This window comes from Myceligenerans pegani, assembly GCF_014892515.1.
Lineage (GTDB): Bacteria > Actinomycetota > Actinomycetes > Actinomycetales > Cellulomonadaceae > Myceligenerans > Myceligenerans pegani.
The window spans coordinates 57672-98415 of record NZ_JADBGR010000083.1 but is presented as its reverse complement, the minus strand read 5'-3'; the positions used below and the strand labels follow the sequence as shown (position 1 = coordinate 98415).

Genomic DNA, 40744 nt, shown 5'->3' with positions numbered 1-40744 from the left:
GCGACGAAGTCGGTGCCCAGTTCCTTGTCCTGCTCCTCGAAGGCGGCCACGGCCCAGTCACCCATGATGTTGAACGCGGCGGTCCCGTCGATCACCTGCTGGGTGGCCTCCGGCCAGTCCAGACCGTCACGGTCCTCGTTGGTGAACGACATGATCGTCTCGAAGTCCTCCAACGCACCGGTCACCTCCTCCGAGGTCCAGTCCGTCGACCCGTCCCACAGACCCGAGTACGCCTCCGGACCGAGGTCGGCCAGCAGCACGGTCTCCAGCAGGTGCACCTGCGTCCAGGTGGTGGCCACCGAGATCGGCGTCACACCCTCCTCCTGCAGGGTCTCCAGGTCCGCGATGAACGCGTCCAGATCCGCGTACTCCGCGCTCGGGTCCAGGCCCGCGTCCTCCAGCACGGTCGGGTTGGCCCACATGACGTTGGCGCGGTGGATGTTGGACGGGATGGAGTAGATCGCCCCGTCCTCAGTCGACAGACGCTCCACCAGATCGGCCGGGAACACGTCCCTGAGGCCGAACTCGTCGTAGAGGCCCGACACGTCCTCGATCTGGGCCGCGTCGATGTAGTCCTGCAGCTCGGCACCCGCGTGCGCCTGGAACGTGTCCGGCGGGTCCTGCGCCTGCAACCGGGTCTGCAGCAGATCCTTGGCCGCCGACCCCGCACCACCCGCGACCGCACCGTTGACGAACTCCGTGTCCGGGTGCTGCTCCTGGAAGACACCCACCAGCGCGTCCAGGCCCGCCTTCTCCGAACCCGCCGCCCACCAGGTGAACACCTCCACCTGGCTGGCATCACCCTCGGCCCCGGACCCACCCTCGCCCGAGCCGCCGCCACCACACGCCGCCAGCGTCACACCCAGCACGGCGGCCGAAGCCACCACACCGGCCGACTTTCGATTCACTCGCATTTCGAGTCCTGAGCCTTCCTTGGTCGTTCGAAGGTGTCCCGCCGGACGGCGTGTGCACACTGCCGTGCCGCCTGCGCCGTTCGGCATGCGGCCAGGGTCTGGGGACCCCGTGACCTGCCTTCCATGCAACGGGTGCCGGTCCAGGGTGTCAATCGGTGGGGCCTTTCGACGCCGGACCGTGACCTGCAGTTGCCGCCTCGAACTCTCACCAGCGCCGATGCGCGGAGGCGCCTGCCCGCCGAGCGTCAACTAGGTGGTTCCCACATCGTCGCCCGGTCACTGTTCAGCAACGGTTCGGTCCTCACTAGCATCGCGTGTGGCCCTCATGCGATGCGGGCGATGTCGTCCGCGTCGCCGGTGTGCGAGCGCGCGACACCGTCGTCGTCTCCCGTACGCCGCATCCCCCACCCACACCCCGGCCCGGCCGGGACCCAGCGAGGGAGTAGCAGATGCTCAGATCGTCGAGAAGGTCGTATCGCAAGCCGGTGACAGCGCTGACGCCGTTCGCTCTGGCCATGGTGACCGCGTTGGCCGGTGCCGCACTCGTGGGCGCCCCGGCCACGGGTGCCGAGCCGGCCGGCCCGGCGCCGGCGTCGTCGGACGCGGCGGGTATCCCGCCCGAGCAGGCCGAGGCACTCGAGCGGGACCTCGGTCTCGCGCCCGAGGAGATCCCCGCCCGCCTCGCGCTCGACGCGAGCGCGGCGGGCCTGGAGGAGCACTTCGCGTCGTCGCTCGGCGACGACTACGCGGGCACCTGGGTGCCGGAGAGCGGCGACGAGATCCGCGTGGCCGTCACGACTCGCGCCGCGGCGAACGCGGTTCGCGAGACCGGGGCGGAGGCCGTCGTCGTGCGGCACGGCCTTGACGACCTCAACCGATGGAAGGGCGCGCTCGACGAGGTCGGTGCGCCGGGGTCGGTGCACGCGTGGTACGCCGATCCGGAGGCGAACGCGCTGGTCATCGAGGCCGCCGATGCCGCTGCCGCGCGTGCGATGGCGGACGAGGCGGGTGTGCCGTCCGGTGTCGTGCGGGTGGAGCACTCCGACACGGCCCCGGTGCCGGCGCGGGACATCGTGGGTGGCAACGAGTTCCACCGGCCCACCGGTGACGGGTACGTGACGCTCTGTTCGATCGGATTCGCCGTGGCGGGTGGCTTCGTGACCGCGGGACACTGCGGCAACACGGGCGACGCGGTCAATGCGCCCGACGGCGCCGCGCTCGGCCACTACGCGGGGTCGCAGTTCCCGGGGCACGACTGGGCCTGGGTCAGGACCAACAGCAACTGGACGCCCCGGCCGGCGGTGAACAACTACGGCGGCGGCACCGTCGCGGTGGCGGGCTCGAACGAGATGCCGATCGGCGCCTCCGTGTGCCGCTCGGGCCGGACGACGGGCTGGCGCTGCGGCGTGATCCAGGAGAAGAACGTCACCATCAACTACGGGAACGGCGACATCCCGGGAATGGTCATCGGCTCGGCGTGCGCCGAGGGCGGCGACTCCGGTGGTTCCGTGATCTCCGGCGACCAGGCACAGGGCGTGACCTCCGGCCGGATCGGCGACTGCTCGAGCAACGGCCGGTTCATCTACCAGCCGATCAACCCCATCCTGGCCAACTACAACCTGAGCCTGACGACCACCGGGGGCGGCGGTGCCGGACGCGAGATCGTCGGGTACGAGGGCAAGTGCATCGACGTGCCGAACTCGAACTTCTCCGACGGCGTGCCGCTGCAGATCTGGACCTGCAACGGCACCGCCGCGCAGCGGTGGACGTTCCACTCCGACGGCACGATCCGTGCCGGAGGGCTGTGCATGGACCTTGCCTGGGGCGATCCCACCAACGGCACGACCGTGCAGATCGTGAACTGCAACGGAAACGTCGCGCAGCAGTGGGTGCTGTCCGGGGCCGGGGACCTCGTGTCCATCGCCGCGAACAAGTGCGTCGACGTCCAGGGCTGGAACGGCAACGACGGCACGAAGCTCGTGATCTGGGAGTGCCACGGCGGCGCGAACCAGAAGTGGTGGCTCAGGTGACCGCCCGGTCCACGACGGCGCGATCCTGGCCGGCACCGGGCGGGCTCGGCCGGGACATCACCGTCTGACACAGCACCGTCCCGGTGCGCCCGTACCACGCGGCACGTCCTGGGACGCCTCCGGAACCCGCCAGGGCCACGGGGGCGCCCAGGGCGACGTCGTCGGCGCGGTCGCGGCTCAGCAGGACGAGGCGCGGGCCGACGCCGTAGGCGTGGGTGATCGCCGCGTTGCGCGTCGCGACGGCGACGGGGACACCGGGCGGCGGTTCCCAGCCGGGGCGGGCCGCGCGGACGGCGTCCAGATCGTCCACGAGCAGGAGATCGGGGATCCGGACGGCCCCCGGGCCGTGCGCCAACCCCGGGTCGGCGGACACCGAGGCGGGCGTGACGACCCGCACCGTCATGCTCCGTGCCCGCGCCGCTTCGGCGAGGGCCGCGAGCGCGGTCGTGCGCCCGGACTTCGCGCGGCCGAGCACGGCGAGATTCCCGTCGGCGGGATCCCAGCGGATCGCCGTCCGACGCTGCTGGTCCGGGAGGTCGCCGAGAGCGAGGGGCAGACCGGGGGCGTCCGGGACATCGTCCCACTCGGCGAGGTCGACGGGCGTGACGCGTTCCGGGAGAGGCGGCAGCCAGAGCGGGGCGTGGGGAGCCGCGCCTCCGTGTGCGGTGCGGATCGCCGCAACGAGACCTGCCGGCCCGTCGCCGGCTCTCCCGTGTGTCGTCCTCGTGGGAACCTGTTCGCCCGGCGGGGCGGGTGCCCGGTGCCGTCCGAGCGGTGGTGTCCCGACGAGCGCGATGCCGGCCCGCCCGCCGCGCTGCCCATCGCCGGCCTGCCCACCGCCGGCCCGCCCGCCGGTCTGCTCACCACTGGCCCGATCGTCGCCGGTCCGATCGCCGCTCCCGTGTTCCCGGCCGGACCACGCGGCGGCCGCGAGCCCGTTGCCGCCCGGGCCGGTACCGACCCTTCCGAACGGCGTGGCGCGCCGGACGACCGCCGTCGGACGGGCGGGGCCGGTGTGCGCGCACTGCAGCACGACCGGGGTTCCCGACCCGATCCGGAAGATCGCCCTGCCCGGCCGGTCCACGGGCAGCGCCGCCGCGTCGGGGCAGTCCACGACATCACGTGACTCGAGCGGGTCGGTCACGCGCAACGCGAGGCGCGCGGTGACGTTCGCCCGCACGTCGGCGCTCACGGCGCCGGCCGGCCGCTGCGTCGCGAGGACGAGGTGCACGCCCAGCGACCGGCCCTGGGCCGCGATCCGGACGAGGCCGGGCAGGAGGTCGGGCAGCTCGTCGGCGAGCGCCCGGAACTCGTCGACGACCACGACGAGGCGCGGGACGACGCCGGGCGGCAGTGCCGCGACGTCCGCCACACCCTGCTCGGCGAGGATCGTCTTGCGGCGGCGGAGCTCGGCCTGCAGCCCCGCCAGCGCTCGCGCCGCGAGCGCGGCGTCCAGGTCTGTGACCTGCCCGACGACGTGCGGGAGCCCGGTGAGGGGGCCGAGTCCGGCGCCGCCCTTGAAGTCGATGAGGCCGAGCATCAGGCGGCTGGGCGGGTGCTGCAGGGCGAGCCCGAGGACGAGCGCGCGGAGCAGCTCGGATTTCCCGGATCCGGTGGTGCCCGCGACGAGGAGGTGGGGTCCGTCGGTGACGAGGTCCCAGGTGACGGTTCCGGTCGTGGTGCGTCCGAGGGGCACGGCCCAGCTGCCGCTGCGAGGGGCCGTCGGGCCGGCGGGGAGCCCGTCGAGATCGTGCAGGCCGGCGAGCGGGGCGTCGTCGGGCAGGTTGGTGGAGGCGACGCCGGCGGTGGTCGCGGCGCCGGTGAGGGTGGCGAGGGTGCGGCCGAGGTGCCGGGCGCCGGCGAGGCGCCGGGCGAAGTGTTCGGCCCACTGAGTGGTGACACCGACGAGGGGGCGGCTGCTGCGGCGTACCTCCGGTCCGGTGATGCGGAGGCGGCCGTCCTGGACGGTGACGACGGTGCGGCAGCCCGCGGCGTCGCCGAGGACGATGCAGGTGGCTCCTCGCGTGACGGCGCGGCGGGCGGCGGCGTGATCGTCGGCCGTGCCGTGGTCGACGACGACCACGGGGGCTCCCGCGGTGTCAAGGGCGCCGTCGTCCGGGAGCACGGCCTCGTGGCCGGGCGTGATGCGGCCGCCGCCCGGGACCGGGCCGGAGACAGCCGTGACCGGTGCGGCGCCGGGCGCGGCGAGCCAGCGGCACCAGGTCCAGTGGCGGCCGGCGCCGAGCACCCGGACGGGCCGGCCGCGTGCGGCGAGGTCGGCGACGATGGCGCGGGCCACCGCCCGTGCGGGCTCCTGCGGGCCGATGACGGCCACCGACCCGTCGCTCAGGAGTGTGTCCCACATCCCGCCGGGCCATCCCGGAGGAGCGCCCGTCCTCGCCCAGGCGGCCTGGGCGGCGCGCCAGGTTCCCGGCGCGGCCTGGTGGGCGGCGACGGCGAAGGCGAGCAGGGCGTCGGGTCCTGCCCGGTGGGGCCGGGCCCGGGCCGCGGTCGTGCCGGGCGTCCCGGCCGGCGTGGTGCGGCGCCGGAGCAGCTGGGGGAGCAGCGCGGCGAGGCCCAGCAGGGCGAACAGCGCGAGCGTGGGCTGTCGCAGGAGGATGGCCAGGCCGACCGAGGCGAGGACCGGCAGCAGGCCGAGGACCCAGATCGCGTCGGCGGGTGATCGTGGCGGGGCCAGGACCCTGTTCGCACCGCCACGCCGGAGACGCAGACCGCCCCGCGCCCCGCCGGCCGGGCGCGTGTCTCCCAGCCGCCGGAGCCCGCGTGCGAGGTCTGGCGGCCCGCCGACGGGTACGAGGACGCCGGCCGCGGTCCCGGTGGTGCGCGTGAGCGTCCACGGCGCGCGGTGCAGCGCGGCGTCGTCGGCCATCGGGCCGGTGCCCTGCCGCCGGGTCGTCAGGGTGGCCCCGGGGAGCAGGGGCCGCTCGCCGGCGCGGCAGTCCTCGGGGACGGGGGTGCCGTCGGCGAGCAGGGTGGCGCGGCGCAGCTCGGGGCGGCACACGAGCGCGGCGAGCGGTTCTCGGAAGGTGGCGGGCGCGACGCCGTCGGACAGTTCGACGTCCTCGCCCGGGTGCACGGTCACGCGGACGGTCATGGGCCCCACGCTGCCGCACGACCGCCGCGGGCGGACGGCGGATCGCGCCGGTTGTGCACGACCGTCATTCTCCACACCGCCATGTCGCCGTCGCCGGCGCGGATCGCGGTGGTCGGGGGACCACCCCGGTTCCCGGTCCTACGGATTCAGGGTCGTGTACGACTCAGGTATGACATAGCCGGCGCACAGGACCATCCCTTCGCACGACGCGAGGCCGCCGGCCCGTCCGTAGATTCCGGGGTGTTCTTGAAACATCCCTTCGTTCCGAGGAGAACTTCCGTGGACACCACCGTGTACGTCCCCGTCGACGGCACCCGCGCCGTCCGGGCGCGCGACCTCACCAAGACCTACGGATCCGGGGAGGCCGCCGTGCACGCCCTGGCGGGTGTCGACGTGGACTTCGCCGCCGGCGAGTTCACGGCGATCATGGGTCCGTCGGGTTCGGGCAAGTCGACGCTGATGCATCTGCTCGCCGGGCTGGACACGGCGACGTCGGGGCAGGCGTTCGTCGGGACCACCGATGTCACGGCGTTGAACGACAGCGCCCTGACGAAGCTGCGCCGTGACCGCGTCGGCTTCGTGTTCCAGCAGTTCAACCTTCTGCCGATGTTCACGGCCGAGCAGAACATCACGCTCCCGGTGGAGCTCGCGGGCGGCACGGTCGACCGCCAGTGGTTCGGTACCCTCGTCGAGACGCTCGGCCTGACGGAGCGTCTGACACACCGCCCGGCCGAGATGTCCGGTGGCCAGCAGCAGCGCGTCGCGATCGCTCGCGCGCTCATCGCGCAGCCCGACGTCGTCTTCGCCGACGAGCCCACCGGCAACCTCGACTCCCGGTCCGGCGCCGAGGTGCTGAGCTTCCTGCGCCGCAGCGTCCGTGAGCTCGGCCGCACGATCATCATGGTCACGCACGACCCCGCCGCCGCGGCGTACGCCGACCGCGTCGTCCTCCTCGCCGACGGCCGGATCGCCGGCGACATCAGCGACCCGACGCCCGAGTCGGCACTGGCCGGCCTGGACGCGCTGCGGACGCTGGAGCCGAACGTGTCGACCGGCACCACGCCGGTCGTTCCCGGAGCTGGTGCCCGATGACCACCACGACGACCGCACCGTCCACCGGCGCGGCGGGCACCGCACCCGCCGGTGCCGCGGCGGTGCCCCCGAAGCGCAACAACCTGCCCACGGCCCGCTACACGATGGCGCAGATGCGCCGCAGCGCCGGCCGCCTGACCGCCGCCGGGATCGCGATCCTGATTGGCACGGCCTTCGTCGCCGTGACGCTCCTGGCCGGCAACGTCATCACCCGTACCACCTACGACACGATCGCCGCGCGCTTCGCCGACGCCGACGTCCTGGTCACGACCTCCGGCAGCGACTGGCGGCAGGACGTCGAGGCCGTCCGCGGCACCGACGGGGTCACCGCCGCCGAGCCGGTCCGGAGCGCCTACCTGAACCTGGGCGACGGCAGCGCGTACGCCTACGCCGAGGGCATCGCCCGCCCCCAGGACGACCGCCTCATGCCGCTCGAGCTCACCTCCGGCAAGTGGCCGTCCGAGCGCGGCGAGATCGCGGTGCCCGACGGCATCGCCGAGCGGCTCGGTGTCGGTGTCGGTGACGAGATCGACATCTACCGCTGGGTCCAGACCGACGCCGAGACCGGCGACGGCGAGGAGGTCGCCGAGCCCGTCCGGGTCGTCGGCGTCACGGAGGACCCGTACGACGCCTACGCCGTGAGCGGCGGCGCCGTCGTGGCCACGGCCGCCGACATCGAGGAATGGGGCGAGGAGCCCGTGCCGGGCGAGGCCTTCGAGATCGCCGCGGTCCTCGCCCCGTCCGCGCTGTCCGGTGACGAGCCCACGCAGGCGGTGCGCGACGCCCTCGCCGCCGCGGTGGTGAGCGACGGGGAGCACGCCGCCCAGACCGTGGACGAGCGGGCGCGGGAGATCAGCGCCGAGCGCACCGGTGGTGAGGACCTCGTCTTCCTGGTCTTCGTCCTGACGTTCGCCGCGGTGGCGCTCCTCGTCGCCGGCCTGGTCATCGCCAACACGTTCCAGGTGCTCGTCGCCCAGCGCACCCGCACGCTCGCGCTGCTGCGCTGCATCGGGGCCGGACGTGGGCAGCTCTACCGCTCCGTGCTGCTCGAGGCCGCCGTGCTGGGCGTGCTCGCCTCGCTCGGCGGAGTGGTGGTCGGCGTCCTGCTCGCCCAGACCGCCCTGTTCGTCGCGCCGCAGTTCGATATCGGGGTGCCGCTGCCGGCCACCGTCACGATCACCCCGCAGGTGGTGCTCATCCCGCTGGCCGTCGGCACCTTCGTGACGCTGGTCGCCGCCCTGGCGCCGGCCAGGAACGCCACCCGCGTCGCGCCGCTCGCCGCCCTGCGGCCCGCCGAGACCCTGAGCGTGCGCAAGGGCGCCGGCCGGGCGCGCGCCGTCTTCTCCGCCCTCGCCACGATCGGCGGCTTCGCCCTCGTCGCGCTCGGCGTCTTCCTCGGCATGAACGATGCCGTCCAGTTCGGGCTCGCCGCTACCGTCCTCGGCGGGGCGATCTCGCTCGTCGGCATCATCATCGGGACGGTGTTCTGGCTGCCCAAGGTCGCCGCGTTGCTCGGCGCGATCGTCGCCCGCACCGGCCCCGCGTCCCGCTTGGCCGCCGCGAACACGCTGCGCAACCCGCGCCGCACGTCCGCCACCGCCACGGCACTGCTCATCGGCGTCACGCTGATCATGACGATGACGACCGGCGCGGCCGCCGCCCGACAGACCGCGGACTCGACCCTGGACGAGACGTTCCCCGTGGACATCATGGTCATGTCCGGCTCCGGCAGCGTACCGCCCTCGGCCGTGGACACCATCGCCGGGGTCGACGCCGTCGCCGACGTCGCCGAGCTCTACTCGGCCGACGCGGAACTCCCCGACGGCGAGTACTTGTACCTCCAGGGCGCCGACGTCGAGGACCTGCGTGCCACGGTGAACGACGCCCCCGCGCTCGACGGCCTCGAACCGGGCACCGTCCTGCTCACCGAGGGCCAGATGGAGGAGCTCGACGTCGCCGAGGGCGACACGCTGGACGTCACCGGAACCGGTGAGGCCGTGCCCCTCACGGTCGTCCGGACCGACAGCGTAGGGCTCACGGGCTTCGTCGGCCTCGGCGACCTGCGGCAGATCGACCCCGATGCGATGTTCAGCCAGGTTTGGGCCTCGCTCGTGCCCGACGTCGACGCGGCCGACGCGCTCGCCGACGTCCAGCAGGCCATGTCCGACGACGGAGTGATGGTCACGGGCCCCGCCGCACAGCGAGCCCAGTTCGAACAGGTGATCAACGTGATGCTGGGGATCGTCGTCGGCCTCCTCGCGGTCGCCGTGGTGATCGCCGTGATCGGTGTCGCCAACACCCTGTCCCTGTCCGTCATCGAACGCCGGCGCGAGTCCGCCACCCTGCGGGCCATCGGCCTGGGCAAGTCCCAGCTGCGCGGCATGCTCGCCGTCGAGGGCATGCTCATCGCCGGGGTCGGGGCCGTCCTCGGCATCGTGCTCGGCCTCGTCTACGGGTGGACCGGGGCGCTCACCGCACTGTCCATCATGGGCGGCGTGTCCCTCACCGTGCCCTGGCTCGACCTGGGAGTGGTGCTGGTCGTCGCGATCATCGCCGGCCTCGTCGCGTCGGTCGCTCCCGCCCGGAGCGCCCTCAAGGCCTCCCCGGTGGAGGCCCTCGGGGCGGAGTGACACCAGGACCGGTCCCCGAACCGCCGAGGCGCTGATCGGCGTCCCGCCCCGAGACCGCCGAGGTGCGAGGCTGCCCGCGCAGCCCGCCACCTCGGCGGTCTCGTGCGATGCGGCACGCCGCGCCACCGGTACCCTGAGTGCTCCTTCCGAGAGTCCACGAGGGGTCCGCGATGCGCGCAGTGATCTTCGACGCCATCGGCGCGCCGCCCCGGGTCCGGGACGTCCCCGAGCCCGTCGCGCCCGACGGTGGCGTCGTCGTCCGGGTCGGGTCGACCGGGCTGTGCCGCAGCGACTGGCACGCCTGGGCCGGGCACGACGACATCACGCTCCCGCACGTCCCCGGCCACGAGCTTGCCGGCGTCGTGGTCGCGCTCGGCCCCGGCGTCGAGAACTGGCACGTCGGGGACCGGGTCACGGTCCCCTTCGTGTGCGGCTGCGGCCGGTGCGCCTGGTGTGCCCAGGGCGACGCGCAGGTCTGCCCCGACCAGGAACAGCCCGGCTTCACCCACTGGGGCTCGTTCGCCGAACAGGTCGCCCTGCACGCCGCCGACACCAACCTCGTCGCCGTCCCCGACACCGTCAGCTTCGACGCGGCCGCCGCCCTCGGCTGCCGGTTCGCCACCGCGTACCGCGGCCTCGCCGGCCGCGCCGCCGTGCGGGAGGGGGAGTGGGTCGCCGTCGTCGGCGCGGGCGGGGTCGGCCTCAGCGCCGTGATGATCGCGCGAGCGCTCGGGGCACGCGTGATCGCCGTCGACCGCAACCGGGAGGCGCTCGCCGTCGCCGAGTCCCTCGGCGCCGATCGGGTGGTCCTGTCCGACGGCGCGACCCGCGTGCCCGATGTCGTCCACGACCTCACCGGCGGGGGTGCCCACGTCGCGGTGGACGCCGTCGGCAGTGAGCGAACCTGCGCCGACGCCGTCCTCAGCCTCCGCCGTCGCGGCCGCCACGTGCAGATCGGGCTGCTGCCGCCCGTCGACGGGCACCCGCGCGTCCCGATGGATCGCGTCATCGGGTGGGAGCTCGACCTGCTGGGCAGCCACGGCATGTCCGCGGCCGACTACCCCGGGATGCTCGCGCTCATCGAGCAGGGCACGCTGCGGCCGCAGGACCTCGTGGGACGGGTGATCGGCCTGGAGGAGGCGGCGGCGCTGCTGCCGCGCTTCGACCGTGCCACGGTCGCGGGCATGACCATGGTCCATCCGGACACGTAGCTGCAGGAGCGACCGTCGCCCGCGTGCCGGACGGCAGGCACGCGGGCGGCCGAGGATGCGGCCGACGCCGAACCGGGCCGCCCGGCCCGTCCGCGATGCCTCAGCCCCGGCCCCAGCGGCGCCGCTTGCCGAGGTCCGCGGACGACACCGTCGACCCGACCGGCAGTACCGCCTGCGGGTCGTAGGCGCGCGGCACGCCCGCCAGGAACACGGAGAACACCGGCGGCGTGCGCTGGCTGAGCTCGAGCCGCCCGCCGTCGGCCGCGACGAGGTCGCGTGCGAGCGCGAGGCCGAGGCCCGTACCGTTGCCCGACGTCACGCCCCGCTCGAAGATCTTCCCGACCATGTCCTCGGGGACGCCCTCGCCCTCGTCGGTGACCTCGACGGCGACCATGCCACGCGTGCCCGACGGCCGGGACCGCAGCGTCGTCGCGCCGTCGCCGTGCCGCAGCGAGTTCTCGAGCAGTGTCGACAGGGTCTGGGCGAGCGCGCCGGGGGTGGCGAGCACGCGCTCGCCGTCGGGCTCCTCGACGACGAGCGTGCGGCCCTCGGCCTCGAACGTGTCGCGCCACTCCTCGTACTGCTGCCGGAACACCACCGCCAGATCCACGGACTCGGTGGTGCCGCCCTGCGCCTTGCGGGAACGGGCGAGCAGGTCGTCGACGACACCGACCAGCCGTTCCACCTGTTCCAGCGAGATCCGCGCCTCCTCCTGCACCTCGGGCTCCGAGGACATGAGGGTGATCTCCTCCAGCCGCATCGTCAGGGCGGTGAGCGGCGTGCGGAGCTGGTGGGAGGCGTCGGAGGTGAACTGCCGCTCGACGGCCAGCCGGGCGGCCAGGCGGTCCGAGCTGCGCGCCAGCTCGGCGGCGACCAGGTCGATCTCCTCGACGCCCGACGGCTCCAGCCGGGGACGGACCTGCCCGGCACCGAGCTGTTCGGCGGCTCCCGAGAGGTACACGAACGGCCGGGCCAGGCGCTCGGCCTGCCAGGCCGCGGTCACCGAGCCCGCGGTGAACGCCGCGGCGCTGCCGATCAGCATGAGGAAGACGAGTTGACCGGCCTTGATGTAGGCGGGCCAGGCGGAGACCTCGATGGTGACCGCCACGAACGGAGAGGTCTTGCTGCTCCACGCGGCGTCGATCACGGGTCCCGTCGGTACCTCGCCGCGCGAGAGGAGCGTCCCGGTGGGCAGACTGACCGTCACGTGCGCCGGTGTCTCGGTCGCGGCCGGCTGCACGGCCTCCGCGAGGAGCGACTCGGGGAGCTCTCCCTCGTAGGACGGGAGGGACACCTCACGAGTGACGTCCTCAGCGAAGGTGACGGCCCGCTGCTCGATCCGCTTCACCTCGGTGTCGTAGACGAACCGGGCGCCGAAGATGGCGAAGGGAACTCCGAGCAGCAGGACCGCGACCGCGACCGCGACCATCGTCGCTTGGACGATGCGGTGGCGCATGTGGCTAGCTCGCTCCGATCTCGAAGCGGAAGCCGAGGCCGCGCACGGTGGACACGTAGCGCGGGGCGTTCGCGTCGTCGCCGAGCTTGCGGCGCAGCCACGACACGTGCATGTCGAGGGTCTTCGTCGAGCCGACGGGGTCCGAGCCCCACACGTCGCGCATCAGCGTGTCGCGGACGACGACGGAGCCGGCGTTCTGCACGAGGACCCGGAGCAGGTCGAACTCCTTGGTGGTCAGGTGCAGCTCACGGTCCCCCTGGAACGCGCGGTGCGCGGAGACGTCCACCCGCACGTCCTGCGCGTGCAGCTCCTCCTCCTCACCGGTCTCGCCGTGGGTCCTGCGCAGCAGCGCCCGGACGCGGGCGAGCAGCTCGGCGAGCCGGAAGGGCTTGGTGACGTAGTCGTCGGCGCCGGCGTCGAGGCCCACGACGAGGTCGACCTCGTCGGCGCGAGCGGTGAGAACGAGGACCGGAACCGTCAGGCCGCTCCCGCGAATCTCCCGCGCGACGTCCAAACCGTCCATGTCCGGCAGGCCCAGGTCCAGTACCACGATGTCCGCGCCGCTCGCGTGCTCGATCGCACCTTTGCCGGTTCCTTGCGCGACGACGTCGTAACCTTCACGGGTGAGCGCACGCGCCAACGGCTCGGCAATGGCCGGGTCGTCCTCGGCTAGGAGTACGTGAGTCATTCCGCCATGGTAGGGCATAACGCGCGTCCTGGCTGCCACCGGCAGGGGTACATCTAGTGGTTTGACGAATCGGTTCGGCCACTCGAACGGCGAACCCGCCACGAACCGTGCGAATCCTCCCCCTGCCCAGGGAAAGTGCTACCACGGTATGACGCGCCGGTCAACGGCTGGCCATACGCTGGCGACCGTGGAGAGCCCCAGTCTGTACGAACGTGTGTCCGGGTGGTTCGAGCGGCACCGCTTCGCGACCGACGTGACGGTGGCGGTGATCCTCGGGGGCTTCGTGCTCATCGGGTCGATCGGCTCGTACGAGGCCGTCCTGTGGGAGGCGAACCTCCCGACGTGGTTCCCTCCCGTGTGGTCCGCGTTCATGATGGTGCCGATGGCCTGGGTGCGCACCCGGCCCGTGGCCTCGACGGCCGCGATGCTGGTCCTCGCGCTGACGCACATGGCGCTGGCCGTGCCCGTCCTGATGCCGGTCGACCTCCTGCTGCCCTACTCCCTCTACGGCCTGACCGCGTACGGCCCGCGGTGGGGGCCGCGGGCCGGCATCATCGCGGCGGCGGGGGGCTGTTTCCTCCTTTTCCTGGAGATGAAGCTCCTGACCGGCGACGACAACGGGGCCGCCGAGGCTGCTGGGATCTTCGCGTTCCTCATCTTCTGCACCGCCTGGGCGCTCGGGCTGTTCCGCCGGTCGCGCCGGGCCATGCTGGACGCCCTGCGCGACCGCGCCGAGCGGCTCCAGCTCGAACGCGATCAGCAGGCCGCGATCGCCACCGGCGCCGAACGCGCGCGCATCGCCCGCGAGATGCACGACGTCGTCGCCCACTCCCTGTCGATCGTCATCGCCCAGGCCGACGGCGGCCGGTACGCCGCCCGGTCCGACCCGGCGGCGGCGAGCCGCGCCCTGGACACGATCGCCGAGACGGGCCGCGCGGCCCTGGCCGACATGCGCAAGATCCTCGGGGTGCTGCGCACGTCACCCGCGCCGGGCGAGGCGTCGCTGCCGGGCGGCCCGGCGTCGTCGGGCGGCTCGGGCCCCTCCGGCAGGCGTCCCTCCGGGCCGGGGGCCGAGCCCGCGCCGATCGCACCCCAGCCCGACGTCGCGCAGATCGAGGCGCTCGTGGAGCAGTCCCGGGCCGACGGCATGCGTGTCTCCTACGCCCGGATCGGCGAGGAACGCCAGCTCCCGCCCGGCATCGGGCTCAACATCTACCGCGTCGCCCAGGAGGCGCTCACGAACGTGCGCAAGCACGCCGGCCCCGACCCCCGCGTGACCGTCCTGGTCCGCTGGGGCGAGCGCGAGATCGAGCTCAAGGTGTCCGACGACGGTCGTGGGCTCGCGTCGAGCACCCCGCCCAGCGCGCCCGGCGCCGGGTACGGTCTGGTCGGGATGCGGGAGCGGGCCGAGCTGTTCGGGGGCACCCTCACCGCGGGCCCGAGGTCCGGGGGAGGGTTCCACGTGCGGTTCGTCGTCCCGGTGCCTGCCGCGGCGTCCGACGTCGGACAACACCTCGAGCTGGCGCCCTCCGACCCCGCCGATGGCACACTGGCCGACGTGCGGGCCGGTACTCCGGCGAACGCGGCCGTCGACGCGACGGCCGACGCGCCGACGGGCAACCCGGCCGACGGAACGACGGCCGCGGCGACCGGCAGTCCCGCCGTCAGGACCAGCGGCACGCGGTCCGCCACCCCGACCGACGAGGAGCCATGACCGAGACCGCCCCGACCCGCGTCGTCCTCGTCGACGACCAGCAGCTCGTCCGTGCCGGCCTGCGCATGGTGATCGACTCGCAGCCCGACCTCACCGTCGTCGGCGAGGCGAGCGACGGGCTGCAGGCGCTGCGGCTCCTCGCTGCCACGCCGGCCGATGTCGTCCTCATGGACGTGCGCATGCCCAACCTCAACGGCCTGCAGGCCACGGAACGGCTGCTGGGGGGCGACGGCGGAGGTGGTGCGGCCACCGGTCCGGTGCCCGACGGCGGAGGTGGCGGCGTGGGTGGTCGCGTGGCCGGCGGCGGGTCCGACGGCACTGTGCCACGCGTCGTCGTGCTCACGACCTTCGACCTCGACGAGTACGTGCTCGAGGCGATCCGGGTCGGCGCGAGCGGCTTCCTGCTCAAGGACGCCCCGCCGGAGGAACTGCTCGCCGCCGTGCGCACGGTGCACCGGGGCGACGCGGTGATCGCGCCGTCCTCCACCCGGCGCCTGCTGGAGCACCTGGTGACCGCTTTACCCGCGACCGACCCGCAGGGCGCGGAGGCGCGCGCGGCGCTGGGCGCGCTCACCGAGCGCGAGCGCGAGGTGCTGGTGCTGATGGCGCGTGGCCGGTCGAACCAGGAGATCGCGGCCGAGCTCGTCGTCGCGGAGGCCACGGTGAAGACCCACGTGGGCCGGGTCCTGGCCAAGCTCGGCGCGCGCGACCGCGTGCAGGCGGTGGTCACCGCCTACGAGACGGGGCTGGTGCGGCCGGGGGGCTGAGCGGTTGTCCGCGGCCGTGCGCTTGATGGGAGATGCCCGGCGTTCGATATCGGTCGCGGAACGGTCGACGGAACGTGGGCGCAACCGTGGCACGGTGTGGTCGACGACGTCTGGTTGTTCGAAGGAACTCTGTCCCGGTCGCAGATCAACATCCTGGCAAACGGATTCGATCTGCCTGCCGAGGTGCTGGGAGGCCCATGAGTGGACCTTTTCCTGAGGCTCGGCAGCACTTGGACGGCGGTGGTCGGGCCAGGAGCACCGTGGAAGTCGGGTCGCAGGGCGCGGATCGCGGATGCTTGGATTGCCACCTCGCCCGGTACCCTTGGTCCACGTGACATCCCCCGTGATCGCCGTCGTCGGCGGTGGACAGCTTGCCCGGATGATGGCGCCCGCGGCCGCGGAGCTCGGCGTGCGGTTGCGCGTACTCGTGGAGAGCCCAGGTACGGCCGCCGCGCAGGTCGTGGCCGACGCGCCCGTCGGGGCGGCGTCGGACGAGGTCGCGATCCGCGCGCTGATCGCCTCGTCCGCCGGCCAAGATGCGGCCGACGTCCTCACCTTCGAGCATGAGCACGTGCCGAACGACCTGCTCACCGATCTGATCGAACACGGAACGCCCGTGCGCCCCGGGCCACACGCCCTCGTCGCCGCGCAGGACAAGATCGTCATGCGCACGCGCCTCGGCGAACTCGGGGTGCCGTGCCCGCGGTGGCGCGCGCTGCCGTCGTCGGTCGACGAGGGCAGGGCGGCGCTCGGGGAGTTCCTGGCCGACGTCGGCGGCGAGGCGGTCGTCAAGCTCGCGCGCGGCGGCTACGACGGCAAGGGCGTGCGGGTGGTCTCGGGCGCCGGCGAGGCCGACGACTGGCTGGTCGGCGCCACCGAGGGCGGGCCGCCCGTGCTCGTCGAGGAGAAGGTGCCGTTCCGGCGGGAGCTGTCCGCGCTCGTCGCGCGCCGCCCGTCCGGCGAGGTGCGCTCGTGGCCGGTGGTCGAGTCCATCCAGCGCGACGGGGTGTGCTCGGAGGTGATCGCCCCGGCGCCGGACCTGTCCGACGACATCGACGCGCGCGCCCGCGAGATCGCCGTCGCCGTCGCCGAGGGGCTGGACGTCACGGGCGTGCTCGCGGTCGAGATGTTCGAGGTGCCGGTCGACCCGGCCGATCCGGACGGGCCGACGACGGTGCTGGTGAACGAGCTCGCCATGCGCCCGCACAACTCGGGGCACTGGACCATCGACGGTGCCGTGACGAGCCAGTTCGAGCAGCACCTGCGCGCCGTGCTGGACCTGCCACTGGGGTCGACCGACCCCGTCGCGCCCTGGACGGTCATGGTGAACGTGCTGGGTTCCGAGCGCGACGCGCTGACCGACGCGCTGCCGGAACTGCTCGACCGGTTCGACACCGCGCGCGTCAACCTGTACGGCAAGGACATCCGGCCGGGCCGCAAGCTGGGCCACGTCAACGTGAGCGGCGCCGACCTCGACGAGACGCGCGCCGCGGCCAGGGGAGCGGCGGCGCTCCTGATGAGGGGCGACGACGGTCGGGTGCGCGGGACCGCCAACGCGGCCGAGCCCGACTCGGCGGCGGAGCCCGAAACGAACGAGGCCGAGCCGGCGGCCGCAGCGGTCAACACCGAGGAGAGCGCACTGTGAGCACGAACCCGCAGGTCGGCATCGTCATGGGATCCGACTCGGACTGGCCCGTGATGCGGGCGGCGGCCGACGCGCTCGCCGAGTTCGACGTCCCGGTCGAGGTCGACGTCGTCTCCGCGCACCGGATGCCGGCGGAGATGATCGACTACGGCCGCACCGCCGCCGAGCGCGGCATACGGGCGATCATCGCCGGCGCGGGCGGCGCGGCCCACCTGCCGGGCATGCTCGCGTCGGTGACCCCGCTGCCCGTGATCGGCGTGCCCGTGCCGCTGAAGTACCTGGACGGGATGGACTCGCTGCTGTCCATCGTGCAGATGCCGGCGGGCGTGCCGGTCGCGACGGTCTCGATCGGTGGCGCCCGCAACGCGGGCCTGCTCGCGGCCCGCATCCTGGCCTCCGGCACGGACGAGGCCGCGGCGGCGCTCCGAGACCGGATGTTGGCGTTCCAGTCCGAACTCCGCGACCTGGCCCACGCCAAGGGCGAAAAGCTCCGCGCAGAGGTCGCCGAGTAGGTTCCCGTCCACGCACCGAGAACGTGGCCGCGATGGCTCTCCGTCGTCAGTCGGCCACCACGTTTCGCACGGCGACCGTGCTCTGCGTCGACGCCGTCTCCGGCGGGGTGAGGGTGGCGATCAGGGAGTCGTCGGTCAGGCGGAGGGACCAGGTCGTCAGGGCGTCGCCCGTGGCCGTCAGGCCGATCGCGGCCACGTTCTCGCCCAGGGGCTCCAGGTCGTCGTCCGAGAGGTCGGCATCCTCGCCCGCCGGGAGCTCCACGTCGAGCATGCCTGTCTCGGTGCCGTCCGCCGCGTAGCCGGTGATCGTGACCTCGGCCGTGCCGATCGGGTCGTCGTCCTCGCCCCGTTGCGTCGGGACGGCGGCGACGTTCACGGCCCACGACACGTCGTCGGGCACCGCGAGCAGGCCGAAGGAGGGCGGCAGGCCTCCCGCGTCGCCGCCGTCCCCGCCCGCACTGCCGTCGGCCTCGTGCGCGTCCGCGTCGCCGTCGGCTCCGGCACCGCCGTCGTCGGCCCGTTCCGGAACCGTCGACGCGCCGCTGCCCACCGCCTGACCCGCGATCCACGCCGTGTCGTACGGCTCCTCGTCGATCACCGCATCGTCGGGCACCGAGCCCTGCCGGTGCACGAGCCCGCCGCCGACCACCGGCACCGTCGCGTCCACCACCACGGCGTACCGCCCCTCGGGCAGCCCGCCGAGGGGGAGGTCCGTCACGGCCCCGGCGTGCAGCGGCACCTCGTCGACGCCTCGTAGCCACACGCGCCCGTCCGCGCCGTAGACGCTGAGCCGCGCCGTCCCGTCGCTGTCGCCGGGTGCGAGCAGCCGCAGCGCGGGGGCGTGCGGATCGTCCACGGCCTCGCCTTGGCTGTCCACCCCCACCACGGCCAGGGCCGACGACGGCGCGGCCCCGCCCGTCACCAGGTCCGCGCCCTGCGGCACCAGCCCGTCGATCCGATGGTGCTGCAGGTAGGCGGCCACGCGAGCACCCTGGCTCACGGCGTGCACGACGACGCGTCCCTGCCCGGGGGCGATCGCCTCGAGCGTCGTGGACACCTGTTCGCCGGCCGGCACCACGACGACGGCGTGCCCGCCGAGCGTCACCGGACCCGACGGCCCCCACACCTCCAGCGACACCGACGCCGCGGTGCGGCCCGGGTTCTGCAGCACGAGGCGCGAGCTCGACCCGACGTCCGACGACCCGCCCACCAGCCAGTGCTCGACCGCGGGTTCCCGGCAGGCACCCGCCACGAGCCCGCGCAGGTCCCCGGCCGTCGTGACCGACGTCGCGGTCGCGGCCGCGAGGGCGCCCGGCTCCGCCCGGATCACCCGCGCTGCGTTGTCGGGCTCCGCGCCGTCACCGCTCCCGGCCTCGTCGTCGCCTTCGCCGTCGTCGCCCGTAGCTTCGCCGTGTCCGGCTGTGCCGCCGCTCGTCCCTCCGGCGACCTGCTCCCCGTCGAGTCCGACGACGTCGGGCACCTCGGCGGCGACCGCCAGCTCGGACTCGGTCTCGACCGGGCTGGCGTCGAACTGGTCGTCGCCGACGTCCTCCTGGACGAGCTCGGCCGGCGACGGGCAGACCAGCGTCGTCTCGCCGGGCGCGACGTCGACCGTGCGGGCCGGTTCGGTGTCGGCGCCGCCGTCCGGAACGTGCTGGGCGAGCATCGCCACCGCCGCGACGCACGCGACGCTGATCGCATGCGCACCGATCCGTCGCGTCGTGCTCCAGGCCGTCACGTTGATCGCCTCCGCCGCGTTGTCCTCGGGCCGCGAGTCGCCCCGGCCTTCACCGTCGTCCCCGTCCGAGCTGTCCCCGTCCCAGCCGTCACCATTCCAGCCGTCATCGTGGCCTCCGTCCCCGGACCGGCAGCGCCAGCAGCGCGAACACCGCGCCGACGAGTCCCAGGGCCACGAGCCAGGCGGTCCGGTGCGGCGCGTGGTAGCCGATGTCGAGCCGGCCGCCATCGGGCCCGAGCTCGAAGGCCTGCAGGGTCGCCCCGGCGGTGTGCACCTCGACCGGCTCCAGGCGGCGCCCGTCGAGCGTCGCCGACCAGTGCGGGTCGGCCGACTCGGCGAGCACGACCCGCCGGCCGGCGTCGCCCGGCGCCACGTCGACGTGCACGCTCGGGCCGCCGGACGCCACTTGGGTGGTCGAGCGCCCGTCCTCGATCCGCGCCCACCCCGGCGTCGGGTCCTGTTCGGTCCGTACGCGCCAGAGCGTGACGGGTTGGCCCTGCGTCACCCGCTCGACGTCGGGGATCATGTCCAGCGACGCCGTCAGCTCGGCGTTCCCGGCGACGCGACCCGAGCCGTCCGCGGCGTCGTCGCTCGCGTCCGGCGTCGGAACCTGGACCGCCCCGATCCCGAGGGCGGCGAGTCGTTCGGCCACGTCGGGGTCGTTCCCGGCCGCGAGTCGCACGGCGACGTCGTCGACGGCGTCCTGGGTGGAGGCGGCCGGGAAGTCGGCGTCCGTTCCGGATCCGGCCGAGCCTGCCGCGTCCTCTCCGGAGCCTGCCTCCCTCCTGGTACCCGCTGCCGGGGCGGCGGTGGCCACCGCGGACCCCGCCACCGACGCGTCCACGAGCTGTGTCCCGTCCCCCCGAAGCAGCGCGTACTCGACGACGCCGTCGCCGCCGGTGCCGAGCTGCAGCACGCGGGCCTGCCGCGGTGCGGCCTGCATCTGCTGCCCGACGGCGGGCACGGCGGGCCGGGCGGTCGCGTGCACTCCGTCGTCGGACAGCGGGTCGGCCAGGCACCAGGACGCGAGGCCCGCTGCGCTCACCAGGCCGATCACGAGCGGCACCGCGACGCCGGCCACCGCGACGGTCCGCGCCGCGCGGCGCGCCCGGACCGCCCGCGTGGTGCAGAGCGCGGCGCCGCCGAGGCCGAGCAGGACGACGGACGCGAGCGCCGTGCCGGAGCCGCGGCCGTCCAGGAGACCCGTGTCGAGACCGAACGCACCCGGGCCGGACGCGCCGGGGCCGCCCGGACCGCCGTCGGCCAGGACGACGACGGCGAGCCCGCACGCGGCGAGGATCCACCCCACGCGCGCCCCCGCGGCCCGCGGGCCGGCCAGCGCCACCAGCGCGACCACGCAGAGCAGGCCGCCGAGCAGGTACGGACCGAGCTCCGTCCCGGGCCACGCACCACCCAACCAGGCCACCGGTGCGCTCGCCTGTCCGAGGAGGACCTCCCAGCCGGCGGCCTCGCCGATCGGGAACGTGCCGGGCGGCGCCAGCGGGTCGGCGAGCAGGAGGCCCAGGTCACGGGTGCGCGCCACCTGGACCAGCAGCGGCGCGCACGCGACCACGGACGGCAGGGCCGCCAACGCCAGGTGGATCCGGCGGGACGGCGCGGCGAAGGCCGCCCCGGCCAGCACGACCACGGCGATCGGCAGCAGGACGGGAGCGCCGGACACGGCGACCGCGAGCATCAGCCCGGCCGCCCCGGCGGCACCGAGGCGATGGCCGCGCCCCTCCTCGACGAACGCGCCGTCGAGCACGGGGCGCTCGGTGACGGCGTTCACGCTCGAGCGGGCCGGAAGGTCGATCCGCTGCGCGCCCACCGACCGCACGAGCGCCAGCGCGACCCACGGCAGCGTGAGGTGAGCGACGAGCGCGCCGAGCAGGCCGCCGGACAGCGCGCCGAGCAGGGGAGGAGCGGCCGCCCACGCGAATGCCGCGACCGCCCGCACCCAGACCGAGCGTGTCACGGCTCCCGCGGCCGCCCAGCCCCCGAGGGCGGCGAGCGGGAGGGCCACGACGAACAACGCGTGGACCCCGGTCTGGAGCGAGCCCCCGGCCAGCAGGGAGAGCACGGTCAGTGTCAGCAGCAGCGGATCGCCCGGCCCGGCCTCGCCGATTCCCGAGCGTACCCAGCCCGACGTCGCCGCCGTCCACACCTGGCCCGTGTCGGACGACGCGGGCAGGAGCGCCCCGCCGACGAGCCGGCCGCCGTCCGCGAGCGTGCCGAGCACGGGGCCGAACACCGCGGCGGCGACCCCGGTCACCGCGACGAGGACGAGGGCCAGCACCGCGCGCCTCCGGGTCGCGATGCGGCGCAGGTCCTCCCGGTCGAGGTCGTCGGGGCCGGTGTAGCGGGCGTCGGCGCGGGCCAGCCGGCGCTCGCGGAACTCCCGGAACGTCTGGCGCCAGGTGCCGAGCAAGGGGCGCAGCACGCGGTACGGCTGGGTGGCGGACCGCGCGGTCCGGCGCCGGGCACGCAGCACGCTGCTCAGGCCGAGCAGCATCCACAGCGGAGCCATGAGCTCGTCGCGGGCGGCAGCGGGCTGCTTCACGGCGAGCCGGAAGGCCGCCCGGACCGGCGCACCGGCGACGACGGCGAGCATCGCCCAGCCGAGCAGCCACGGTGACGTGGCCACGAGCTGGAAGCGCAACCGGCCGCGCCGCATCCGGCTCCGGTTCGACGGGTCGGCCAGCGACTGCTGTGCGTGCCGCACCACGGCGCCCGGCACGACGGTGACCCGGTGCCCGGCGAGGCGCACGCGGCGGCAGAACTCGAGGGAGTCGCCGAACGGGCCGTACTCGGCGTCGGTGCCGTCCAGGTCGCACCACACCGACGTGCGCACCAGCGCCCCGGCCAGGCCGACGGCGAGCACGTCCTCCCGCGAGTCGTGCTGGCCCTGGTCGATCTCGGACTCGTCGAGCCCGGTCATGCGCCGGCCCAGCGGGGAGACCGTGTACCCGACCTGGAGCAGGACGCCGCGGTCTGGATGTGCCGGGTCGCGCGGCCGGCCGTCGTCGTCCACCTCCCACCTGCGCTGCTTGCAGCCGGCGACGGCGACCGTGCTGGTGTGCTCGACGGAGCGGAGCAGGGCGGCCAGCGCGCCGGGTGCGGGTGCGGAATCGTCGTGCAGGAGCCAGAGCCAGTCGGAGGCCGGCGCGTCGCCCGGCGCGGAGAGGCCCGCGACCGCCGCGTTCACCGCGTCGCCGAACGACCGGGAGTGGCTGGCGGCGACGTACCGCGCGCCGTCGAGGCTGAGTCCCTGGTGCTCGGAGGTGGAGGGTGCGGTCTCGACGTCGACGACGACGATCTGGCGCGGCGCCGGCGACTGCGCCCGGACCGCGGCGAGCGTGGCTTCGAGGAAAGGGCTGCGGCCGCGTGTCACGACCACGGCGGTGACTGTGACGAGAGCCGGAACAGCTCCGGTGACCGACCTGACCGCGGCGAGTGCGGTGTCGGTGGGGCGGTGGGGCGGAAGCCCGGTGGGTGGCGAGGTCATCTCGCCGACCATCATGCGCATCGCGGACGGGATCCGCAGGGTAAGGAGGGAATCCGGCGTGTCGCGTCCCGTGAGCCGGAAGACCTGTCAGAATGCCCGCCTGAGGTCGGGCGGTAGGCCGTCGGCGGCGAGGCCGGACGGCGGGATCAGCGACGCGTCAGACCGCGCGGCGCTTCAGCTTGCGGCGCTCCCGCTCCGAGAGCCCGCCCCAGATACCGAACCGCTCGTCGTTGGCGAGGGCGTAGTCGAGGCACTCGGCCTTGACCTCGCAACCCTGGCAGACCTTCTTCGCCTCGCGCGTGGAGCCGCCCTTCTCGGGGAAGAACGCCTCAGGGTCCGTCTGCGCGCACAGCGCACGTTCCTGCCAGCCGAGCAGGGCGTCGTCCTGCTCCTCGTCGAAGAGCGACAGCACGTCCGCCATGGTCTCGCTCGGGCGTTCGGTGTCGGACGGGATCTCGCCGTCCGGTTCCAGCATGTCCCACATGATGTGTCCCTCCATGCCGTCTCTGTCGGTCATGTGTCGCGCGTGTCCGCGCGCTTGCTCCGCTACGAAAACTGCATACATGGAATTACACGCGTGTCGTCTGGAGTCGTCAAGCGGAAGTGTGCTATCGGCCGAGGGCTTCACAAGAAAATCGCCCCCACCTCGGCGGACGGTCACGCGCGGAGCGGAACGGCGCGCTGCGCTGCGCGGCGCGTAGCCTTCGTCCATGCTCGTCTCCACTCTTCTCGACCGCCTGCAGTCCGATCCCGGCCGCCCCCGCCTCACCTGGTACGGCGACGACGGCGAACGGGTCGAGCTTTCCGGGGCGGTCCTCGCGAACTGGGTCGCGAAGACCACGAATCTGCTCGTCGAGGAGTACGACGTACAGCCCGGCTCGATGGTTGGGGTGGACCTGCCCGTGCACTGGCGCACCGTGACCTGGGCACTCGCGGCGTGGCGGGTGGGCGCGACGGTGGTGCTGACCGGCGATTCCCGCGCGGCCGCCGCCGAGGACCTCGATGTCGTCGTCACGGATTCCCCGGAACGATGGGCGGCGTCGTCCGCCGACCTCGTCGTCGTCAGCCTCCCCGCCCTGGCCCGCCGGTACGACGGCGATCTGCCGCCCGGCGCCATGGACGCGGCCGCGGCGGTGATGACGTATGCCGACCAGGTGATCTACGCGCCCGAGCCGGAGCCCGGTCGCGTGGCCCTGACGGACACCGCCGGCGATCCGGCCGGGTCCGGCACCGCCGGTTCGCCGACGGCCGCCGGCGTCCGTCACGACGAGCTGGTCCCCGAGCCGGACGGCGAGGCCGCGCGCACGCTGGTCGACGGCCGGGCCGGCACCGCCGTCGTCCTGCGGGAACTCCTGCGGACCTGGGCAGGTGCGGGGTCGGTGGTCCTCACCAGCCCCGCCACCGCGGCCGCCCTGGACGCCGACACCGCGCGCCGGGATCGGCTCGTGACCACCGAGAAGATCGAGAAGATCGGCTGACTCGTTCTCCACGAACCCTCTACCGTCCCTCTGTGCGGCCTCTGCGCCCGTGCAAGTCCGCTCCCCTATGCTTTGAAGTTGTGACCTTTCCCGACTTCAGCACGCCCGGAGCGGGCCTGGACCACTCGGTCGGCCCTGCTCACGCGCGGGTTCTGGCCGGGCAGGGTTCCACGACACGCGTCGTGGCGCTGGTGATGACGGGGGTCCTCGCGTTCGCGATCTCGGGCGCGTCCGCGGCGATGGCACGGTGGACGGGGAACATCGACACGGCGCCCACGGACGTCCTGACGAACCGCCCGGAGAAGGTCACTCCCACCGACCCGAGCGCCGGCGAGCCGGTCAACCTGCTGCTCATGGGCAGCGACTCGCGCGAGGGCGCGAACGTGAACATCGGTGGCACCGCCGACGGCGGCGCGCGGTCGGACACGACGATTCTCCTGCACATCTCGGGGGACCGGAAGCGGGTCGAGGCCATCTCGATCCCGCGGGACTCCACGGTCGAGATCCCGTCCTGCGTCACGACCACCGGCGCCACCACCGCCCCGCAGTACACGAAGTTCAACGCGGCCTTCGCCGTGGGGGCGAGCGTCGGAGGCGACACGGCGTCGGGCGCGCTGTGCGCGATGCAGACCGTCGAGGCCCTGACCGGGGTCTTCCTCGACGGGTTCATGGTGATCGACTTCCAGGGGTTCCAGCGGATGATCGACGCCGTGGGCGGCGTCGAGCTCTGCATCGAGGAGGAGATCTACGCGCCCGAGGCGAACGACCTGCACCTGCAGCCGGGACTGCAGACCCTCGGCGGAGAGCTCGCACTCGACTACGCGCGGGCACGCAAGGGGGTCGGCGACGGCAGCGACCTGGGCCGCATCGGCCGGCAGCAGCAGCTGCTCGCGTCCCTGGTGCGTACGGTGCTCAGTGCCGACACGCTCACCAACCCGGGCAAGACGCTGAGCTTCGTCGACGCGGTCACCAGCTCCATGACCATGGACGACGAGACCGCCCGGCTCGACAACCTCACCGGCCTCGCCTACAGCCTGCGCAACCTCAGCGCCGACGCCGTCACGTTCCTCACGGTGCCGAACGGCCCCGATCCGGCCAACCCCACCGCCAACGTGGTGTGGACCGACGAGGCCACGCTCCTCTGGGAGAACATCAAGCACGACCGCCCGATCGACCACGACCCCGCCGCGGCCACCGCCTCGCCGTCGGCGACCGACGGCACCTCGGACGCCCCCGGCGCGTCCGCCTCGCCGTCGGCGCCGGATGGCGAGACGATCGACCCCACGGCGTCCCCCAGCACCGACGACGTCAAGGAAGCCGGTACGGAAGCGTTCACCGGCGCCGATACGACCGCCGTCTGCGGCTGACGGAGAGAGACATGCCAGATCCCACGACCGACGACGACGCCACCCGGGTGAACGAGGACGCCCGGGTCGCGCCGCCGATCCCGCCGAGCTTCACGCCGCAGCAGGCGGGGGACCGGCCGGGTTCCGACGGGGCGATCGCCGTCGGCGACGGGGCGCAACCGGCCGCACGCCCGGAGCCACCGGCGGGCAGGCCACGCCCTCTTGCGGAGACGCCCGGAAGCGGCGTGCCCGTGGGCGAGCGAACCAGCGAGCCGCGTATCAAACGACAGTCCTCCCGGGAGGTCCCAGTGTCCGGTGGCAAGAACCCACCGCCAGTCCCACCGCGTTCCGTGCCGCCGCGGGGCGCTCAGCCGCCCCAGGCCATCCCGCCGCGCCGCGCCACGGGACGCGCGTCGGGTCTGAACGCGGCGCCCGTGCCGCAGCAGCGGCAGCCCAGTTCCGTGCACGCCACCCAGCGTCCGCCCGCGCCGATGCGACCGCAGCCGCCCGGTGGCGGGCAGCGGCCCCCGGCCGGGTACGGCCAGGCCCGGCCGGCACCGCGCCCCGGTCGTTCCCGCCGGAAGGGTCGGGGCAAGCTCATCGCGACGCTTGTCGTGCTCGCCCTCCTGGCCTGGCCCGTCGGCCTGCTGATCTGGGCGAACGGGAAGATCCAGCACGTCGACGCGCTGTCCGGCGCAGCCGGTACCCCCGGGACCACCTACCTGATCGCCGGCTCCGACGCCCGGGGCTCCGGCGGGATCAACGACGCCACCACCGGCGCCCGGACCGACACGATCCTTCTGCTGCACCAGCCCGCCTCCGGCCCCACGGCGCTCATCTCGTTGCCCCGCGACACCTACGCGCAGATCCCGGGCGTCGGCGGGCAGAAGCTGAACGCCGCGTACGCGTTCGGCGGGCCGGAACTTCTCGTGCAGACCGTCGAGGAGCTCAGCGGTCTCACGATCGACCACTACGCCGAGGTCGGGTTCGGCGGGGTGAGCGACATCGTCGACGCCGTCGGGGGCGTGGAACTGTGCTACGACCGTCCCGTCGACGACTGGCGCTCCAAGATGCAGTGGACGCCCGGCTGCCACGAGGTGAACGGTGAGGAGGCGCTCGCGTTCTCCCGCATGCGGTACTCCGACCCCGAGGGCGACATCGGCCGGGCCAAGCGCCAGCGTCAGGTGATCGGCAAGGTCGGACAGGCGATCAAGGACCCCGCCGTCCTGCTGAACCCCGTCAGCCAGGTGTCCCTCGCGAACGCCGGCCTCGGCTCGCTCGTCGTCGATCAGGACACCGGCGTGATCGACCTGGCGTTCCTCGCGCTGCGGTTCCAGGCCGCGAACGGCGAGGACGGCGTCACCGGCACGCCGCCGATCGCGAGCCTCGGCTACAACCCGGGCAACGGCGCCGGCTCCACGGTGCTGCTCGGCCCCGAGGACGCGGTGGCCCAGTTCTGGGCCGACCTGCGCGACGGCAACCTCGAACCGGGTGAGGTCAACTCCCTCACCCAGTAGGCGCCCGTCCTCACGCGGTGGACACCCGTCGCGACCCCCACTTCAGCGCTCGCCGAAGTGGGGGTCGATCTCTTCCGGGGCCCGGGCGAGCAGGTGCGCCACCTGCTCCACGATGACGTCGCGGACCAGGTCCGCCCGGTCGTCCTCGTCGTGGGAGCGGGCCTCGATCGGGCGGCGGTACGCCACCACGCGCGCCGGCTGACCGGCCTCGGCCGGGAAGGACCGGCCCAGCGGCACGCCGCTGCCCTCCCAGGGGGCAGGGTCCGACGGCGGCACGTCCTCCACGGCGAACTGCGTCCCGCTCAGCGCCTTGCCCCAGCGCCGGTCGAGGGACTGCGCGACGTCGAGCACGAGGTCGTCGAACACCTCCGCCCGGGTGCGGTGGGCGGGAGAGCCGGGCGGGAAGAGCGGGCCGCGCAGGCCGCGGCCGCGCCGGTCGCGCCGCCGCGGCGTGCGCCGGGGCGCGTTCCGGAGGGAGCCGTCCGAGCCGTCCGATGCTGCGGGGGGAGAGGACTTCGAGACCACGGCACGACAATACGTCCCCGTGGGCGAGGCTTCGGACAGGCTCGGCCGCCGTCGTCGATCGCTCGCGGGCGTTCTCCTCGAGGGCATTCCCGCCGCGGGCGTTTCCCCCGATGAGGGCGCCGGCGGGCAGGAACTGGGTGAGGGCTCTCTGTGGTTGCCATACCCTGATCCCGTGCGTGACGACACCGCCCTGGCGCGCTATCGGTTCGCCCTCGCTCTCATCACGGCCCTTGTTGCCGCCTCCGCCACCTGCTGGGCGGTGCTGACCCCCGCGTTCCGGGCCCCCGACGAGGTCCAGCACCTCAACAGCACGCTCCGCCTCGCCTACGGCGGGGGCTGGCCGGCGCCCGGCGAGGCGCTCGTGAGCCCGGGGGTCGACGCCGCCCGGGACGAGGCCGCCCTCGACACGGACGTTCCCGGCCGGTACCTCGACCGGGACGACAAGGACCAGTACGTGGACGTGCCGCCGACACCCGACGACGAGCGGACGATCGTCGGGCCGGGCAACGCCCTGGCCGACATCGTGGCACCCGGCACGGACACGAGCACCTGGGACGTCGAGGAGATCGATCAGATGACCCAGCACCCGCCGCTGTACTACGCGGTGGCGGCGGGGTGGCTGCACCTGACGGGGCTCGTCGAGGCGCGCTGGGACCACCAGGTCCTGGCGCTGCGCCTGCTCGACGTGCTGCTGTTCACGCCCGTGCCGCTGCTCGCGGCCGGCGCGGCGCGGCTGGTCACCGGATCTCGGGCGGCCGCGCTGGTGGCGGCGTCGTTCCCGCTGCTCCTCCCGCAGATCGGGCACATCATGGGGAGCGTCACGAACGACGCCCTGGTGGTGCTCACCGGCGCCGCCGCGGCGTACCTCTGCGCCCGGGTGGTGAGCGGGGACCCGCGGCGGAGGACCGCGCTGATCCTCGGGGTCGTGGTCGGCGTGGGGCTCCTGACCAAGGTGATGGCGGCGTTCACGGTGCCGGTCGTGGTGGTGGCGTATCTCCTGACGGTGTCCGGGCAAGGCCGAGGGCGGCGGGCGTGGCTGATGCTGCTGGCTCTCGGGGTGGCGTTCGCTCTGGGCGGGTGGTGGTGGCTGCGGAACCTGATGGAGTTCGGGGCCGTGCAGCCCGTCGGGATCCCCGAGCGGTTCGAGCCGGTGGAGGACCGGGGGCCGTGGTACTTCGTCAGTACGACGGTGCGGCACCTGACCTGGTCGTTCTTCGGGAGCTTCGGGCTGCTCGACGTGCGGGTGCCCGACGGCGTGTACTGGACCGGCGCCATCGTGCTCGCCGCTCTGTGCGTCGTGGCCCTGCTGCGCGTGCCGGGCCGGAGGACGCTCGCGGTGCTCCTGCTGCAGGCCGCGCTGCTCTGGTGCGCCGTCGTGGCGAACGCCTGGCCCCGGTTCGCCGAGACGGGCTGGGTCGTCGCCGTTCAGGGCCGCTACATGTTCGGCGCGATCGTCGGCCTGATGGCCGGAGCGGCGGCCGGCTTGTGGGTGCTCACCACGGTGCGCCGGAGCACCGAGGGGCGGTGGACGCTGACCGATCTGCGGCGAGCCGGTGCCGCGGCGGGAGCGCGCACCGTCCGGGCAGACGGCGTACGGCGGGACGCTCAGGTGCCGCTCGACGACCCCGGTTCGGCCGACGGCGCCGGGCGGGGTGGTGCCTGGCTGGTGCCGCTGGTCGTCATGGGCGGAACCGCCGTCTCCGCCGCGGCGATGCTGTTCGCCCTCCGCGGGTTCTACCGCGGGCCGGGGGAGAACCTCGGTGCGGCGCTCGAACGATGGGCCGGCTGGAGCCCGCTCGACGGGCCTCAGCTCGCGGCGTGGTTCGTCGTCGCTGCCCTGGTCGCCGCGGCGACCGTCGTCGCCGGCGTGCGGTACGCGCGCAGCGTCAGCACGGTCGCCCCCACCGCGGACACCACCGCCAGGACGCCCACGGCCGCGGCGGGCACCACCGGTTCGGAGTAGAGCCCGGCCTCCGCCGGCGTGGAGAGCTCCACACCGAGCCACACCACGAGGTCGGCCAGGGTGACACCCACCCAGACGGGCACGAGCAGCCGGGGCCGCATCGCCAGCCCGGCGGCGACGCCGAGGAAGAGTGGCAGGGCCACCGGCAGGAAGTAGCGCGGATAGACCCCGCCGCTGCTCGCGGCGTACAGGACCTGCATCACGACGGCGGTACCCGCGGCGGCCCAGGGCAGCGCCGCGAGCAGTATGCGGTCGGTGGGGTGCACCTGGCCTGGCCGGTTCGCCGGGCGGTACCGGAGGCGCTGCAGCACGGCGAGGAACAGCGGGACCCAGACCAGCAGCACCGCCGTCACGACCAGCGTCGTCATCGGGTGGAGCGTGCGCGGGGGGAGACGGCCCGCCCACCAGAACAGATCCGGCAGCCGCGCCCACGTGACCGGGTCGATCAGCACCGCCCACACCGGCCGCTCCACCCGGTTCTGGTTCTCGAGCGCCCAGTCGAAGTGGGAGCCCTGGATGTTGCCGGTGAGGGCCACGTTCCGCGCGTAGAACCAGCCGGCCGCGGCCAGCGCCGTCGCCGGCCCGCCCACGGCGAGCCACACCGCCGGGCCCCACCGGCCCCGGCCCTGTGTCGCTCGCACCACCCCGGCCAGCACCGCGACCGCGGCCACGACGACGGCGATGACCGCGGTCGACAGCCGGGTCAGGGCACAACCCGCCGCCAGGAGGCAGAGAGCGACCACGAGCCGTGCGTCGAGCCCGCGCCGGATCGCCGTCGCACTCACGCCGTACATCGTCGTGACCAGGACGGCCGCCAGCAGGTCGTTGTACCCCGAACCGCCCACGTGTGCGACGGCGGCCGCGAGCCCGGCCACGAGCGCGACGAGCGGCGGCAGAGGGCTTCCCGGCCGGCACAAGCGGCGCGCGCTCCACCAGGCGACGCCCACGAACAAGCCCGCCAGCAGCGTGTTCACCGCCCGCGCGGCGTAGACGGCGGCCACGGGGTGGCCGGCGTCGGCCAGCGGCCCGACCAGCGGCGCGACGAGCAGGTAGTAGAGGGGCGGGTGCTGCGCCGTCCACTGCACGGGGGCGAGCCAGGCGCCCTCGGGCCTCAGCTCCAGGCCCTCCTCGAAGACGGGGAGCTCGCCGTGCCACACCTGGTAGGCGTAGTCCATGTGCGGCGGCTCGTCGCCCGTGGCGTAGGGCGGGTCGCTGAGCAGCACGGTCAGCGACAGCAGGATCGCCGTGAGCACCGTCGCGGCGACACCCAGGTGCTCGCGCCGGCGGGGGTCGGACATGGCCCGGACGAGGGTGCGGATCACGCCGTCAGCATACGGGCGGCGCGATCCCGCGCCGCGGGTGCGGCGGTGCTGCCCCGGACCACCTGCCACGTCACGCCCGCCGCCGCGGCCACCCCCGCCGCCACGATCGCGACGAGCACCCAGGGCGGCCACGGGTACCAGTACGCGACCGCTGAGAGCGCGCGGCCCCACGCCGCCCAGCCGGACCCGTCCTCGGGCATCCAGTACAGGATCCAGGTGTTGTACTGGAAGGCCGTGTGCAGGCCGAGCGCGAGCACGAGCACGCCGGCCGGCACCCAGCGGCGCCAGGCCGGCCACAGCACCGCGGCCCCGGCGAGCGCGACGAGCACCACCCCGGCGAAGCCGGTGTAGAGGTAGCGGCCCTGCTGAGCCGCGGTGATGTCCTGGAACGCGGCGAACTGCTCCCAGGAGCCCCGGGCCACGATCGCCCCGAGCATCGGCATACCGGCGAGGAGCACCACGGCGGTCCCCCGCGGTACCGTCCGCCGCAGCAGGGCCGCGACGATCCCCGCGGCGACGAGCACGAGCGCGACCCGTGCGGCCCACCAGGAGACGTCGTGCGCCTCGGCCACGGCATGGTCCTGCACGAAGAACGTGGTCACGAAGCGCTCCAGCATGCGCCCGAGCCAGAGGTCGCCGCCGTCGGACCAGCCGTAGACGGGGGTGAGGTCGGGCACCTCCGTCCGGTAGCCGTGCGGCTGGATCGCCCCGTACAACACCAGGTTGCGGACCCACCAGGCGGCGCCGGGCAGTGTCGCGGCGGCCGCGATCGCCAGCGAACCGATCGCAAGCCCGCGCCGGCCGCGCGCCCGGTACGCCGCCACACCGTACGCGAGCGCGATCCACGCGGGGAACATCAGGGCGAACCCCTTGGTGAGCAGGGCAGCACTCGTGACGACGCCGACAGCCAGCGCCGTGCGCCGGGACAGGTCGCCCGTCATCACCCGCACCAGCAGGTAGGTGAGCGCGGTGCCGAGCAGGACGAGCATGTTGTCGTTGTTGACCGCCGAGTACAGGTGCTCCATCTCCGGCACGGCGATCGGCGCGAGCGCGGCGGCGACGGGCAGCGGTTCCGGCAGCCTCAGCCGGCGGGCCGACGCCCACAGCAGCAGCGGTATGGGCGCCGCGAGCAGGGCGTTCAGCGAGCGCAGCCAGAGCCACACCTGGTCCATCGGAGCCGTGGTCCAGTCCGGCACGACGTGCAGTGCGGCGGCGCCGAGCAGGTAGTACAGCGGCGGATGCTGGACCAGCTGGTTCGGAACGGGCTCGGCGGTGCCGTCCGCGCGCTCCGGTTGCCATGGCTCCAGGCCGCCGCTGCCGGCGAACGAGGGGCGCTCGCCGCGGGGCGGCGCGGGTTCCCGCTCGTCGGCGCCGGCGCCCTCCACGCGGTCGGCCAGGGCCAGGTGGTCGGAGAAGAGGCGGTCGGCCACGAGGAAATGGCCGGCCGTGACGCCGCTGGCGACGAAGACGGTGCCCGGGTCGGGCCACGGCCAGGCCGTGCCCTGCTCCACCTGGACGATCAGGTCGACGTGCTTCAGCTCGTCGGGGGAGCGGACGTTCGGGAAGACGGCGGTCTGCGCGAGCATCACGGCGACGTGCAGCACCGTGATCAGCCAGACGACGACAGGAACGGCCCGCACGGGTGCCGTCGCTCTCGTGGCGGCGTCTCGGAGTTGCTCGCGGTTCACGGCAGAAGATTATCGGTCCGGATCATGGTGCCCGGGTGATCCTCGAAATCGCCCGGAGGTGCGCCGCACCCCGTGTCGCGCCAGGAGCAGCCCGGCCCCCGCCAGGACGCCGTCGACCACCGTCAGGACGACCCGGCTGACCAGGACCGCGAGCGGTGCCGCGACGCCCGGGAGCGAACCGGCCAGGACGCCGGCGAGGACGATCTCGCGCACGCCCGCGCCGGCCGGCGCGATCACGACGAGGAACCCCACCGTCCAGGCGAGCGCCCAGCCGCCGACGGCCAGCGCGAACGTCCGGCCCGACGGCGTCATGCCCAGCCCCGTGGCCAGCACCCAGGTCTGCGTCCCGGCGACGAGCCAGCCCGCCACCGACCACGACGTCGTCGTCGCCAGGCCGCCCCAGCTCAGCGGACGGGCGAGCGGTTCGCGCCCGCCGACACGCAGGGCGAGGCCGATCAGGCGGTTGAGCACGGGAGGCAGGAGGACGACGGCGATCGCGGGCGTGACCCACACGACCCAGCCCCACGCGCCGAGCGCACCGGCCGAGACGAACGGGAGCGCGGCGGCGCCGACGGCGGCGCCCGATACCACCGAGACCAGCACCGCTATCGCCATCGAGGCCACCGATCGGTGCCGGGGGATGCTGTGGTCGGCCCCGATCTCCGCCGCGGCGACCACGTTCCACACCCCGCCCGGCAGGTACTTGCCGAGCTGGCTGAGCCCGAACACGCTCACGGCGTCGCGCAGGGAGAGCCGTGATCCGAGGTCCGCCAGCACGGCCCGCCACGCGATCAGCGTGCACCACACGTACACGAACCCGAGGACGACGACGGCGGTGAGCGTGCCGACGGACAGCATCGCCGCCGCCTCGGCGAGCTGCTCGCGCGCGTCGACGACGTACCAGACGGCGAGCCCGACTGCGACGACGAGGAACCCCCACCGCACGGCGGGCGACCGCAGGACGCGGGCGGCCTCGGCCAGGAACTGCTTCACGACCGCCCACCATCCGCTTCCCGGGTGCCGGCGCTGCCCGGCGTCTCGATCACGTCACCGCCGTGTGGTGGGGCGACGTCCTCGTGACCGGGCACGGAGTTCCCCCGACCACGCCTCGCCCGCTGGGAGCGAGGGTGCGTCAGGAGCTCGGCGAGTGGGGTCACCACCGCTTTCGGGCGGATCGCGTCGCGGCCCTTTGCCGCCCGGTCCCGCGCGGTGGTGAGGCGGGACGGGTCCGTGAGGTCTGTGAGGGTCTTCGCGAGGGCCCGGGGGTCGGCCGGCGGGACGAGTTCGGCGACGTCGCCGACGGCGCGGCGCTGCGGCGGCGTGTCGGAGGTGACGACGACGCACCCCGCCGCCAGCCCCTGGTAGACCTTGTTCGGCACGACGCGCAGCCCCTTCGGGGTGTCGCTGAAGATGCCGAGGCAGACGTCGTGGCCGGCGACGAGCGCGGGCAGCTCGGCGGGTTCGACCCAGTCGCGCCAGGTGATGCCCGGTGTGTCCGCGAGGACCCCGCGCGCGGCGGCCAGGTCCTGCCCGGCCCCGACCATCGTCACGCGGAGGTCCGCCCCGGAGGCGACGGCGTCCCGGACCGCCTCGGCGATCACCCGGGTCCCCTGGAGCGGCGTGTACAACCCGAAGAAGACGACCCGCAGGCTGCGGTCCGCCGCGGCTCCGCCGGCCGACGCGTCGAACCACGCGGTCGGGGCGCCCACCAGGACCGTGACGCCTTTGGACCGGTCCGGGAGCATGGCGCGGTGCTCGTCCGTGTCCGTGATCACCACGTCCGCGCAGCCCGTCGCCACGCGGTCCAGCGCGTTCAGGAGCCGCACGCGCAGGCCGGCGGCGCCGCGGTCGGCGGCCGTGTCCCCGGCGAAGATCAGGTGGTCGAGGAGGATGACGGACCGGGGGAACAACATCCGCGCCAGGACCACGTCGAAGTGCCCCATGTAGCCCACGAGCACGGCGTCGGGACGCCCGCGGGTGCGGCGCAGCCGCACCACGCCGGCCACGAGTCCCGCCCAGCACGCCAGCAGGCGGACCACCAGGAGCGGCAGTCGCCACGGCTGCTGCAGCATGCGCACCCGCTCGGCGGTGGAGAACCCGAGCGGGCGGTTCAGCTCCGTGACCTCGGCCCCGTGGGCGCGCAGGCCGGCGACGAGGACGGCGACGCGGGGGTGGCGTTCGGCGTCGTACGTGCCGAACGTCAGGATCACGACAGACCCGCCGGTTCCTCGGCGCGGCCGCCGGCCGTGTCGCGGAGCACCTCGGATCGCCCGGCCTTGAGGGCGGGACGCCTGCCCGGCCGGGCCCCGGTCGATGCGCCCGCGCCGTCGCCCGGCGGGGTCGGGCGGCCGGTGTCGGGCTCGCCGTTCGCGGACGGTTCGTCCGGCACGGCGGTTCCGGCCGACGCATCCGCCACATCCCGCTCGGAGGATGCCACCTCTCCCGCGTGCGAACCGGACGCCGAAGCAGCTGCCGCACCCGGCCCCGCCTCCGTCGTCGTCCCCGCGACACGTCCGTACTGGACCTCCTTGAGGCGCTCCAGCGTGTCCTCCATCAGTGTGCGGTTCGTCTTCTGCAGGTCCGCGATCACCAGCAGCGCGAACGAGAGCAGCGCCCCCACCAGCATCGACGAGCCCAGGATCAGGGACTGGATGTGCTGGCCCGCCTGGCCGAGCATCAGCAGCACCAGGTACCGGCCGAACGGGATCAGGCAGCCCAGGCCGAAGATGACCCCGAGCGTCACGAACACCGTGTGCGGCTTGTACATCAGGTACGACCGCGTGATCGCCTGGCCCGACTTGCGGATGTGCTGCCACATGCTGGAGAACAGGCGCGACTCGCGGGTCTTCGGGTTCGTGGTGACCGGGACGCTCGCGATCCGCAGGCGCTTGTTGCCGGCCTGGATGATCGTCTCCATGCAGTAGCTGAACTGCGTGACCACGTTCAGGCGCATCAGCGACGCGCGGGAGTAGGCGCGGAACCCGCTGGCGGCGTCGGGCAGGTCGGTCTCGGCGGCGAAGTTGACCACCTCGCTGCCCACCTTCTGCAGCGCCTTCTTCAGCGGGGAGAAGTGCTCGATCGTGGCGGTCTGCCGGTCGGCGATCGCGATGTCCGCCTCGCCGCTGACCACCGGCGCGACCAGGTCGCCGATGCGCTCCTGCGGGTACTGGTTGTCGCCGTCGGTGTTCACGACGATGTCGGCACCGTGGCGCAGCGCGTAGTCGATGCCGTCACGGAAGGACCGGGCCAGGCCCATGGTGCGGGCGTGGTGCACGAAGTGCCGCACGCCGAGGCGGCGCGCCACCTCCACCGTGCCGTCGGTGGACCCGTCGTCGATGACCAGGATCTCGACCTCGTCGATCCCCGGGATCTCGCGGGGGATCGTGGCGAGCACGAGCGGGAGCGTCTCCGCCTCGTTGAGGCAGGGAATCTGCACGAACAGCTTCATGGGGAGGGACTTCCGCCTCGGGGCTGGGGCGCTTCCATGGTACTGAGCGGCCGGGGGAGCGGGGAGCACCGGGCCGGTGGGCGCTGTGGAGGTGCTGTGTTCGGCACATCGGCCGGACCGGCTCGGCGTGTTCGTGACATTGCTCCCGGTCAGCGGCGTACCCTCAGCGGGTGAGATCGGTGAGACAGTGCTCGAGGTCCGCATGCACCAACGCAGCGGTCGCGACGCTCACGTATGTGTACGCGGACTCGACGGCGGTGCTGGGTCCGCTCGCGCACCTCGCCGAGCCCCATAGCTACGACCTGTGCTCCGAGCACGCCGAGGGCCTGACCGCGCCCCGCGGCTGGGAGGTGGTCCGGCTCGTCCCGGAGTTCCCCGCGGAGCCCGCGCCGTCGCCCGACGACCTGTCCGCGCTGGCCGACGCCGTCCGCGAGGCCGGCCGTCCGCGCAGGCCGACGGAGGACGCGAAGGAGACGCCGACCGAACCGGGCGTCACGGAGACGGCCCGCCGCGGCCACCTGAGGGTGCTGCGCGCGGAGGAGTAGGCGGGCCGCTGGTCGGTCGTCCCGTGAATGATCGGCAGATCGAACGATCGCTCGCTCACGCAAGGACCGACCATGCGCCCGGGCGCCGACCTGCGCGGCGGCCTACGGGACCCAGGCGCAGACGACGTGGCCCGTGCCCGTGAGCGTCAGCGCGCCCGCCGCGTCCGGGACGAAGGCCGAGGCGCCCCGCGCCAGTCGCGTCGTCGCGCCGTTGCCGCAGGTCAGGGTCGTCTCGCCATCGAGGCAGAGAACGATCCGGGGGCCGTCGTCGGGTAGCTCGACGTTCTCACTCGGGTCGACGTCGGCCAGCGTCAGCGCGAACTCCGGGACCGGCGCCCGGTACGTCTGCACCTGACCCCGGCCGCCCGACGTCGCCACCTCCGGCAGCACCGGCGGCCGCGCCGCGAACGACGCGCACTCCACCAGCGCCGTCGCGTCGACCAGCTTGCTCGTCAAGCCCGCCCGCAACACGTTGTCCGACGACGCCATGACCTCCACACCCACCCCCGACAGGTAGGCGTGCAGCTCGCCGGCCGGGGTGAACAACGCCTCTCCGGGCTCCAGCGTGAAGCGGTTCATCAGGAGCGACGCGATCGCCCCCGGATCGCCGGGATGCTGATCCGCCAGATCCACGACGGTACGGTCCGCGCGCTCGAACGGGGACCCCGCTGCCAGGCGCTCGCGGACGGAGTCGACGGTCCGCTCGATGTCGGCCCGGCAGCCCGTGTCCTGCCGGGCCCGGATGAGCACGTCGAACGCGGCCCGCATCCCCGTGGCCGAGCGGTCGGCGCGGAGCGCGCCCACGACGTCGTCGACCAGCTTGCCGCCGAGACCGTCCAGGAGGCTGAGCGCGGCGCGAGTGCCGCGCAGGCCCGCGAGCCCTTCGAACTGCGTGAGCGCGACGAGCATCTCGGGCTTGTGCTGGTCGTCGTGGAAGGAGCGCTTCGGCGATCCCGCCGGGAGACCGAGCCGGTTCTCGCGGTTGAAGCCCTCGCGTGCGGTGTGCGGCTTCGGGTGGACCTGGAGCGAGAGCGCGCGGCGCGCGGCCAGCACCTTGAGCAGGTACGGCAGGCGCGGACCGAACTCGTCGGCGACGCGCTTGCCGAGCATGGCGTCGGGGGCCGAGCGGATGAGGGCGTGCAGGGTGACGCCGTCGTCGGCCACCGGATCGCCCGAGGGCACCGGATCGCCCGGGCGGCCGGCGGAGTCGCGGGCGCCGGCAGGGCTGGGCGCGCCGTCGCCGGAGGCCGGGTCGGCGGGATCGCCGGCCGGGTAGGCGCGCGACGGGGCGCTCGGGTGCGCGCCGAGCCACAGCTCGGCGTGCGGCGTGCCGTCCGGCTCGGCGCCGAGCAGACGGGGGATGGCGTCGTAGGCCCCCCAGTCGTACGTCTGGACCGTGTTCCTCAGACGGAGAGGGGCGTCGGTGGGTCGCACCCGGGCGAGTTTATCGGGCGTGGCGGACACGGGTGTGTCGGGGCTGAGGAGGGGAGGTGACGGCTGGTCGGACGACGACGGGGTGGCGGTGGACGACACAGCGCTGTATGCGGCATCGTCGTAGCGGCACGATAAGCGTGGTGGTCGTGCGCAGGAGAAGTCGCTGATGGCTGGCCGCTGTCCCTCGACTTCACCCGCTGATCGGGTAATTTCCTCCGAATTGAGTAAGTATGGTCCAGGATCTGTGTGGTGCCGAAACAGCCTGTAAGGAGAAGCCATGCCTGGTAAGTTCCCACGCCGTGGCATTGTCAGCGGTCTCTGCCTGGGCCTGATGGCCACAGGAGCGCTGGCGACGGCTGTGCCAACGCAGGCGGACGCACCTGACGGATCGTTCCGCGGCGTCGTGACGTCGATGGATGGCTCTTCGGAGTCGGCGAGCCCATCGAAGACGAGCCTGGTGGTGACACCGCACCCAGATGACGAGTTCGAGATGTGGTCGCTCATCGAGGGGTCGACGGACAACTACAAGGTGTTCCTGGTGACCACGAGGGGCGAGCAGACGGGGGCCTGTCGGCCTGAGACGACCGCCGATTGGTTGCAGGAAGAACTCGGCGAGGTGCCCCCCACGCCGACTCCGCAGGGAAGGTGGACCACGTCGTGCTCGGATGCCCGCATGAACTCGATGCTGGGCTTCTTGACTGCGATGTCCGAGCATGACCCGAGCGTTCCCGGCGATTGGAGCGAATCGCGTGACATCGGGCCGTTCCCGGCCGAAGGAGTTGACGTGTGCCGCGACGACAACGGCACGCAGGTCTGCACCGCGGCGCAGCGGACGGCGCGTGTCTGGTTGGACCAGCAGGGGCGCGGCGCGGTGGTCAGCTGGGATCTGGGAGACGGCGATCTCACCGCCGCCGAGGCAGACTGGGCGATCAGGACCACACTGGCGGAGCGTGACGCGCTCGGCCTCCCGGTGCAAGATGTGCACAACGCTCTCGGTGGCTTCTCGAACACAGGTCAGTACGACTGCCACGTGTACGCGCACAACGATCACCGCGCGGTGCACGTCGCGCTCTGGTCCGGTTCGTACGGGATCCGATATCACGCCGGCGCCACCTGCGCCGATGACCCGTCGATGAGTCGCGAGGAAACGGTCACCGCCGCGTCCGCAGACGCTGCATTCGAGGTCGGGGCGGGCGGCGAGCGGATCGGGGCCTTTGCCAGGCACTACGGCTGGCTCCACCTCTCCTACTACCGGCTCGACCGGAGCGGCCAGGACCAGGTGTTCCACACCCACCAGAAGTTCTGGATCCGCCGCAACGGTTGACTGGTTCGATGTGTCGTATCGCCGTCTGGTCGCACGGGGGAGATCGATGCTGAGGCCAGTAATTGAGCCTGGGCCGTACATCCCATGAACCCTTGTAGCCCGCGGGCAGTCGATGGCCGAGCGCGGCCTCCACGGCCTGCCGGTCGAAGCCTTCGTCGTGTCCGTGTTCGGCTGGTATCAACGCCGGCAGCGCGTCGACCTGAGCGTGCCCCGTCGTCATCAAGCCGAACGGCAATCACCGCTCTGACGCGATCAGAACGACCCAGCGGCACGCCGTGCCGGCGCCACGAGGCCGACGGCTCACCTCGTCGTGCGGGAGCATGACAGTGGTGGGCTCCGCGACGACGCCTTCGCGCGGACCGCATGACGTCTACCCGACCAGTACCCTTGCCATGTGTCGATCGACCTCACCCAGATCATCAAGGCCTACGACGTCCGCGGCACCGTGCCGGACCAGCTCTCGCCCGACGTGGCGCGCGCCATCGGGGCGGCGTTCGCGCGGGTCGTGGTGCTGCCCGCCCAGGACGGGCGGACCGGCAGCGACGAGGCCCGCCCCGGCGTCGTCGTCGGCCACGACATGCGGAACTCCGGGCCCGAACTCGTCGCCGCCTTCGCCGAGGGACTGACCACGGCCGGGGCCGACGTCGTCCGCATCGGGCTGTGCTCGACCGACGGCCTCTACCACGCCTCCGGCGTGCTGGACCTCCCCGGCGCGATGTTCACCGCGAGCCACAACCCGGCCGAGTACAACGGCATCAAGCTGTGCCGCGCCGGGGCCGCCCCCGTCGGACAGGAGACCGGCCTGGCCGAGGTCCGGGAGCTGGCCCAGCGCTACCTGGACGGCGAGGCTCCGGAGCCCGCCGCCGAGCCCGGCACGGTCACGGACCGCGACATGCTCGGCGACTACGCGGCCTTCCTGCGCGGCCTCGTCGACCTGTCCGGCGTACGGTCGCTCAAGGTGGTGGTCGACGCCGGCAACGGCATGGGCGGGCACACCGTCCCGGCCGTGCTCGGCACCGGCGTCGGCCTGCCGGAGCTGCCGCTGGAGATCGTGCCGTTGTACTTCGAGCTGGACGGCTCCTTCCCGAACCACGAGGCGAACCCGCTCGAGCCCAAGAACCTGCTGGACCTGCAGGC

Annotated in this window: 27 protein-coding genes and 1 pseudogene (1 of these 28 running past the window's edge); 15 read left to right on the top strand and 13 right to left on the bottom strand. The window is 73.7% G+C overall.

Features of this window, described 5'->3' with window-relative positions; genetic code table 11:
* Positions 1–914 (bottom strand): ABC transporter substrate-binding protein (locus tag IIE03_RS11880; RefSeq protein WP_192862970.1); only part of this gene is annotated, 914 nt, incomplete at its 3' end.
* A gap of 485 nt (positions 915–1399) precedes the next feature.
* Between IIE03_RS11880 and IIE03_RS11875 the strand changes: the two genes are divergently transcribed.
* The gene (locus tag IIE03_RS11875; protein ID WP_318842945.1) at positions 1400–2944 is read left to right on the top strand and encodes a lectin; all 1545 of its coding nucleotides are present in this window, start codon (positions 1400–1402) and stop codon (positions 2942–2944) included.
* Here the strand turns inward: IIE03_RS11875 and IIE03_RS11870 are convergent.
* Positions 2937–6059: an FtsK/SpoIIIE domain-containing protein gene (locus IIE03_RS11870; RefSeq protein WP_192862969.1), complete on the bottom strand. Its 3123-nt coding sequence runs from the start codon at positions 6057–6059 to the stop codon at positions 2937–2939. The two genes, IIE03_RS11875 and IIE03_RS11870, sit on opposite strands and share 8 nt — an antisense overlap.
* A 279-nt stretch (positions 6060–6338) precedes the next feature.
* Here IIE03_RS11870 and IIE03_RS11865 point away from each other — a divergent pair, with 279 nt between their 5' ends.
* From IIE03_RS11865 to IIE03_RS11855, 3 genes are all read left to right on the top strand, one after another.
* Positions 6339–7151 carry an ABC transporter ATP-binding protein gene (locus tag IIE03_RS11865; protein WP_192862968.1) on the top strand — a complete coding sequence of 271 codons (813 nt, stop codon included), beginning with the start codon at positions 6339–6341 and terminating at the stop codon, positions 7149–7151.
* Positions 7148–9781 carry an ABC transporter permease gene (locus tag IIE03_RS11860; RefSeq protein WP_192862967.1) on the top strand — a complete coding sequence of 878 codons (2634 nt, stop codon included), beginning with the start codon at positions 7148–7150 and terminating at the stop codon, positions 9779–9781. The genes IIE03_RS11865 and IIE03_RS11860 overlap by 4 nt, the downstream gene beginning before the upstream one ends.
* A gap of 170 nt (positions 9782–9951) precedes the next feature.
* Positions 9952–10992 carry a zinc-dependent alcohol dehydrogenase family protein gene (locus IIE03_RS11855; protein ID WP_192862966.1) on the top strand — a complete coding sequence of 347 codons (1041 nt, stop codon included), beginning with the start codon at positions 9952–9954 and terminating at the stop codon, positions 10990–10992.
* 100 nt (positions 10993–11092) lie between these two features.
* Here the strand turns inward: IIE03_RS11855 and IIE03_RS11850 are convergent, their stop codons facing one another.
* Together IIE03_RS11850 and IIE03_RS11845 are read right to left on the bottom strand one after the other, a co-directional pair.
* Entirely contained in the window at positions 11093–12448 is a 1356-nt protein-coding gene (locus IIE03_RS11850) for a sensor histidine kinase (RefSeq protein WP_192862965.1), read from the bottom strand.
* Positions 12449–12452: 4 nt separating this feature from the next.
* Positions 12453–13136: a response regulator transcription factor gene (locus IIE03_RS11845; RefSeq protein WP_192862964.1), complete on the bottom strand. Its 684-nt coding sequence runs from the start codon at positions 13134–13136 to the stop codon at positions 12453–12455.
* Positions 13137–13323: 187 nt separating this feature from the next.
* Between IIE03_RS11845 and IIE03_RS11840 the strand changes: the two genes are divergently transcribed.
* The 4 genes from IIE03_RS11840 (at position 13324) to purE (ending at position 17774) form a co-directional block, all read left to right on the top strand.
* Positions 13324–14850 carry a sensor histidine kinase gene (locus tag IIE03_RS11840; RefSeq protein WP_192862963.1) on the top strand — a complete coding sequence of 509 codons (1527 nt, stop codon included), beginning with the start codon at positions 13324–13326 and terminating at the stop codon, positions 14848–14850.
* Positions 14847–15617: a response regulator gene (locus IIE03_RS11835; RefSeq protein WP_192862962.1), complete on the top strand. Its 771-nt coding sequence runs from the start codon at positions 14847–14849 to the stop codon at positions 15615–15617. The genes IIE03_RS11840 and IIE03_RS11835 overlap by 4 nt, the downstream gene beginning before the upstream one ends.
* 331 nt (positions 15618–15948) lie before the next feature.
* A complete protein-coding gene (locus IIE03_RS11830; protein ID WP_318842944.1) occupies positions 15949–17262 on the top strand; it encodes a 5-(carboxyamino)imidazole ribonucleotide synthase in 1314 nt (437 codons plus the stop codon).
* Between the two features lie 26 nt (positions 17263–17288).
* Positions 17289–17774, top strand: coding sequence for a 5-(carboxyamino)imidazole ribonucleotide mutase (purE, locus tag IIE03_RS11825; RefSeq protein WP_192862977.1), 486 nt, complete (start codon positions 17289–17291; stop codon positions 17772–17774).
* 46 nt (positions 17775–17820) lie between these two features.
* Here purE and IIE03_RS11820 read toward each other — a convergent pair whose 3' ends face one another.
* The 3 genes and pseudogenes from IIE03_RS11820 to IIE03_RS11810 all read right to left on the bottom strand — a co-directional run bounded on the left by IIE03_RS11820 (position 17821) and on the right by IIE03_RS11810 (position 23438).
* On the bottom strand, positions 17821–19512 hold the full coding sequence (locus IIE03_RS11820; RefSeq protein WP_192862960.1) for a DUF5719 family protein: 1692 nt from the start codon (positions 19510–19512) through the stop codon (positions 17821–17823).
* A gap of 2668 nt (positions 19513–22180) precedes the next feature.
* Positions 22181–23017 (bottom strand): annotated as a pseudogene (locus tag IIE03_RS27015) (glycosyltransferase family 2 protein); the annotation flags it as partial.
* A 157-nt stretch (positions 23018–23174) separates the two neighbouring features.
* Positions 23175–23438, bottom strand: a complete 264-nt coding sequence (locus IIE03_RS11810) for a WhiB family transcriptional regulator (RefSeq protein ID WP_225997651.1) — start codon at positions 23436–23438, stop codon at positions 23175–23177.
* Positions 23439–23727: 289 nt separating this feature from the next.
* Here IIE03_RS11810 and IIE03_RS11805 point away from each other — a divergent pair, with 289 nt between their 5' ends.
* The 3 genes from IIE03_RS11805 to IIE03_RS11795 all read left to right on the top strand — a co-directional run bounded on the left by IIE03_RS11805 (position 23728) and on the right by IIE03_RS11795 (position 27358).
* Positions 23728–24495, top strand: a complete 768-nt coding sequence (locus IIE03_RS11805; protein ID WP_192862958.1) for a TIGR03089 family protein — start codon at positions 23728–23730, stop codon at positions 24493–24495.
* A gap of 80 nt (positions 24496–24575) precedes the next feature.
* Entirely contained in the window at positions 24576–25862 is a 1287-nt protein-coding gene (locus IIE03_RS11800) for an LCP family protein (RefSeq protein WP_318842943.1), read from the top strand.
* 11 nt (positions 25863–25873) lie between these two features.
* Positions 25874–27358 (top strand): LCP family protein, encoded by a 1485-nt coding sequence (locus IIE03_RS11795; protein WP_192862957.1) that lies wholly within the window; start codon positions 25874–25876, stop codon positions 27356–27358.
* A gap of 42 nt (positions 27359–27400) precedes the next feature.
* Here IIE03_RS11795 and IIE03_RS11790 read toward each other — a convergent pair whose 3' ends face one another.
* Entirely contained in the window at positions 27401–27883 is a 483-nt protein-coding gene (locus tag IIE03_RS11790; RefSeq protein WP_318842942.1) for a metallopeptidase family protein, read from the bottom strand.
* A gap of 172 nt (positions 27884–28055) precedes the next feature.
* Between IIE03_RS11790 and IIE03_RS11785 the strand changes: the two genes are divergently transcribed.
* The gene (locus tag IIE03_RS11785) at positions 28056–29846 is read left to right on the top strand and encodes a DUF2142 domain-containing protein (protein ID WP_192862955.1); all 1791 of its coding nucleotides are present in this window, start codon (positions 28056–28058) and stop codon (positions 29844–29846) included.
* Between the two features lie 1318 nt (positions 29847–31164).
* Here the strand turns inward: IIE03_RS11785 and IIE03_RS11780 are convergent.
* The 4 genes from IIE03_RS11780 to IIE03_RS11765 are packed head-to-tail and all read right to left on the bottom strand — an operon-like array spanning position 31165 to position 36304.
* A complete protein-coding gene (locus IIE03_RS11780; protein ID WP_192862954.1) occupies positions 31165–32856 on the bottom strand; it encodes a hypothetical protein in 1692 nt (563 codons plus the stop codon).
* Between the two features lie 9 nt (positions 32857–32865).
* The gene (locus IIE03_RS11775; RefSeq protein WP_318842941.1) at positions 32866–33849 is read right to left on the bottom strand and encodes a lysylphosphatidylglycerol synthase domain-containing protein; all 984 of its coding nucleotides are present in this window, start codon (positions 33847–33849) and stop codon (positions 32866–32868) included.
* A complete protein-coding gene (locus IIE03_RS11770; RefSeq protein ID WP_192862953.1) occupies positions 33846–35066 on the bottom strand; it encodes a glycosyltransferase in 1221 nt (406 codons plus the stop codon). Before IIE03_RS11770 ends, IIE03_RS11775 begins: the two co-directional genes overlap by 4 nt.
* Entirely contained in the window at positions 35063–36304 is a 1242-nt protein-coding gene (locus tag IIE03_RS11765) for a glycosyltransferase family 2 protein (protein WP_225997640.1), read from the bottom strand. The genes IIE03_RS11770 and IIE03_RS11765 overlap by 4 nt, the downstream gene beginning before the upstream one ends.
* A 170-nt stretch (positions 36305–36474) precedes the next feature.
* Here IIE03_RS11765 and IIE03_RS11760 point away from each other — a divergent pair, with 170 nt between their 5' ends.
* Positions 36475–36849, top strand: a complete 375-nt coding sequence (locus IIE03_RS11760; protein ID WP_192862952.1) for a DUF3499 domain-containing protein — start codon at positions 36475–36477, stop codon at positions 36847–36849.
* Between the two features lie 102 nt (positions 36850–36951).
* On the opposite strand, the gene manA is transcribed toward IIE03_RS11760, so the two are convergent.
* Positions 36952–38283 (bottom strand): mannose-6-phosphate isomerase, class I, encoded by a 1332-nt coding sequence (manA, locus tag IIE03_RS11755; protein WP_318842940.1) that lies wholly within the window; start codon positions 38281–38283, stop codon positions 36952–36954.
* Between the two features lie 277 nt (positions 38284–38560).
* Here manA and IIE03_RS11750 point away from each other — a divergent pair, with 277 nt between their 5' ends.
* Positions 38561–39607: a hypothetical protein gene (locus IIE03_RS11750; RefSeq protein WP_192862950.1), complete on the top strand. Its 1047-nt coding sequence runs from the start codon at positions 38561–38563 to the stop codon at positions 39605–39607.
* A gap of 394 nt (positions 39608–40001) precedes the next feature.
* Positions 40002–40744 carry the 5' portion of a phosphomannomutase/phosphoglucomutase gene (locus IIE03_RS11745; RefSeq protein ID WP_192862949.1) on the top strand. 730 nt of this gene lie beyond the right edge of the window, so only the first 743 of its 1473 coding nucleotides appear in the window; its start codon is at positions 40002–40004; its stop codon lies beyond the right edge, outside the window.

Excerpts from the sequence above, each read along its gene's own strand:
- IIE03_RS11810 (WP_225997651.1), bottom strand. The coding sequence starts at position 23,438 with ATGGCGGACGTGCTGTCGCTCTTCGACGAGGAGCAGGACGACGCCCTG.
- purE (WP_192862977.1), top strand. The coding sequence starts at position 17,289 with ATGGGATCCGACTCGGACTGGCCCGTGATGCGGGCGGCGGCCGACGCG.
- IIE03_RS11850 (WP_192862965.1), bottom strand. The coding sequence starts at position 12,448 with ATGCGCCACCGCATCGTCCAAGCGACGATGGTCGCGGTCGCGGTCGCG.
- IIE03_RS11765 (WP_225997640.1), bottom strand. The coding sequence starts at position 36,304 with ATGAAGCTGTTCGTGCAGATTCCCTGCCTCAACGAGGCGGAGACGCTC.
- IIE03_RS11855 (WP_192862966.1), top strand. The coding sequence starts at position 9,952 with ATGCGCGCAGTGATCTTCGACGCCATCGGCGCGCCGCCCCGGGTCCGG.
- IIE03_RS11870 (WP_192862969.1), bottom strand. The coding sequence starts at position 6,059 with ATGACCGTCCGCGTGACCGTGCACCCGGGCGAGGACGTCGAACTGTCC.
- IIE03_RS11835 (WP_192862962.1), top strand. The coding sequence starts at position 14,847 with ATGACCGAGACCGCCCCGACCCGCGTCGTCCTCGTCGACGACCAGCAG.
- IIE03_RS11795 (WP_192862957.1), top strand. The coding sequence starts at position 25,874 with ATGCCAGATCCCACGACCGACGACGACGCCACCCGGGTGAACGAGGAC.
- IIE03_RS11805 (WP_192862958.1), top strand. The coding sequence starts at position 23,728 with ATGCTCGTCTCCACTCTTCTCGACCGCCTGCAGTCCGATCCCGGCCGC.
- IIE03_RS11845 (WP_192862964.1), bottom strand. The coding sequence starts at position 13,136 with ATGACTCACGTACTCCTAGCCGAGGACGACCCGGCCATTGCCGAGCCG.
- IIE03_RS11750 (WP_192862950.1), top strand. The coding sequence starts at position 38,561 with ATGCCTGGTAAGTTCCCACGCCGTGGCATTGTCAGCGGTCTCTGCCTG.
- IIE03_RS11860 (WP_192862967.1), top strand. The coding sequence starts at position 7,148 with ATGACCACCACGACGACCGCACCGTCCACCGGCGCGGCGGGCACCGCA.